Source organism: Lutispora sp. QWL-02 (genome assembly GCF_058315355.1).
In genome coordinates this window covers 4,440,254-4,497,924 of record NZ_CM177762.1, presented here as the reverse complement: position 1 = coordinate 4,497,924, position 57,671 = coordinate 4,440,254, and the positions used below count along the sequence as shown (strand labels likewise).

Below are 57,671 nucleotides of genomic sequence, written 5' to 3'. Positions count from 1 at the left end.
TTTCGCAGCAGGCATTCTGTGGTATTCGACGAAGCTGAAAATAGAATGCATACTATAAAGGCAGTAATCGTAGCTACATTGTAGTCAAATAATAAAGCATTCATTAAATATGCACATTTTTTTATTAATAGTTTACAAAGGTAAAAGGGCTTCCTATATAGAATATGACTCTAACGTATTCTAAGGGTAGATATTCAATATTTTTAGCGAGGAGAGAAAAACATGGGCGCAACAAAAGTTGTGATAGCATTAGGGGGAAATGCCCTCCAGGAAGCAGGGACTCCGGCAACGGCCGAAGCTCAATTTGAAGTAGTAAAAAAGACGGCAGGATATATAGCAGAAATAAGTGAAAAGGGTTATGAGGTAGCAATAGCTCACGGAAATGGCCCTCAGGTAGGAAGGATACTTCTTGCTTCTGAGACTGCATCCTCAGTCACACCGGCAATGCCTTTCGATGTATGCGGAGCCATGAGCCAGGGTTATATAGGATACCATATACAGCAAGCATTGAAGCATGAGCTTGCCAAAAAAGGCAAGGATATTCCCGTAGTAACTTTGGTTACTCAGGTTGTAGTCGATAAAAACGACCCGGGATTCAAAAATCCGACAAAACCAATCGGTCCTTTCTACAGCGAAGAAGAAGCAAAAAAAATTGCGGCCGAGAAGGGCTATATAATGAAGGAAGATGCCGGAAGGGGCTGGAGAAGAGTAGTTGCTTCGCCTGTTCCTGTAAAAATCGTTGAACTGGATTCGGTAAAGAGGCTCTGGGATTCTACCATAGTGGTTACTGTCGGCGGCGGCGGGATTCCGGTTATAGAAAAGGAAGACGGATCTTTGGAAGGAGTTGCAGCGGTTATTGACAAGGATTTGGCTGCAGAGAGATTGGCTGAAGATGTTGATGCGGACGTTCTCATGATCCTTACGGAGGTTGAAAAGGTTTCCATAAACTACAAAAAACCTAATCAGCAGGATTTGGCTTCCATGTCCGTAGAGGAAGCTTATAAACTCATTGAAGAAGGGCATTTTGCACCGGGCAGCATGCTCCCGAAGGTGATGGCGGCTGTTAACTTTGCAAAATCAAAACCAGGCAAAAAAGCGATAATAACCTCCCTCTATAATGCAGTTGATGCTTTGGAAGGAAAAGCCGGTACAGTAGTGACGATGTAATGAAACACAATAAGTAAATATATATCATAGGCCTCATACCGCAGCAAGGAATACCCTTGCAGCAGCGGTGCGGGGCCTTATTTCTTATTGTCAGCTTCTTTTGCTCATGCTAATTTCTAATAGAAGAACATATAAATAGGATATACTTGAAGAAAAAGTTATTATATAATATAACCAATAAGAAATCTTTATTTCACATATCTTTTTGGACATTTTATACAAAGGGAAATTCAGCATTTTGTAGAAGTTTAATAATATTCAAAAAATTATGACATTCAGATATTTTATTGCATTGGGTTTTCGTTTAAATCATTGGAGGTGGATGATCTTGAAGAAGTTCGAGTATGTTAAACCATCAACGCTGGAAGAGATGGCCGATATACTCCAGCAATATGGGGACGGGGCCAAAATACTAAATGGCGGCACTGACCTTCTGGTCAGGATGAGGGATAATCTCGTAAAACCTAAGTTTGTGGTAGATATAAAAGGCATATCAGAGATGAAAAAGCTTGAGCTTACAGAAGAAGGCTTGTTTATTGGTGCTGCAGTTACTATGAATGAAGTTATCTGCAGCAATATTGTCTTGGAGAAGTATAGAATACTGGCAGAAGCGGCTCATGAGGTAGGTTCCTATCAGCTCCGAAATAGAGCCACCATAGCGGGCAATGTATGCAATGCTTCACCTTCCGGAGACACTATAGCTCCCTTATATGTGCTTTCCGCAAAGGTAAAAATCTATAGCAAAGACGGTATAAGGGTAGTTCCTATAGAAGATTTCATCCAGGGTGTAAGAAAGATTGACTTAAAGCCGGCAGAAATCGTTATGGGCATATCGCTTCCCAGTATAGAAGGCAAAAATGGAGGCTCATACTACAAGCATGCAAGAAGAAAAGATGTTGACCTTGCTACGGTTGGAGTCGCAGCTTTCCGCAATGAGGGCCGGTGGAAGATTGCATATGCGGCAGTGGCGCCTACCATATTGCGGGGGCATAAAGCCGAAGCAATATTGAATGACTTGAAAGAAATCAGTGAGGACACCTTGGGGCCGGCTATGGATGCGGCGGCATCCGAAGTAACGCCCATAAGCGATGTGAGAGCCGGCAGGGAATACAGGCTCGATATGATCAGGATAAGTCTCAAGAGGTCCGTATTAGCTGCACTTATGCAGTATCAATAGGAATTGGGAGGTATGGTTAAGATGAAACACCACATATCCTTTAACATAAATGGAGAGAAGGTTCGTCTTGAAGTGGAGCCCAACAAAACGCTTCTCAAGATGCTGAGAGAAGACTTGAACCTCACCGGTGCCAAGGAAGGCTGCGGCGCAGGCGAATGCGGCTCATGTACGGTCATAGTCGACGGCAAGGCCGTGAATTCCTGCATGATGCTCGCTGTTGAAGCAGACGGCAAGGACATAGTAACTGTAGAAGGGCTCGCAAAGAATGGAGTATTAGACCCATTGCAGGAAACCTTTATAAAAAATGCCGCTTTGCAATGCGGCTACTGCACTCCTGGGATGCTCATGTCCGCTAAGGCTCTTCTCATGAGAAATCCTAACCCCAGTGAAGATGATATAAAAGAAGCCATAGGCGGAAATCTCTGCCGCTGCACCGGCTACAAAGCGATAATTGACGCGATAAAAGAAGCAGCCGGCCAAATCAATTGATGGGAGGGTGAAAGATGTACAAATATGTAGGTCATGATGTCAAAAGAGTAGACGGCCTTGAAAAGGTCACCGGCTATGCAAAATATGTAGATGATATAAAAATGGCAGGAATGCTCTATGCAAAGATAAAGAAAAGCCCGTACGCCCATGCAAAGATTTTAAAGGTAGATGTATCCAAAGCTATGGCATTGGAAGGAGTCAAGGCTGTAATAACGGGAGCGGACGTGCCTAACAGAGTAGGCCTTTACCTGGAGGACAAAACCTTCCTGGCTGCAGATAAGGTGAGATTTGTCGGAGAAGCGGTAGCGGCTGTGGCTGCCATCAACGAAGAAATTGCAGAAGAAGCAATCGAATTGATAGAGGTAGAATATGAAGAACTGCCCGGGGTATTCAATGCCATGGATGCCATCAAGCATGATGCACCTCTCATACACGAAGACTTGGGGAGCTATAAATATGGTCCTATCTTTTTTCCGAAGCCCGGCACCAACATCAGCAATCACTATAAGATAAGGAAAGGCGATGTGGATAAAGGTTTTGCAGAAGCGGATTATATAATGGAGAATGAATTCTATGTTCCGCATATACAGCACGCCCCTATAGAAAATCACTCTGTAATCGCTTTGACCGAACCCTCCGGCAAGCTTACCGTATGGTCTGCATGCCAGTCGCCCTATGCGGTAAGAAAAGCTTTATCGGTAGCATTTGATCTTCCTCTTCACAAGGTCAGGGTCATTGCACCGGCAGTGGGAGGAGGATTCGGGGGGAAAGCGGGTACGACTCTGGAAGGCATCACGATACCTTTATCTAAAAAATGCATGGGAAGACCTGTGAAATTGACCTATACAAGGGAAGAAGACATGGTGGGCAGCTTTGTAAGGCAGGGCTGCCTGGCCAGAATAAAGACCGGCGTTAAAAAAGACGGGCGTATAGTAGCGGAAGAAAACACCTTCTATTGGGAGGGCGGCGCCTATACGGAATACGGCGTAAACATCGCAAGGGCAGGGGGCTATGCGTCGACAGGCCCTTATGATATACCCAATGTGAAAGCGGACTCCTATTGTGTATACACCAACCAGCCTGTAGGCGGACCATACAGAGGCTTCGGAATGTCCGAGATCCACTTTGCAATAGAACAGAACCTGGATATGGTAGCCATACAAATGGGTATAGACCCTGTAGAATTCAGAAAGATAAATGCCATAAAAGAAGGCGGCTATACAGTCACAAGCCAGCAGCTTTATAATGTAGGCATAACCAAATGTATCGAGGCTGTAGAAAAGGACATCGAATGGGGAAAGGCCAATAAGGCTTCTGCTCCTAACAAGCTGAGGGGCAAGGGGATTGCCTGCATGTACAAGGCCCCTTCTCAACCCAACAACGTTGCATCTTCAGCCATCATCAAGATAAATGAGGACGGCACTGCAAACCTTATGGTGACAGCCATGGATATAGGCCAGGGCTCCGACACTGTTCTGACCCAGATTGCAGCAGAAGTCCTGACTATACCAGTGGAAAAAATCAGCATTATATCCGGAGATACCGATGTAACGCCTTATGAATGGCAGACGGTTGCCAGCCGTATAACCTACTGCGCGGGGAATGCGGTTAAAAAGGCGGCAGAGGATGCGAAAGACCAGCTGTTGAAGCTGGGCTCAATCGGCCTGGGACTTCCTGCAGAATATTTGGAGCTCAAGGACGGATATGTAGTATCTGCTGTTTATCCCGACAGAAAGAAGTCTATTGCCTCTCTGGCCCTTGGCCTGGAAATGGCCGACGGCTCCGGAGTTCACGGGCCTATCATAGGCAGGGGCTCCTTTATACCTCCCAACGTGAGGAACACAGACAAGGAAACCGGTCAGGGCGAGAAGCCGGTCGCCTTCTGGACCTTTGGTGCTCAGGCGGTTGAAATAGAAATAGATATGGAAACCGGCCGGATAGAAGTTATCAAAGTGGCGGCTGCCTATGACGTGGGCAAGGTCATCAATCCTCAGCTTTGCAGAGGCCAGATCGAAGGCGGCATAGTGCAGGGTATAGGATCGGCGCTGCTGGAGCATCAGATAATGGAAAACGGCAAAGTGAAGAATCCTAACTTTGTAGATTATAAGATACCTGCTGTGAGAGATGTGCCTGAGATGGTGGTAAGGATAATAGAAGTTCCTGAAGTCACAGGCCCCTATGGAGCCAGGGGAGTAGGCGAGCCCGCCATGGTGCCTACGGCTCCTGCCATAGCCAATGCCGTATATAATGCGCTTGGCATCAGAATAAACTCTCTCCCGCTGAGCGCTGAAAAAGTTTTGGATGCCATTAAAAACAACAAAAGCGTAAGCTGCAAGATGGTTCAGAACAACAAAGGAGAGGATGGAGAAGGCCAGATAAAATGCGGGATCAACTAAAGCCGGTTTAAAAAATATATTGAAAAAAATATTTGTGCATGCTACAATGGGAAAAGTGCGATATTTTTAAGTCATGTACAGAGATGCTGACAAGATATTAAACTAAGGTTATAGGTGTATATAAAAGCCCTATATTGAATTATTATCTTGTCTGCATCTTGCAGACAAGATTTTTTATTTAGATCGCTTCATATAGAAGCTTTCTATATATAAATGGGACGGCTCTGCTGTCCCTGCGCATTATTTGGGGATAATGAAGTAGGGTTATCGCAATACTAATCTATAATAATAAATAAGGGGGTAATCAAATGGCAACAAGCCCAAACACTAACAAAGACACGGCAATCAGAAGAGGCGATCTGCCGTTATACAAGCTCATAATTTTAGGTCTCCAGCACACCTTCACGATGTTTGGCGCTACAGTATTGGTGCCTATACTGACTGGACTCAACATCTCTGTTGCACTGTTTACGGCAGGTATAGGAACCTGGTTCTTCCACTTTGTAACCAAGATGAAGGTCCCGGTGTTCTTAGGCTCCTCCTTTGCTTACATCGCCCCAATAATTCTGGTATCCCAGCAATATGGCGGAATAGCATATGCAACAGGCGGCTTGGTAATCGCAGGACTTATGTATTTACTATTGGCGGTAGCGGTTTACTTTGTAGGGCCTAAGCTTATATACAGCTTCTTCCCGCCCATCGTTACAGGCCCGATAATCATGGTTATAGGATTAAACCTGGCTCCGACAGCTGTTAATATGGCTAAGGATAATTGGCTTTTAGCAGGCATATGCCTTGCTACGGTTATAGCAGTCAGCCTGTTTGCCAAAGGCTTCCTGAAGGTTCTTCCGGTACTATGCGGCTTAATAGTTGGCTATATATCAGCGATAGCAATGGGCTTGGTAGATTTTACACCTGTAGCTCAAGCTGCATGGTTCGGCCTTCCGCCTTTTATACTGCCTAAATTCAGCGGTGCAGCCATATCCATAGTAGCTCCTGTTGCCATAGCCAGTATGGTTGAGCACATAGGTGACGTATTGGCAGTAAGCGCAACAGTAGGAGAAGATTTCGTTTCTGATCCTGGACTGCATAGGACACTACTTGGAGATGGTGTTGCTACATCCCTGGCAGCAATGCTTGGTGGTCCTGCAAACACAACCTACTCCGAAAATACCGGCGTTTTAGCATTGACAAAAGTATTCGATCCCTGGGTAATGAGAATAGCAGCTTGCTTTGCAATAGTGCTCTCTATGATTCCAAAGTTAGGTGCAATCATATCCACTATACCCGGCCCTGTTATTGGCGGTATATCCATAGTTCTGTTTGGTATGATTGCTTCAATAGGTGTTAGAACAGTTGTTGAAAACAAAGTTGATTTCTCTCTTAACAGAAACCTTATGATAGGAGCTGTCATACTTGTACTTGGAATCGGCGGTGCAGTATTTGATTTCAAAATATTTCAATTAGCCGGTATGGCTCTAGGCGCAATCGTAGGTATAATACTCAATAAGATTTTACCGGAAGACAAATAAATAAGAACAAAATCCAAAATCCTACTTCATTAATCATAAATAAATTAAGACTCAAAATACGTGCTCACGGGCACGTATTTTGATTTGCTGATTAAAATAGCAGCCCTACATGGCTGCTATTTTTTATGAAGCTTTATACTTGTTATCAGTGCCGCAACAGATTAATTTTAAATCAAGAAGAGGAATTCAGGATATTATATAGAATATACATACTAATCACAAAAAAACGTAAGAAATTTGTTGCTAATTAACATAGAAGTGGAGGAACTGAAATGAAAAAGGTAAGAGTAGAAGACAGTATAGGCATGGTATTAGGTCATGATATGACAAAGATCATACCCGGTGATTTCAAAGGTGCCGCTTTTAAGAAAGGGCATATAATTACCGAGGCTGATATTGAAATACTGAAAAGCATGGGTAAGGATCATATATTTCTTCTTGAGCTCAACGAAAGTCAAATCCACGAAAACGAAGCAGCAGTGAGGCTCGCTAATGCAGCAGCCGGTGCAGGTATTGAGCTTACCGAGCCTGCGGAGGGTAAAGTGAGCTTCAAAGCCAAATATGACGGCTTGCTCAAGGTGCGCAAGGAGCTGCTCTATGAAATAAACAGCATTGAACATATCAGCATGGCATCACTTCAGGACAATACTCCTGTAAAGGCAGGACAGCTAGTAGCGGGCACCAGGATCATCCCTCTCGTAACCGAAAGATATAAGATAGAAGAGGTAGAAAAAAGCTGTAAGGGAGAAGAACCGGTCTTGCAGGTAAAACCCTTCAGAAGAATGAAAATGGGTGTTGTAATAACAGGTAATGAGGTGTTCTATGGACGCATAGAAGATAAATTTGCTCCTGTATTTAAAAAGAAAATGGAGGAATATGGGGCAGAACTCATTGGCATAAAGTTTGCTCCCGACGATGCGGAAAAGATAAAGACAGCGATTTTGGAACATTTTGAGAACGGTGCCGACGGAGTGGTAACAGGAGGCGGCATGTCCGTAGATCCCGATGATGTAACTCCGGAGGGGATAAAGCTCACCGGGGCGGAGGTAATAAGCTATGGGGCGCCGGTGCTGCCGGGAGCTATGTTTATGATTGCCTATTATGGGGATAAGCCCATCATGGGGCTCCCTGCCTGCGGCATGTACCATAAAACCACCATATTTGATTTGATCTTTCCCAGAGTGCTGGCGGGAGAAAGGATCAAAAGGCGTGATATAGCTGCACTCGGCTACGGAGGCCTCTGTACCCAATGCAAGGTATGCACTTATCCTGCATGCCACTTCGGAAAAGCATGATGTAGAACTCAGGATTAAGAGCTCAGAACTCAGGAGCCAGGGTATTCCTCTTAGGTCAGCCACTAGCTTCTAGCCACTAGCCTCTGGCATTAAGGTGTGCCTCTGGGGTCAAAGGTTACGGCTAAAACTGAAAGACACCGGAGGAAACCTGCTTCATGTCATTCTGAATGGAACGCAGTGAAATGAAGAATCTCATAGAAAGGTGATTACATGTACTGATGTATATATATTGAAGTGTTGTCCTATTGCATGTCATCCTGAGTGAGGCACGAAGGAAGGATCTCAGACCCGAAAGGAATACCCTAGGGTTCAAAATAGAAGGAGGAGAAAATATGCGAGAGCTCATAATAATTAGAGGAGCAGGGGATTTGGCCTCCGGCGTAGGCCATAGATTAAAAAGAAGCGGTTTTAGAGTAATAATGCTTGAAATAGAAAACCCTACTGTGATACGAAGGGCCGTATCCTTTGCTGCAGCTGTATTTGCAGGTGAAGCAGAGATTGAAGGCATAAAGGCCGTAAAGGCTGATACCCATCAAGAAGCTGCAGCCCTATCCCAAACAAATATGATACCTGTTTTGATAGATCCTATGGGCGAAAGCATCAGGACACTAGAACCTGATGGAGTGGTAGATTGTATCCTCGCCAAAAAGAATCTGGGTACAAACATATGTATGGCTCCTGCCGTTGTAGCAGCAGGGCCAGGCTTTACTGCGGGCATAGATGTCCATGCGGTGGTGGAGACCAATAGGGGCCACTATCTGGGAAGGGTCATATGGGACGGATCTGCAGAGCCTAATACCGGAACGCCGGGAAACATCGGAGGCTACTCAAAGGAAAGACTTATAAAAGCCCCTGCTCAAGGCAAAGTGAGGATAATAAGAGATATAGGCAGCATGGTTAAAGCAGGAGATCCCCTCTGTGAAATAGAGGGCAAATATGCTCTGGCAGCTATAGACGGACTGGTAAGAGGCATGATAATCGACGGCAGCCGGGTCTATGAAGGAATGAAGATAGGAGATGTAGACCCCAGGGGAAGCAAGGTAGACTATCGCACTATATCGGATAAGGCAAGAGCTATAGGAGGAGGGGTTTTGGAAGCCTTATTGAGCATTTTTGATAGGAGGGATATGGATGCTTAATGAAAGAGGAATAACCATAGAAGAACTGATGAAACATGATATAATGAAGGATGCGTTTGTAGCTGCAGGGGAAGGCGGCATATCAAAGGTCATAACCGGAGCTAATATAATGGAGGTGCCGGATATTCTGGAATGGGTTAAGCCCGGCGAGCTCCTGATAACCACTGCTTATTCCATAAAAGACGATAAAAATGCCCAAAAAAATCTTATCCCCCGACTCAACAGCAAAGGCTTGTCGGGCCTGGCTATAAAAACCAAGAGATATCTGGAAAAAATCCCTGAAATAATGGCGGAAGAAGCGAATAAGCTTGGCTTCCCAATCATTGAACTTCCCTATGACCTCTCTTTCTCAGATCTTATGAATTCCATACTTCTTGAAATTTATAACAAGCAAGCCGATGTTTTGATGAGAATGGATGAAATACATCAAAAGATAACTGATGTAGTATTGTCGGGCGGAGGCCTTAGAGAGATAGGGACAACCTTGCATTGCATAACCAAAAATCCCATTGTTATAAAAGATAATATATTTTCAAAATCTGTTCCTGTAGCCCCTGATGAAGAAAAGCTTATTCTGGAAAAAGAAATCAAGGGCGTGATGAAGGCAGAAAATGCCTATACAGATTTATGCCTTGATATTTCAGCGGAAGAGCCCTGCAAGAAGCTCAAGGACAGGGTGGACGGCAGAGAAATCTGCAGATGCATATTCCCGATAATAGCAGGCAAGAGGCTTTACGGGGAAATCCATATATGGGAACTGGATAAAAAGATTACTGCGGTTGATGTGAGAGCCATTCAATATGCATGTACGGTGGTAGCATTGGAGCTTATGAAGCAGATGACCATATTTGAAGTAGAGAGCAGGCATAAAAACGAATTTTTAGAAGGGCTTTTATCCCCTGATGAAAATATAAGATCTGCATCCGTAAGTAAAGCAGATATATTTGGCCTGGACTCGGACTATCAATATGCAGTATTTTTAATATACATCGATGATCTGGAAAGTTATTTTTATGACAGCCCCGGAGAAAACGGAACGAAATTCAAGAATAAACTCATAAAAACCATTGAAGTAGCCGTGAAGCTGAGCGGTATCAAAATTCTTTCAGGCTGTAAAGGCAATACTCTGACTATAGTTCTGGCTTTCAGGGATATTGACGAATCAAAGTGCATAAAAGATATGAGCATAGACATGGTCAGGAGAATAATTGATGCATTAAAGCAGAACTATAATTATATATCTCCTTACACAGGAATAGGCCGATGCTATGGGAAGCTCAATGATTTGTGGAAAAGCCTGGAGGAATCAAAAAAAGCCCTATCCTTTGCCAGAATCTTTAACAATGATAATATCATACATTACGATAATCTGGGAATTTTCAGGCTTCTTTGCATGGAGCACCAGGAATCTGAAATACGCAGGTTCTATAAAGAAAACGTGGAACCTCTCTGCGAATATGATGAGCAAAAAGACGGAGAACTGATAAGAACGCTGAAAATGTATTTTGAATGCAGCGGCAATCTTAAAAAGGTATCGGAAAAGATGTATATACACTACAATACAATACTCTATAGGATTCAGAAAATACAACAAATAACAAAATTAGATCTGGCTAATTCTAATGATAGGCTTAATTTGGAGGTAAGTTTGAAAATAATGAGCATCATTAATGATGCAGCATTTTCTTCACAAGAAAACGATGTATAAAGTGCATAAAAATAATAATATATTTAAGGGAAACTTCATAAAAAATATACAAAGGAATATGGAGTAAAATAAAGAATTACTTATACATGAACAAAATCCCATAGGAATAGGTGATTAAAACGGATCAGATTTGTGTTATCGACGCACTAAAGATCGGAGACGAAGTAGAAGATATACTAGAAAAATCCGATTCCAGGCTTAGGGTTCATTCTATTTTCGAGCATGCTATAAATTTAATAAATGACAGCGATTGGATAATAACTTTGCTCCCTGAAGGTTATCCGGCAGGGCCGCAAGCGGTTATTTTGACACAAGAGAATTTTGCAAGATTCAAAAGCTTAGGATTGGGAGCGGCAGATACATTCGACTTTAATAAGTTGATAGGCACAAAGAAATCCCAAATCATTTATAGAAGAAGCGGAGACAAACCGGTTCCTGAAGACATAATAAAAGCCGAAAGCAACAACACATATTTTGAAAGCTTATTAAGTCAAAAAGGAAATAAAAACGGATTGTTGGGTAAAGATAATATGTATTCCAGATATGCAGCGCCTATTTTAACGGAGTTTCAAACCCTTTTCCTGGAGCAAAGGTTTGACGAAGCAGGAGAGAAGCTCCTGGGACTGATAGGGCTCGGCCCTGGACTTACACCTTCCGGGGATGATTTTGTTCTCGGCGTTTTCGCTGCCATATATTCCTTTGGGATGAATAAAGATATTATCTCTAGCCTGAAGAATATAATGGCTCAGAAAGCAAAAAATAAGACCAACATAATCAGCTATAATATGCTGCGCCAGGGTGCAATGGGAGGCTTCATAGAATGGGCGGAGGATATGGCCGACGCAGTTATATACGGAGACCCGCAACAGATAGAAGCAGCTTTTTCCCGGATGCTGAAAATAGGCAGCAGTTCAGGATCGGACATTTCGGCAGGCATACTGTTTGGTATAACGAATATATTGGCCTTACTGAAACAGGAAACAGAAACCACTGAAAGTCACTGAAAGTTTCATAATATTAAACTTATGTGAAATTTTTGATTGAAACCCTAGAGGAATACCGCATAGAAAATAAGGAGGTAAAATAATGGCTTCTAAATGGCTCATAAAGGAAAATTCCTATTATGACTCTGTAACATTGATGATCATAACCAAAGAAATCGAAGCGAGAGACGATGTAGAAAATGCTGTTGTGGTCATGGGCACGGATCTTAACAAAGATTTGCTCAACAATGTAGGACTCTTAAATGATGAAATCAACAAAACTACAGCAAATGACCTTATCATCGCAGTCAGAATGAAGGATGAAAGCAAGTTTGATGAAATACTTGCCAAGGTAGATGAGCTGCTGAACAAAAGAAAATCCGATGCAGGCGAAGATTATACTCCTCCTACATTGGACAGCGCTATCAAATACATGCCGGATTCAAACATGGTAGTCATATCTCTTCCGGGAGCATATGCTGCTGCTGAGGCTAAAAAGGCGCTGGAAAATGATAAACACGTCATGCTTTTCAGCGATAACGTTACCATAGAACAGGAAAAGGAACTCAAAGAGCTGGCTGTATCCAAGGGGCTTCTGATGATGGGGCCTGACTGCGGTACTGCCATGATAAATCAGGTACCTCTTTGTTTCTGCAACAAGGTTAATAAGGGCAATATAGGAATTGTCGGAGCATCGGGTACAGGAACTCAAGAAATAATGGTTCAGGTAAACAGAATGGGCGGAGGCTGTTCTCAGGTAATAGGCACCGGAGGAAGAGATCTGAAAAAAGAAATAGGCGGCCTCATGATGACACTCGGTATACAAGCATTGGCAAACGATGACAATACAGATGTAATAGTGCTTGTTTCCAAGCCGCCGGCACTTGAAATTGCAGAAAAGGTTCTTCAGACACTTAAAGAATGCGGCAAAAAGGCAGTGGTAGATTTTATAGGCGGAGATGACGAGCTCATAAAAAAATATGGCTTCATAGCAGCGAGCAGCTTGGAAGATGCGGCCTATAAGGCAGTAGCATTGGCAAAAGGTGAAGAGCCCAAGGATGCGCCAATATTTACTGAATCTGAAGATAAGATAGATAAATTAGCAGCTAAAGAAAGAGAAAAGCTTGCATCAAACCAAAAATACCTAAGAGGCTTATACTCGGGCGGAACTCTCTGTGATGAAACACTGAAGCTTTTCACTAAGGAATTCGGCGGGATATACTCCAATATACCCCTCACTCCTGAATACAAATTGGAAGACAACAAGAAAAGCTATAAGCATACCGCATTAGACCTTGGAGACGACGAATTCACAGTAGGAAGGCCTCATCCTATGATAGACTCCTATATGAGACAGCAAATGATAGTAAAAGAGGCAGAAGACAGCGAAATGGCAGTTCTCATCATGGATGTGGTACTTGGCTACGGCTCCAACGAAGACCCTGCAGGAAGCCTTGCAGATCACATAAAGCTGGCAAAGAAAAAATTTGCCGATAGAGGGCAATACCTCTGCGTAGTGGCATATGTATGCGGTACAAAAGCTGACCCTCAAAGCTATGACGAACAGGTTAAAAAGCTGGAAGACGCAGGAGCAGTGCTGATGCCCAGCAATGCTCAGTCCATAAGATTTGCAATGAAGGTAGTAAGGGGGTTATAAAATGTTGAAGGTAAATGAGCTTTTCAAAGAAGAACTAAAGGTAATAAACATGGGACTCCGATCCTTCGCAAATGACGTAAAATCCCAAGACGTGCCTGTAATACATGTAGACTGGAGACCCGTTGCAGGAGGCAACAAAAAGCTCTCATCCCTGCTCTCCAGACTCAAAAGCAAGTAGGAGACGAGGAGACGGAAAACACGGATTAACACTGAAAGGGAAGCTGATAAGAAGTCAGAGGCACAGTTCAAATCTCAAGCCTCGTGCCCCGAGCCAATACCCAAAAGAAATACCATAAAGTTATAAAATATAAGGGAGGAATACAATTGGCAAATATCGAACAATTAATAGAGCAAGCCAATAAAAAAGCTCTTGAAATCATCCAAAACGGCCAACCTACACTAGTAGACGTATCAACAGCAGGGGAAGCAATCCCCGGAATGACTAAAAAATCCATATTCCATGCAGGCCCGCCATGCAAATGGGAAAACATGAGCGGTCCGTTAAAAGGTGCGATAATGGGTGCCTTAATATATGAAGGCCTGGCTAAAGATGGAGAAGAAGCAGAAAAGCTTGCAGCATCAGGAGAAATCGAATTCGGTTCCTGCCACGAGCACAGCTCAGTCGGACCTATGGCAGGTGTTACTTCTTACTCAATGCCTGTTTGGGTGCTCCAAAACAAAGCCTATGGCAATTACTCCTATTGCAACATGAATGAAGGCTTGGGCAAAGCTTTGAGATTCGGTGCGTTTGGACCTGAAGTAATTGAAAGATTGAAATGGATGGAAAAAGTTCTGGGTCCTATTCTTAAGGAAGCTATAAAGCTTCATGGGCCATATGATTTAAAGACAATGATAGCTCAGATGATCCAAATGGGTGATGAAGGCCACAATAGAAACAAAGCCGGCACTTCCCTGTTCATCAGAGAGTTTGCACCATATATAGTTGAAACCAGCTTCTCACAAAAAGATAAGGCCGATGTATTGAAATTCATGAACGGCAATGACCACTTTGTGCTTAACCTCACGATGCCTGCCGCAAAATGCACGCTTGAAGCTGCAAAGGGGATCAAATACAGCACAATAGTTTATACAATGTCAAGAAACGGCACAGAATTCGGTATAAGAGTATCAGGATTAGGCGACAGATGGTTCACAGCACAGGCAAACTATATCAAGGGCTTGTATTTCCCCGGCTTCTCCGAAAAAGATGCCAACAGGGACATCGGCGACAGCTGTATAACAGAAACATGCAGCTACGGCGGATTTGCAATGGCAGCTGCTCCTGCAATAGTATTATTTGTAGGCGGCACACCAAAGGATGCTATAAACTACTCAACAAGTATGTATGAAATAACAACAGAAGAAAACAAAATGTATAATATACCCGCGTTAAACTTCAGAGGAACACCCACAGGCATCGACATAAGAAAAGTTGTAGAAACAGGTATACTTCCTATAATCAATACAGGTATGGCACACAAGGATCCGGGCGTTGGTCAGGTTGGTGCCGGACTTGTTAATCCTCCTATGAAATGCTTTGAAGATGCATTGGAAGCATTTGTAGAGGAACTGGAAAAGGAAGGACTTGCATAACTCAGGAGGTGTAATTTATGAGAAAGCCCCTTGAACACATTAAAGTGCTGGACTTTACAAGAGTCCTTGCAGGGCCCTACTGCACCATGATCCTGGCAAATATGGGTGCAGAAATCATAAAGATTGAAAGACCCGGCAGCGGTGACGACTCAAGAGACTTCGGCCCGTTTATGAATGGACAAAGCGCTTACTTCGTAAGCATAAACAGAGGCAAAAAGAGCATAGCACTTGACCTTAAATCCCCCAAAGCCATAGAACTGGTAAAAGAACTGGTAAAAGAAGTAGACATAGTTGCAGAAAACTTCAGGCCGGGCACCATGGAAAAGCTGGGATTGGGCTATGAAGAACTCAAAAAGATAAACCCGAAGCTCATATTTGCTACCATGTCCGGCTTCGGGCAAACAGGACCATACTCTAAAAGACCTGCCTATGACATGATAGTACAAGGAATGGGCGGGATAATGAGCATAACCGGAGAAGAAGGCGGAGACCCGGTCAGGGTAGGAACCTCCATTGGAGACATAACAGCCGGTATGTTTGGAACCATAGGCATACTCGCCGCCTTAGTGGACAGGGACATAAGCGGAGAAGGCCGCATGGTTGACGTAGCCATGCTGGATGGGCAGCTATCTATACTGGAAAACGCCATATCCAGATACACTGCTACCGGAGAAATACCAAAACCACTAGGAGCGAGACACCCATCCATAGCACCCTTTGAAGCCTATAAAACCAAGGACAGCTATGTGATAGTAGCCTGCGGAAATGACGCACTCTGGGAAAAATTCTGCAAGCTGACAAGCAGGGAAGACCTGTTAGCCATGGACGAATTCAAAACTAACCCTGACAGGGTTAAAAACGTCCGCAAACTGAAAGAATACATGACTGAAATATTCGGACAAAAGACGACGGCGGAATGGGATGAATACCTCAATAAGAACGGAATACCCTGCAGTGCCATAAACACGGTAGATAAGCTGTTCACCGACCCGCAAGTCACAGCGAGAAAAATGCTTGTTGAAGTGGAACAACCCGGAGCAGGCAAGATAAAGATAGCAGGGAACCCTATAAAGCTATCTGGCCTTGAAGAAGAAATTCCAAAGGATCCGGCTCCTCAAATAGGAGAGCACAGCGAGCTGATACTCAAGAAATACCTCGGCTATACCGATGAACAAATAGCTGAACTCAAAAAACAAAACATCATATAACACTAGCTAATAAGTGCGAAGAATATGGTCTTATGGGCCATATTCCAAGCGCACTTATAAATATAAAATAGTATAATAGGAGGTAAGCTTAATGATTAAAAATTGGGAAAACGTTAAAATCTATGACCTTTCACAACCAATAAGCCATCTTACACCACCATGGCCAACTTATGAGCCTTTGCAGATTAAATTCTTCAAGAGACTTTCTCCTAACGGAGCCAATGGTCAATTGATAACAACCTCAAACCACGTTGGAACTCACCTGGATGGTCCTCTTCACTTCGACACATCAGGAAGAGATATAGCATCCTTGGAATTAGAAAAATTAGTAGCACCTGGAGTAGTTGTTGACTTATCAGATATAGCAGAAGACTTCTCAATCTACACACCAAAGGACATCATGGACAGAGTGGAAGTTAAAAAAGGCGATATACTCATAATCAACACAGGCTATCATAAATATGGCTGGGATCAGCCAACAGCTGATGAAAGAAGATACATGCTGAGACACCCGGGTCCAAGCCTGGATTTCGTTCAGTGGGTAAGAGACATGGAAATCAAATGGATCGGTGTTGACTGCGGATCTGCAGACCATCCGATGAACACAAAGATAAGAGATTGGGAACCAAGAGAAGCAGCAGCATGCGACAAATATTTAAAAGGAAAATATGGCAAGAGCTTGGAAGAATTATATCCATGGCCGGAACACTATCAGGCTATGCATATAGAATTGTTCTGCAAGCCATATGAAGCAATCCATGCAGAGAACTTAGGCGGAGATATAGACAAGGTTCTCAACAAGAGACTTGTAATCGGCTGCTTCCCATGGAAATTCGTAGGCGGCGAATCCAGCATCTGCAGAATAGTAGCATTCGATCAAGAATAAGATATAAAAAAATGAGCTATCGGAGAATTGTCTCCGATAGCTCATTTTTTATGGAACTCAGGATTGAGAGCTACAAACCCAAAAATGCCGTGACTTTTTACTCCTGTCATCCTGAGGGCGTGCCCGAAGGATCTTGGACCCAAAAGGAATACCCAATGCGGGCTACTTTTTGTCATAAAACCTTATCCTCCTCATATACATAGATATAGAACATAGCTATGCCCAGCCATTGGAAAATCAAATTATTTATAGGAGGAGGAAAGCGGATGCCTGTTGAGCTAATAAAAAATCCTTTGAAGTTATGCAGGATAATTGGAGAAGAAGTGTCCAGCACTGTCGTGGAAGAAGACATAAACGTACCCGATGTAAGCCCTGATGTGTATAAAATACTATACCCCTCTGCGCGAGTCATAATAAAAGACTCAGAGACGGCAGGGGATAAAGTGATGATAGACGGCCAAGTGCTCATAAACATTTTATACGCCGCTGATTCAGAAGGCAGACCTCTAAACTGCATCAATATCTCTGCAGATTTCAACCATCCCATTGAAATGCCCGGCGTAAAACCTCGCATGAAAGAATGGATAGACGCTGTAGTACAACATGTGGAATGTAAGATAATAAACTCAAGAAAAGTCAGGATTAGAGTAATAATGGACATAAATTGCATGGTTGAAGATATATTTGACATGGAATTGCCCACAGATGCCAGAGGTTCATCGGACATACAGGTATTGAAGGAAAGTCTCAATGCTAAGGAACTCACCGGACTCACCAAGGACAAATATACCATAAAAGAGGAAATGGAGATGGGTTCGGATAAACCTGCAGTCGATGAAGTCCTGAAAACAGATTTCAAGGCCTCGGTCAAGAATTGCGAGACTATGGAAGGAAAACTTCAGATAAACGGTATTTTATGCTTTACCATGCTGTATAAATCGATGGATGCAGGCTCCGTAGAAAGCTATGAAGGAGAAATTCCTTTCTCAGAGTACATAGAAATTCCCGAAGCAGAAAGCAATATGGACAGCACGGCAGACCTGCAGCTCAAGGACTGCTATGTGGATGTATCTGAAAATGAAGAAGGCGAAAATAAGAAAATCTCCATAAATGCTAACATGGATTTGACAGGTAAAACCTATAAAGACGCAGAACCGGAGATCATAAGCGACCTTTACAGCCCTGCTTCAGAGCTCAATATAGAGAAGCTTAGCTATGAGTTCAACGAATTTATGGGCAGAGGTAACAGCAGCACTGTATTGAAGGAAAGCATAAATATCAAGCCCAAAAGCCCCGAAGTAGAAAAAGTGTGCTGCATGGATGCCAAGGTGATAGTAAATGAAGTAAAAGTAATGGATGATAAGGTTGCTGTAGAAGGCATAGTAGATGTAGACTGCATATATACCTCTTCCTTCAGCGGAGAACCTATGAATGTTTTGAAGGAACAATATCCATTCAAAGCAGTTCTGGATATGGATAATGTGAAGACAGAAATGTACGCCAAGGCAGCATGCAAGGTTGAGAACATCAGCTTCTCTGTCCTCAGCAGCACTGTCATTGATTTCAGAATAATCATAAATACAGTGGTCGATGTATATAAAAAGAAGACCAAGAAGATCATTGACAAAGTAGAAGAAAAAGAAGGAATAGCGCTGGACTACAACACCCTGCCTGCGGTAACTGTATATGTGGTAGGGAAAAATGATACGCTCTGGAAGGTTGCCAAAAAATATAACACCACAGTAGATGCCATAGCAAAGCTGAACAAGATTGAGAATCCGGATAATATCCACGAAGGCGACAAGATCCTCATAATGAAGAATATGAGACTTTCAGGCAAATAAAGCTATGAGATATAAAAATAGTGAGCTTTTTATAGGCTCACTATTTTTATGTCTCTCATCAGCCACTAGCCGCGGGCGTTACGCTTCGTTAACTTACTCTAAGGTTCTTTACAAAATTCCTGCTTAGATATGAGATTAGTTAAAACAAGAGTCTTAATTGACTTCCCTTCCGTGTTAATCTGTGAAAAAATCCGTGTCTTTCAGTGTTCGCCGTAACCTTTGACCCCAGAGTTCTATCACATAGGAATACCCAAAACTTAACTTGTGTATTATAATATAAGTAGCAATAAATTGGAGCGTGATAAGCATGAAATATACTCAAAAAGCACCGGCAAAGATAAATCTTGCAATAGATGTACTGCGCAAAAGACCTGACGGCTTTCACGATGTCATCATGATAATGCAGTCTATAGCACTATATGACACTATAAAACTGAAGCCTGTTCACGGAGGCAAGATTACCGTTACCTCCAATTCTCGCTGTATCCCTGAGGGCAGCACTAATATAGCATATAAAACCGCTGAATTCCTAAGGAACAAGTATAATGTAAAAGATGGAGCAGAAATATATATAGAGAAAAATATACCCGTATCTGCCGGCCTGGCAGGCGGGAGCACGGATGCAGCCGCAGTGCTCAATCTTCTGGACAAAGCCTGGAGTCTCAAGCTGACTAAGACAGAGATATTGGAAGCTGCAAAAAGATTGGGCTCCGATGTTCCGTTCTGTGTATCGGGAGGCACAGCTCTGGCTGAGGGCCTGGGGGAAAAGCTGACTCCTCTTAAGGCTATGCCCGAATCATATATACTTCTTGCCAAGCCGGATATAGATATTTCAACCCAAGAAGTATATGAAGGCATAGATATGGAGGAAATACTTGAAAGACCGGATATAGATGCCATGATCAGGGCCATAAATGAAGGCAGCCTGCACAAGATTGGAGAGAACTTATCTAATGTTCTGGAGTATGTAACTGTTAAAAAATGCCCCCTTATATCCGATATCAAAGCGAAACTGATGGAATACGGAGCCTTGGGCAGTGTCATGAGCGGCAGCGGCCCCACCGTATTTGGGCTCTTCGATGATCAATCCCTTGCATATAATGCTTATGACCATATAAAGCACATGGTCAACGAGATATTTGTGGTGAAACCTTTGCCCGATTGGGAAAATCTATAGCACGGGAGGAACTAGAGATGAATGCCATTGTACTTGCAGGTGAAAAAAAGGGAGAAAAAGCAAATGCAATAGAAAATAAGGCATTGCTCAAAATCAATGATAAATACATGATAGATTACGTATTGGACAGTCTGAGGAAGGTACCTCAAATAGACAAGATTGCTGTAGTAGGGGATGAAGAGCAATTATCCGGAGCTATAGCAAATAAAGTCGATTATATCATCCAGGGGACAGACTCTATTATAGAGAATATCATGATTGCCTTGGATTGCTTTACCGGTGACAAAGAAATATTGCTTCTCACCTGTGATATTCCCATGATCACCCATGAAGCCCTAGAGCATTTCATCAAAAATGCAAGAGAAAAAAATGCAGACCTATGCTACTCTATAGTTGAAAAAAGCTTAAATGATGAAAGATATCCGGAAGTCAAGAGGACCTACGCAAAGCTAAAGGAAGGTGAATTTACCGGGGGAAACGTATTTTATTTTAATCCGGAAATAAAGGAGCGATGCATGGATTTTGCCGACCAGATGCTGAAGTTCAGAAAAAGCCCTGCTAAGATGGCCGGGATATTAGGATTTGTTTTTCTGATAAAGCTTGCATTAGGAATCCTTACCATAGACGCTATAAAGAAAAAATGCGACAAACTGCTCAATATAAACGCTGCAGTGGTCATATCCCCTTATCCTGAAATAGGAAATGATGTGGACAAAATATCGGATATAGAATTTGTGAAAAAATACTTATAATTCAATAAGTAGAATGGTATATATATCTGGGCAAGTCGGGGGACGGAAACCATGACCTCAGCGGGCTACCCTAGCTCTCGCGACACGCAACTCGAAGCTCGAAATTTTTATATATTCCGCTGCAGTAAAATAGCATCCATGTATAGACTATACGTGACTATACATGGATGCTATTGTTTATAGAGCTTATCAATTTATACTTCCAATGGAAGCTTTTTTATTTTTTTGTCCGGATTAAGAAGGTATTTTTGATTTCATGTAGAATATATTTACTAATATTAAATATATATTTACCAATAGTAAATATGATAATTATATCAAGGAGGAATTGCTATGAAAAAAGAATACAAACAACTGGCTCCGGACTATAGACTCTTATTGGGCCCCGGACCCGTAGAGGTCTCTCCAAGAGTGCTGAATGCCATGTCGAAGCCCTTATATGGTCATTTGGATCATAAATTTTTGGACATTGCCAATGAGACAATGGAATTGCTGAGATATGCTTTTCAGACTGAAAATAGGATGACCTTGCCCATGTCAGGCACAGGAAGTGCAGGTATGGAGACCGTAATGGTAAATCTGCTTGAGCCCGGAGATTCTGCTATTGTATGTGTCAGCGGAGTGTTCGGCCAAAGGCTGAGGGATATGGCAGGCAGATGCGGTGCGAAAGTCATAAGCGTAGAAGCACCATGGGGTGAAATAATCGATCCTGAAAAAGTAAGGGAAGCTTTCAAAAACAACAGCAATATTAAATTGGTTGCAATAGTCCATGCTGAAACTTCAACGGGAGTCAAGCAGCCTTTGGAGGAAATATCAAGGATCGCAAAAGAAAATGACGCCCTTTTAGTGGTAGATGCAGTCACTTCATTGGGAGGCACTGATTTAAAAATAGACGAATGGGGTATTGACGCTTGCTACAGCGGCACTCAAAAAGCATTGAGCTGTCCTCCGGGACTATCTCCTGTAACTTTTGGCAAAAAAGCTATTGATGCATTAAATAACAGAAAAACAAAAGTGAACAGCTGGTATCTGGACTTAAGCATGATTCAAAACTACTGGGGACAGGAGAGAACTTATCACCATACTGCACCTATAAATATGATATATGGATTGAGAGAAGCTCTGCTGATGGTTTATGAAGAAGGTTTGGAAGAAAGGTTTAAAAGGCATCAGCTGAATTCAGACGCTTTTGTGGCCGGTGCGGAAGCAATGGGATTAAAAATGATAGTGAAGAACAAAGAGCACAGGCTTCCTACGCTCAATGCGGTCAGCATACCTGAAGGCGTTGAAGATGCAGCAGTAAGAAAATATTTATTAGAGAAATACGGCATTGAAATCGGCGGAGGACTTGGAGACTTTAAAGGCAAAGCTTGGAGAATCGGGCTTATGGGAGAATCTTCAAGCAGGAATAATGTGATACTCCTGCTGGGGGCGATGGGCGATGCATTCATGGCTCAAGGGCATAAGGCCGATGTTGGAGCTGCAATTACAGCAGCGCTAAACGTATACCAAAAATGCTAAGCATTTTTCTGGTTAAGGGGTGCGCAGCCTAGGGTCACTTCTATGGGGTCTTGTTACGGGGTTCGAGTATTAGGGCAGAGCTTCGAAGTGTTGCTTTAGATGTCCGCACCTCGTGCCTCGTACCCCGACCCCAGCGGCCAGCAATTAAAATTATGTATATAAAAACCACAGCCTGCAAAAGCTAACTGGAGACTTAGTCTAGCTGAGGATGTTTGCGGAAAGGCTGTGGTTTTGTGTTCCATGGATTTTTAATAGGTATAAAGGATATAACGGATTTCACTGTTCTTGGAGTCATGATCCTTATAGCAATATTTGGATTTTTCGTAGATAGGCCCGCTTTTAAAAGGCAAGGGCTTATAAAGGATGCCAAAATCACATCCGTCATCAGCATGGTTTTGGTTGTATCAGCTGTAGCAATGGCTTTAATAGCTAAATTAGCAAAGTAGATTTAAATTGAGGTGATACTTATGCTCCTGTTTGGTAAAAAGAAAAAAATACAGGAAAATGAAAGAGAAAAAATTCAAAGCACAGACTCTCTTGAAGTTAATATAGCCAAGGTTAAAGAGCTCCTGAAGGATTGCGATGATGTAGTATATAAAGAATTTGTGGTGGGAGTGGAACAGAAGCTTAGGTTCACCGTTGTCTATATAGACGGCATGATAGACAGTCGCAAATTAGATAATTCGGTGCTCAATCCTTTGATGATACAAGCGAGATATATACCTCCCGAAGCCCCTAAGCTGTCGGATAAGCTCTATGAGCTGGTGCGCTACGGTACTATCCCCGCTTCGGAGTTAAAGGAATCAGAGGATTTAAATGAAGCAATCCTGGATATCCTTATAGGTGATGCGGTACTATTCATCGACGGTACCAGAACCTTGATAACCATAAGCGTCAAGGGATGGCCATCAAGAAGTGTAAATGAGCCTACCACAGAATCAGTCATACGCGGGCCCAGAGACGGCTTTGTAGAGACCTTCAGAATGAATACTGCTTTGGTCAGAAGAAGGATCAGAGACCATAAGCTGAAGCTGAAGCAGCTCAGAATAGGAAAAAGAAGTCACACGGATATAGGAGTATTTTATATAGAAGACATAGCAAAGCCGGAATTAGTGGATGAAGTATTCAGAAGGCTTAAAAGCATAGAGATAGATGCAGTTTTAGATAGCGGTTATATAGAGCAGCTCATAGAGGATGATCCCTATTCACCCTTCCCGCAGATACTGGCATCTGAGAGACCGGATCACGTTGCAGCAGATCTTTATGAGGGTAAAGTAGTAGTTTTGGTGGACAATTCTCCAACGGGTCTAATCATACCATCTACATTTAACAGTATGTTTCAATCTCCGGAAGATTATTATGATAGATGGATTATCGCCACAGTATTGAGAATTATAAGATACGCAGCAAGCCTTATTGCCATGATCCTCCCCTCCCTGTATATATCTCTTACCTCATATAATACGGGTATACTTCCTACTAAGCTGGTGTTATCCATAGCCGCCTCCAGAGAAGGAGTGCCCTTTCCTGCCATAGTAGAAGCTTTTATAATGGAGGGAACATTGGAGTTGCTAAGAGAAGCAGGTATAAGACTTCCCGCACCCATAGGCAATGCCATAGGCATTGTAGGCGGTCTGGTAATAGGTGAGGCAGCAGTCAGGGCAGGCATAGTAAGCCCTATAATGGTAATAATCGTTGCCATAACCGCAATCGCATCCTTTGCCAACCCGAGCTACAATCTGAGCGTAGGCTTCAGGCTGCTGAGGTTCAGTCTGATGCTAATATCTGGAATATTGGGTTTATATGGCCTGGCGCTGGGGCTGATAATAATATTTACTCATATGGCGCGGCTGAAAAGCTTCAATGTACCGTATTTGACGCCATTTGTGGCCATAGAACCCAGTGATTTCAAGGATACCATATACAGGGCTCCCACATATAAGATGATCAAAAGGCCTCCTCTTACCTCAAAAAATGTAGTCCGAATGAGAAACAACAGGCCTGTTATAAATGACAAAGCCAAAGGAGGCACGAAGGATGATAAGAGACAATGATATCATAAGCCCTTATCAAATAGCTATGATAACCATTATGACAATAGTCGGGGTAGGCATATTTTCACTGCCCTCACAGCTGGCCAAAACTGCCGGCACCGATGCCTGGTTTATTATTATAATAGGCGGCATCATAAACATGATAGCGTTATATATTATATTGGTCCTTGCCAATAGATTTCCGGGCAGAACCTTTCCTGAATTCACGGGGGAAATAATAGGCAAGATTCCTGCTATTTTGCTAAATCTTATATATGCCATATACTTTACAATTTTTATAGCTTATGAAGCCCGCTTATTAAATGAGGTCGTAAAAATATTTCTTCTATTCAGAACACCCTCTGAGGTCATAATAATAAGCCTTATTTTGGTATGCACCTATGCGGTAAGGGGAGGAGTGGAATGCATAGGAAGGGTCATGGAGCTATTCTTCCCTATTCTCTTCATACCCTTGTTTTTCATATTGCTTCCCGGCATGGCGGAATTTAAAATGACCAATATGCTGCCTGTTTTTCAGGATATCCCATCCAAGATATTGCTCTCTATCCCTATCATGTCCTTGAGCTTTGCCGGCTATGAAGTACTGCTTTTTTATATCGGCTTTATGGATAAACCCAATAAAGCTTATCTAAGCGCTACAATTGCCATGGCTTTCATAACACTATCCTATGTAGTGATCACTGTATTGTGTTTTTCCGTATATGGTGAAAATCTGATAAAAGGCTTGCAGTGGTCTCTTCTCGGATATGTTAGATCCATAAACCTGCCCGGGCTCTTTATAGAAAGGCTGGATGGTGTAATGCTGGGCATATGGGTCTTCACCGTGTTTACCACAATGGTATCCTTCTATTTTGCCCTTACTTATTCATTGTCAAAGATTTTTGGCGCAAGCGAGCAAAAGCAGTTTGTCCTGCCTATGGTACCTTTAATATATTATATTTCTTTGATACCGGAGAATGTTGCTCAGATAAATAAATACAGCGTGTATATATTTCAATATCTTGGCAGGGTATTGATATTTATAGTGCCTCCTATTCTGCTTATTATAGCAAAGCTCAGAAAGAAGGGGGGCATGAAGGCATGAAAAGGCTGAAGCTGCTTACCTTAATACTTATATGCACAGCAGCTTTATCCGGCTGTTGGGACAAAATTGAAATAGATGAAAGAGCCTTTGTATTGTCCTTGGGCGTAGATAAGGCACCTGAAAATGCGGAAAGCTCGGAAAAATACTTGATAACCTTCGTCAATCCTGATACCGCCGAAGCAAAGGAAGGAAAAGTGCTTGATTTTGTAACCTATGATACTCTTGCTTCCTCCTACAATATAGGAGTTACTAAGCTTCTTCAGAGGTTTTCAAAAATTCACAGCTATGATCATACTAAGGTGCTCATATTTGGGGAAGATCTATTGACAGATGCAAATCTTGTAAAGGATGTTCTCGATGCCTTCGGCAGAGGCCATCAGTTCAATTCCAGCATGCTGGTGTATATGACTCCCGGCAAGGCTGCTGATATATTTAAGATCAAGCCCAAGATGAAAAGCCTTCTGGCCTTTTATATAACCGGCATAGCCGATAATGAAAGATTAGCAGCACGAATAGGAAGATTGACTTTTCTCGAGTTTACCAAGCAACTGGCTGACAATCATGGAGATGCGGTCATACCCAGCTTAGTACCTTCCGCCGATGGATTGACCACTCAATATTTGGGCATCATAAAGGACTTCAAGCATACAGGTCATCTGGATGAAAAAGAGACAATAGCATATAAATGGCTCAATGGCAGGGCGAAAGGCGGAGTCATAGAAATGAATCATGGCGCTTACTCATCTCCTTTTACCTATTTCACCTTCAAAAGAAGAATCAATCTGGATAAGGTGGAGGGCGGGAAGATTTATCTTATTTACAATCTGGAGACAGAGGGTTCTATAGAAGAATACAGGCTTGGCAGCAAGCTTATGGATGAGAAAACGCTGAAACAGCTTGAAAAAGAATTGGAAAACATCATAGAGAGAGATTGCAAAGACTTGATAAAAAAAATGCAGGAAGAATACACTGTTGACCTTCTGGGAGTTAGAGAGTATCTATACAAATATCATACTAAGCTCTATAAAAGCATAGAAAAGGATTTTGAAGAATTCTTTCAGAGGAATGTGGTAATAAATGTCCAGGCCGATGCAAAGATCAGAAGGATAGGAAAAACAGAATAATAAGGGATAATTTGTATAGCAAGACAATCTGATGGTTATAATGTAATTGTAGGGAACGCATTTCATGCGTTCTGCAGATGGTGTACTTGTGACTAGCAACTAATTCTTACAAGGAGGATTGACATGAAATATAAAATCATATCTTTTATACTGGTTGTCTTCTTCATATACGGCATGCTCATGAATTTGCATATTAATCAGGACTCCATTCTGGGAGACATCAAGGATAAAATAATAAGGCTTCATGTAGTTGCCAACAGTGATTCTCCTGAAGATCAAGCTTTAAAGCTTCAGATAAGAGACGTAATAATAAAAGAACTGGAACCAAAGCTCAAGAATCTGAAAAATCAAGATGAAGTAAAAAAGCTCATATGCGATAATATGGAAAAGCTAAAAAAAGCTTCGGAAGAGGAAATGCGGAGACTGGGAGAAAACTTTCCTATAGATATTGAACTGGGTACCTTTGAATTCCCTACCAAGGTTTATGGACCGCTTACCTTCCCTGCCGGCTCCTATCAAGCATTAAATGTAAAGATAGGTATGGCCCAAGGAAAAAACTGGTGGTGTGTCATGTTCCCGCCGCTGTGTTTCGTGGATATAGCCCAGGGAGTGGTTTCTGATAAATCCATAGAGGATTTTAAGGAATTGCTGGATGAGGAAGAACTGGAGCTTTTGAGATCCGGAGAAAGAGACGGCAAGAAAACTGTAAAAGTAAAGTTCAAGCTGGTTGAGATGGCCAAGGATTTGAATAAGAATATAGCAAAGATAATCAAAGCAGCAGACGGAAAATAGAACTCAGAGCTCAGAGCTCAGAACTCAGGAAATTAGGGTATTTCTCCCCCCAAGACCCCGGAGGAATACGCTGAGGCCATGGGCTAGAAGCTAGAAGCCACTAGCCCATGGCTCATATATTATTTATTATGGAGCATTTCGTGGCTATCCTCGCTCATGTTTCTATAAAGCGATATGATTGAAGGATTCTCCTCAGAAGTCTTGATCTGAGATACTCTATCTGCCTTATAGAGGCCTTTTGCTCTTTCTTCTTTTGACGAAGCAGAGCTTGCCAAAGGCTGGCCGGCACCGCCAATGCAGCCTCCAGGGCATGCCATTACCTCTACGAAATCATATTCAACTTCCCCGCTTTGTATGGATTTAATGAGCCTGTTGGCATTCTCAAGGCCGTTAACTATGGCCAGCTTGATGATTTTGCCATCCAGCTCTATCTGGGTTTCCTTTATGCCTTCCATGCCTCTTACATCGTCGAAGGACAGACTCTTTAGGTGCAAAGCGGTTTTGTGCTGATATAACCTTCTCAGCACTGCTTCCGATACTCCGCCGGTCACGCCGAATATCACACCGGCGCCGCTGGCCATACCGAAGGGCATATCAAAGGAATCAGGCTCCAATTCGCTAAACTGCAGACCGGCTTCCTTTATCATCATGATCAATTCCTGAGTAGTGATCACTGCATCTATATCCTTTTCACCGGAATTTGAGAACTCCGGTCTTTTGGCTTCATATTTCTTGGCAGTGCAAGGCATTATCGAAACTATAAAGGTGGACCTTCCATCCTCTGAGCCTCTATAATGCTGCTTAACGACAGAGCCAAACATTTGCTGGGGTGAGCGGCAGCTGGAGATGTTGTCCAGAAGCTCCGGATATCTGTTCTCTGCATGCTTCACCCAGGCAGGACAGCAGGAAGTAAATAATGGCATTTTCCCTCCGGAAGATAATCTTTCTGCAAATTCCTTGCTCTCTTCCATGACTGTAAGGTCGGCGGCAAAAGCCGTATCATATACCTCATCAAAGCCAAGCCTGTGAAGCGCTGCTACGATTTTGCCCGTCACTGCCTCCCCCGGATCAAGGCCAAAAGCCTCGCCCAGAGCCACCCTTACCGCAGGAGCTATCTGAGCTACAACCCTTTTCTTTTTATCATATAAGGCTTTCCATACCTCATCCGTATCATTTTTTATAAGCAAAGCGCCTGTGGGGCAAACCGTAATGCACTGGCCGCAATTTACGCAATCAACCTCTCCGAGCTTCTTATCGAAGGCAGGAACGATCTTAATATTTGAACCTCTATTGGCAAACCCGAGAACGCCTACGCCCTGTACTTCCTCACACATTCTCACGCAGTCTCCGCACATGATGCATTTATTGGGGTCCCTTACCACAGAGGTGCTGCTGTCATCGATAGGAAGCCTTCCATTCTTGGTATCAAATCTGACCTTCCTCACTCCAAAGCGTCTTGCCAACTCCTGCAGCTTGCACTGATTGTTTTTCTCACATACGGTGCAATCACGATGATGACTGGACAGCAGCAGCTCTAAAATCATACGCCTGTGCTTCTGAAGCTTGGGTGTGTTGGTGAAGATTTCCATGCCATCCTTAGGAGGGGTTGAACAGGATGTAGATATATTTCCCCGCTTATCTTCCACTATGCACATTCTGCAAGCTCCGTAAACGCTGAGATCAGAATGGTAGCAAAAAGTAGGGAGTTCTATGCCGGCTTTTCTTATGACTTCCAGAACATGCTGCTCTCCGTCAAACTGAACCTTTTGACCATCAATTATCATAGTACCCTTCATGACTAAACCTCCTTAATAGCAGAAAATGGACAAATCTTTATGCATGCACCGCATTTTATGCACTTGCTCGCATTTATTCTAAAGGGCTCCTTCAGCTTGCCCTCTATAGCGCTTACGGGACAAGACTTTGCGCATTTGCTGCAGCCCTTGCACAAATCTTTATTTATAGCTATGCTCTTCAAAGCTTTGCAGGTTCCGGTAGGACATCTCTTGTCCACCACATGGGCAATATATTCATCTCTGAAATGCTTCAAAGTGCTTACCACAGGATTGGAAGCTGTTTTGCCCAAGCCGCACAAGGAAGTCTCGCTTATGGTATCTGCCAATTCCTCCAGCAGGGCAAGATCCTCCATGGAGCCCTTGCCTTCCACTATGCGCTCCAGTATATCCAGCATGGTCTTTGTTCCTACTCTGCAAGGCACGCATTTGCCGCAGGATTCATTCTGGGTAAAATTCATAAAAAATCTTGCAACCTCTACCATGCAGGTATCCTCATCCATGACCACCAGGCCGCCGGAGCCTATCATAGCCCCTTCCTTTTTCAATGAATCAAAATCCAGAGGCATATCAAGATGTTCCTCAGTGAGGCAAGCTCCCGAAGGACCGCCTATTTGAACCGCCTTGAATTTTTTATTGCCTTTTATGCCTCCGCCGGTCTCAAAGATTACATCTCTTAAGGTAGCGCCCATGGGCACCTCGATCAATCCGGTATTGTTTACATTTCCTGTAACGGCAAAGGCTTTTGTACCGGGGCTCTTCTCCGTGCCTATGGTTTTAAACCAGCTGCTTCCGTTATTCAATATGCTGGGCACGTTGGCGAAGGTCTCAACATTGTTCAGCACTGTAGGCTTGCCCCAAAGCCCGGCTTCTACCGTCCTGGGAGGCTTAACCCTCGGCATCCCTCTCTCACCCTCTATAGAAGTTGTAAGAGCGCTTCCTTCACCGCAAACAAATGCTCCGGCTCCCTGATTTATGTGAATATCAAAGCTGAAACCCGAATTCAATATGTTTTTTCCCAAAAGACCGTATTTGCGGGCGCTTTCCAGAGCAAGATTCAATCGCTTAACGGCCAGGGGATATTCCGCTCTCACATATACATAGCCCTCTGTGCTGCGGGTAGCCACGGCTGCAATAAGCATGCCTTCTATTATTCTATGGGAATCCCCTTCCATAAGGCTTCTATCCATGAAAGCTCCCGGGTCTCCCTCATCTCCGTTGCACACCACATATTTGACAGGGCTATTCTGAGATAATACTTGAAACCATTTTTTACCTGTCGGAAACCCGCCGCCGCCTCGTCCCCTCAAGCCTGAATCGGAAATTTCCTGACATATATCTTCCGGCTCCATATCGAAAACGGCCTTATAGAAAGCTCTATATCCGCCTTTGGCTATATATTCCTTTATAGACTCTGCATCAATATGCCCGCAGTGTTCCAGAACTAATCTTGTCTGATTCTTGTAAAAAGGTATGGATTCCTGCTGCGGATATATTTCTCCGTTCTGGGAATACATCAATCTCACGATAGGAACACCGTTTATGATCGTTTCATTTACGATCTCTTCGCAATCCTCCAGCCTGACCTGCAAATAAAGAAGATTATCAGGCTCGATCCTTACCAAGGGCCCCATCTCGCAAAAACCATGGCAGCCGCTTTTACTCACGCCTATACCGCAGTTATCTTCTGTAAACTCAATTTCAGCCAAAAGCCCTTTAGCCTCTATAAGGCTTTTTATCTTTTCATAGATTTCTATGGAACCGCTGGATACGCATCCTGTTCCGGCGCATATCAGAACCTTTTTGTTCTGCCTTTGGAGAGCTTCCTCACATAGCTTGGAAAATTCCTTAAAATCTGCTTTATTGCGCAACTTCATGTAAAGCTTCCTCCTTCAGAGTATTTAATATTTCCGTAACCGCATCAGGAGTCATTTTAGCGTACACCTTGTCGTTTATTGTGATTACAGGGGCAAGTCCGCAGGCTCCCAAACAGGATACTGTTTCTACGGTAAACATAAGGTCGTCTGTAGTATGTTTTTTATCGCTCAGGTGGAGATTGTCTCTTAGTGCATTAAGTATGGGAATTGATTTTCTTACATGACAGGCAGTACCATCGCAAACTCTGATTATATATCTGCCTTTAGGCTCCAGGGAAAAGTTTTCGTAGAAGGTTGCCACGCTGTATACCTTTGCAGGAGTGATCTCCATTTGAGCTGCTATGTATTTTAATATGTCTTCGGGCAAATATCTGTATTCCTTCTGTACTTCTTGCAAGATAGCTATCAATGCGGATTTTCTTTTGTTGTGCTTCCTTAGGATTTCATTGACATTTTCCAGTTGACGGGTTGTCATAAATATTCCTCCAATCAGCGAATAATAGCAGAGCTATATTATAATACAAATTGTTAAATATTTAACATTATATCCTAATCCTAGGCTTAAGTCAATCTGTTTTAAGGTATTCCTACTATTCAGTAAATACAGATAATTCAAAATATCCGAGTGTTCAATCCAGGCTTTGATAAAAGACTGTGAACATTAAAAAAGCATATTATTTTCCATATTGATGTTAAAAATGTAACGAGAATAATATGGACTTTACCTTCATGTACTGTAATTGCTATGGAAATCGGTTTTGTTGTTCTAACAATAATCTATTGGTAAAATCTATGAAAAAATAAACGACATAAAATAACCTCTTGCTGTAAAAAATAGATTAAAACAGCAGGAGGTGTTTTTATGTTCTTGAAGTTTTTGAAGAAATATAAATTTATAGTTATTGGAGCATTTTCCGCAGCCGTTATTTCAGGGCTTCTCTATTCCGGATATTTGATAAACCCATTCAGGTACGGAATGGAAACGATACTGCTCAAATGGGGCTCCAGCGGGGATTACGTATATGTGGTTCAGGATAAGCTCAAACGATGGGGCTATTATAAAGGCAACATCGATGGAATATACGGTACTGAAACCCGCCAGGCAGTATTGGATTTTCAGAGAAAGAACGGTCTGAGAGCAGACGGGATAGTAGGTGATGAGACAGCAAGAGCCCTGGGCATGAACGTGCCTCCGGAGTCCAGCGCTTCCTCGGGAGGCGGAGGTGTAAGAAGCAATGAGGTATATACCTTGGCCCAATGTATACATGGCGAAGCCAGAGGTGAGCCATACATAGGCCAGGTTGCTGTCGGCGGTGTAATAATGAACAGGGTGAGAAGCCCTCTTTTTCCCAACACCATAGCAGGTGTAATATTTCAGCCGGGTGCCTTTACTGCCGTGGATGACGGCCAGATGTTCCAGCCGCCCGGGGATACTGCCATGAAGGCTGCTCAAGATGCAATAAACGGCTGGGACCCTTCGGGAGGGGCACTCTATTATTATAATCCCGCAAAGGCTACCAGCAGTTGGATTTGGTCCAGACCTGTCATAAAAGTAATAGGCAAGCACTATTTTGCCCGATAGGAGGTGAAAGGTATGGAAGAAAAGCGCAGGGAAGATAAGCATGAAGATGAAAGAGACAAAAAGTACAAACGCAATTTAAATATATGGAGGGGTCTGACCTTGGCCTTGGCCATAGCTCTTATCGGAGCGGGAGGCTATGGATATAGAATATATGCCCAGAGGAATGAATATAAGACCTTTCTCCAGAATCAATATCAGAGATCTTTCAGAGATATGGTGCAGGAAGTGGAAAATCTAAAAGTATTGCTGGATAAGTCTGAGGTTACTGCCAACAATGTACAGAGCAACCAGCTGATGAATCAGATATGGAAATGCGGCTATTCGGCATCTCAAAGCCTCAGTCAGATCCCCATATCCCAAGGCGTTCTGGAAAAAACTCATAAATTTTTAAATCAAGTATCAGATTTCAGCTTGTCTATATCAAGGGAAAATGCTGCCAATAAGCTGATGAACCAGGAACAGCAAAACTTGCTGTCAAAGCTCAATACTCATGCAGCAAGCCTAACAAAAGAGCTTAGAACTATGCAGGCGGATATAAACAAAGGGAAGATACAATTTGGAGAAATAGCTGAAAAAGGCCCCTTTTATCTGAAAAGGACTCCCGGAAATGCCACAGACACACAATTCGGCACCTTAGAAAAACGATTTACCGAATATCCGTCCATGATTTATGACGGACCTTTTTCCGATAATGTGATAGATGGGAAGCCGAAGGGCCTGGGATCAGAAAAGGATATTGATATGAATGCCGCCCAGGATAAGGCGAAGAAGTTTGTCGACGGGCAGAAGGCAGGCAAGATTGTTGAGGCAAGCTCCGGCAAGGGCAAGATCAGCACCTTCGGCCTTGAAATAATACCGAAGGATGGAGACAGAAGCAAATCTATATCTATTGATATAACTAAAAAAGGCGGCCATGTTCTTTGGATGCTGGATCCCAGGGCGGTAAACGAGAAGAAGCTCACAGATGAGCAGGCTATAGAAAAGGCAAAAACCTTCTTGAAGGCTCAGAATTTTGGAAATCTGGAGAATACCTATTATTATAAAAATGACAACACCATCACAGTGACCTTTGTGGCCGTAGAAGGAAACGGGGTATTGGTATATCCTGATCAGATGAAGGTGAAGCTTGCCTTGGATAATGGTGATATTGTGGGCTTTGACGCTTATCCCTATCTTATGGCCCACCACCAAAGGACCATTCCCAAACCGGCCATAACAGAGGCTCAAGCCCGGGCAAAGGTGAGCAGCAAGGTTCAGGTAAACCGAGTAAGGCTGGTGATAATACCAATGCCGGGAGATCAAGAGCAGCTCTGCTATGAATTCAAAGGAATATATAACGGGGCCGATTATTTCATATATATAAATGCGCAGAACGGCAATGAGGAAAACATACTGCGCATCATCAAAGAAGCCAACGGAATATTGACGCAATAGATAGAACTCAGGGCTCAGAACTCAGAGCTCAGGAGAACACGGATTAACACTGACGCAGTTAAGGCAAGAGAAACCCTTCCGCCCTCTATGACTCCGGCAGCATGAAAAATTTGCATGTGTAAATAAATTAATACAGGAGAAAATATAAATACAGCCTAAAAAAACAGGAGGTGCGGCCATGAGCAGAAAAGGCCTTATGTCTGAGCAACTTAAATATGAAATTGCCAGAGAACTGGGAGTAGACCATATCGTGAGCTCGCAGGGCTGGGGAGGAGTCTCTTCAAGAGACTGCGGCAATATCGTAGCTAAGGCTATAGAAATTGCCAACGGAAAAGTTGGCGGCAGGTAACAGTCAAAGCAAAATAGGCGGTGGGAAATTCTCACCGTCTATTATTTTTCTTATGGCAAAATTTTTTCTACAGCATGACAAAATCATATGCTATAATGTTTACAAATCAAGCTGGCGGGGACGGTTATCGATAGCTCAAGGAAAGGATGATACGATGGCGCAAAAACTTATCAAGCTTAAAGGAAATACATATTATATAGATAGTGCAGTAAACATAGGTATAATAAGCGACGGCAGCGGCAGTGCCGTTATAGTGGACACGGGCCTGGATGATGATATGGGGCGAAGAATATTAAAGCTGGCGGGAGAGGAAGGCCTCGTACCTTCGGCTATAATCAATACCCATTCCCACGCAGACCACTGCGGGGGCAATAGCTTCATATCAAAAAGAACCTCAGCGCCTATTTATGCATCTGCTTTTGAAAAGGCGTTGATTGAAAATCCTATATTGGAGCCTTTTTATCTTTTCTCGGCTGCTCCGCCAAAAGAGATGAAAAATAAGTTTCTTATGGCAAAGGATAGCACCGTGAATCATATTATAGTAGAAGGAGAAATACAGATTCAGGGCATAAACCTTAAAATAGTGCCTCTGAAGGGCCACTCTCCCGGTATGGTAGGCGTTGCCACAGATGATGATGTCCTATTTGTTGGAGATGCCCTGTTTTCCTTAAACATATTGGACAAATATGGATTGGCATATTTTACAGATATAAAAAATACAATAAACACCCTTGAATATTTAAAAAGCTTAAAGTATGATTATTTTGTTCCCAGCCATGGAGACATACTGGAGGACCCCATACCCACCATTGAAGCCAATATGGCGAGGATTGACAAAATTATATCCCTAATAACTAATTACTGCTTCGACTACAGATCAAGGGAAGAAATCACGGCATATATGACAGTTTACTATGATATAAAGCTGAATATGGGGCAGTATTATCTTACCTCATCAACGGTATCTGCATTCTTATCATATATGACAGATGAAGGTATTTTGAAAGCGGAAATACTGGGAAACAATCTGAGGTGGATAAGGGTTTAGTAGAAACGAAAGGATTTGATATATATGGCAAAAGCATTGGCGCTTATGTCCGGCGGCCTCGACAGCATATTGGCGGCAAAGATAATTGCAGATCAAGGCATTGAAGTAACAGGCCTTTGCTTCAAGTCGGCTTTTTTCGGCAGTAAAAACGCTGAAAGAATGGCTGCCCAAATAGGCATGCCACTTATGATAGTTGATTTTACCGACGAGCATCTGGAGATGACCAAGCAGCCGAAGCATGGCTACGGCAAGAACATGAACCCTTGCATAGACTGTCACGCGATGATGCTTAACTATGCAGGCAAAATTATGGAGGAGCAGGGCTATGATTTCCTTATAACAGGTGAAGTTCTAAACCAAAGGCCCATGTCACAAAATTATAAGGCTCTTCAAACCGTAAAGGAAGAGTCGGGCTATGAGAACAAGATATTGAGGCCTCTGAGTGCCCTGAACCTTCAGCCTACAGAGATGGAACTAAGCGGTATGGTGGATAGGAACAGGCTCTTAGGCTTCAACGGCAAGACGAGAAAGCCTCAGATGGCTTTGGCAGAAAAGCTGGGCATAGTGGAATACCCAAGCCCTGCAGGAGGCTGCAGCCTTACTGAGCCTAATTTTGCAGGCAGGCTGAAGGATTTATACGAACATGACAAGGAAAATACTGACAGAAGCGATATAGAGCTGCTGAGGGTTGGCAGGCATTTTCGTCTCACGGATAAGGCAAAGGCCATCAGCACCAGAAATGAAGAGGAATATGAAGCACTGCGGGAGCGTATCAAAGATGACATGCTGGTCTTCGACACCGCAGAGTATAGTGGATCCACAGTTGCACTTAAAGCATCCGTGGGACATGAGCCTACAGCGGATGAAATTCAATTTGCTGCTTCAATAGCAGCCCGTTACAGCAAAGCAAGAGAAGAGGAAGAGGTACTGGTAAAGTACAAAAAACCTAAAGACGATAAATATGAGTACATCACGGTAAAACCGGCGGAGGACCGGGAACTGACAAAGCTTATGCTGTAATGTGGAGGTAAATCATGGATAGACGACCTATTGGCGTATTTGACTCTGGGATAGGGGGACTGACGGTTGTAAAAGAAATAATGGAAGTCCTGCCTGATGAAGATATCATATATTTTGGAGATACTGCACGAGTGCCCTATGGCAGCAAATCCAAAGAAACGGTTATAAAGTTTTCCTTTCAGTGCATCAGGTTTTTGTTGGAAAAGGGAGTAAAGGCAATAGTGATAGCCTGCAACACTGCAAGCTCTGCCGCACTGGATGTGGCTCAGCAGAGCTTTGATATACCCATAGTGGGGGTGGTGGAGCCCGGAGCAGTAACTGCCTGCAGAGTGACAAGGACCAACAAGATAGGAATAATAGGAACGGAAGGCACTGTTTCCAGCGGAGCCTATGAAAAGGCGATATATAGGATAGACAACAGCGTAAACATGGTGCTCAAAGCCTGCCCGCTGTTCGTGCCTATAGCGGAAGAAGGCTGGCAGGATACGGACATCGCAAGGCTGACTGCCTTAAGATACCTGTCGGATCTGAGAGACAGCGGAATAGATGCACTTGTGATGGCCTGCACCCACTATCCCCTTATGGAAAAGACTATAGAGGAAGTCATGGGAACGGATATCAGACTGGTAAACCCGGCATACGAAACCGCTAAGGTGCTGGAGACTATGATAAACTCCAACGGCCTGAAAAATGAAAGGCCGCGCCAGGCTGAATACAAATACTATGTGAGCGACAACCCGGTAAAGTTCAAGAAGGTAGGAGAAAATTTCCTGCATAAGCCCGTAGGCTGGGTAGAGAAAATAGATATAGAAAAGTATTAATAGGGCTAAGGATTCAGAGCTCAGAACTCAGGAGAGACGGGGAACACGGATTGACACGGAACTTTGCACTGAAGGACACGGCGGATTACTTTTCCCAAGACCCATAAGGAATACCCTGGCCCTCGTAACTCTTTTATTTGACTCAAAAGAGCAATATGCTATAATGAAATCAGCAGGTAATATATACCTGCTAATTATAAACCCTATGTGCCGAATAATTGGCAAATGGAAATTTGAATAAATGTGGAGGTGGCTAATGATGATAGACTCTCTCTTTAAGGAGAATATTGAGGAGATATTGGACCACATTGATGATGGCATACATATTGTAGATAGCTCGGGCAAAATAATCTATTACAATAAATTTGCCGCAGATCTGGACGCCATAAACCCTGAGGAGGCTATCGGCCGCCACATACTTGAAATATATCCGTCTCTAACCGCAGAAACCAGCACCATCATGAAGGTAATAAGAAACGGCAGCCCTATACTGAATCATCAGCAATCCTTCAGAAATTACAGGGGCCAGGTGATCACCACCGTCAACACTACCATACCTATAAAATCCGGCAGAAAAATAATTGGCGCTGTGGAGATATCCAAGGACATAACCGAAGTGAAAAAACTGTCGGAGAGGGTTGTAGACCTTCAAGCAGAGCTTTTGAAGGAATCCAATAACACAAGAAAAAAGGACGGCAGCGGAGCAGTATATAATTTCGCAGACATAATCGGAATAACAGATGCCATGCTGAAGCTGAAAAAGGATGCCCTGTCCGTATCCAATTCCCCTTCGCCGGTGATGGTCTATGGAGAAACGGGCACGGGCAAGGAGCTTCTGGTTCACGCCATACATAACGCAAGCCCGAGACGGAATAAGCCCTTCATAGCCCAAAATTGCGCTGCCATACCCGACACCCTGCTGGAAAGCATACTATTCGGCACGGTAAAGGGAAGCTTTACGGGAGCCGAAAACAGGCCCGGCTTGTTTGAATTGGCCAGCGGAGGCACCCTTTTCCTTGATGAAATAAACTCCATGTCCACCAACCTCCAGGCAAAGCTTCTGAGAGTGCTGCAGGATAATAATGTGCGGAGAGTGGGAGATACAAAGGTGACCCATGTGGATGTGAGGATCATGACCGCCATCGGTACAGACCCGAGAGAAGCCCTTGCAAACAGGTATATAAGAGATGATCTTTTTTATAGGCTGAGTGTTATTTCTCTCAGGATGCCTCCTCTTAGGGAGCGATATGAAGACATCACAGTCCTTTCCAAATTTTTTATAGAAAAATACAACAAGATATTGGGCAAGAAGATCAAGGGTTTAACTGCAAGCGCTATGGAGTTTTTCATGTCCTATCCCTGGCACGGCAATGTCAGAGAGCTTGAGCATGCCATAGAAGGAGCTATGAATATGGCAGAGGGGGATGAGATCACTCCCAAATCCCTGCCTCATTATCTCCAGGATATTTATATGAAAAATAGATCAAGGATAAAGAGAGCCGAGATAAAGCCTTTGACAGAAACGATAAACAAGGTGGAGAGCATCATCATACATAAAGCCATGCAAAGAACCGGAGGAAATATTACTAGGGCTGCAGAAATGCTTGAGGTGCCCCGCCAAACTCTTCAATATAAAATAAGCAAATACGGCATCAAAATATAAAGCCTAAATTTCGGCATTATAAATGGAGCAAATCAGCTTATCATAGCTATTTGCCCCTTTTTTAATCTGGCATAGTTTTTGCAACATAATAAAGTAGCATCATCAAGGAAAACGGAAACCACTGAAAGCCATGGAATTTTTCACGAAAAAACACGGAAGGGATGGTATTAGGCGTCAGTTGGTCAGATGACTGCTGTATTGACTGATATAAAATTGCATCGTGAAGGCTTAGGCAATCGTTATCAGTTAGCACAACAGAGATTTGCAAATCAAAAATTATCAATAATAGGAGGAATAATATGTTAAAAGGATGCAAATATGGTACACACAGGGTTATTGAACCGAAGGGAGTATTGCCCCAACCTGCAAAGAAAATCGATAACAACATGGATGTTCTCTATGATAATGAAATTCTGATAAATGTACAGACACTGAATATAGATTCGGCTAGCTTCACACAGATAGAGGAACAGGCTGGCGGCAATGAAGAAAAAATCGCTGAGATCATGAAGGGTATAGTAGCAGAGAGAGGCAAGCATCAGAACCCTGTAACAGGCTCCGGCGGAATGCTTATAGGTACGATAGAAAAGATAGGTGAAGCCTTGGAAGGAAAGACCGATCTAAAGATTGGGGACAAGATAGCCACTTTGGTTTCTTTATCGCTTACACCGCTCAGAATAGACAAGATAAAAGAGATAAGAAAAGATATCGATCAGGTAGATATAGAAGGAAAAGCCATATTATTCGAAAGCGGAATCTATTCCAAGATTCCTACAGATATGCCTGAAAAACTGGTGCTTTCTGCACTTGATGTAGCAGGAGCTCCGGCGCAGGTAGCAAGACTTGTTAAACCGGGAGATACAGTACTTATTATCGGCGCCGGCGGCAAATCCGGCATGCTCTGCTGCTATGAAGCCAAAAAGAGAGCAGGAGTTACAGGCAAGGTAATAGGCTTGTGCCACAGCCAAAAAAGCACAGAAAGGCTTCAGAAGCTGGGCTTTTGCGATGTAGTATTTTCAGCTAATGCTCAAGCACCTACAGAAGTGATGAATAAGGTTGCAGAATATACAAACGGACAAATGGCTGACATAACCATCAATAACGTAAATGTCCCCGACACAGAAATGACCAGCATACTCAGCACAAAGAATACAGGCCTGGTATACTTCTTCAGCATGGCTACCAGCTTTACTAAGGCAGCTTTGGGTGCAGAAGGCGTAGGCAGTGATGTAACGATGATAATAGGAAACGGCTATACAAAAGGACATGCAGACATAACACTGCAGCTGCTCAGAGAATCCGAAGCCCTAAGAAACATTTTCACCGAACTATACGCCTAATTAATAGAACTCAGGATCAAGAGCTCAGAACTCAGGAGCCAGGGCACGGGCTCAGGGCAAATCCGTATTCTCCGTCCCTATGACCCAAAAGGACTACCCCAAAAATAAAAGGAGGTTTGTTTCATGAGACATTATAATGAAATAGAATTATGGAAAGATGTCACTCCGGAACAATGGAACGACTGGAAATGGCAAGTTTCAAACAGGATCACAAAAGTTGAAGACTTAAAAAAGGTAATAAACATCACCCCTGAAGAAGAGGAAGGCATACATGAATGCCTGAAAACCTTGAGAATGGCCATTACACCCTACTATGCTTCTCTGATGGATCCCAACGATCCCAATTGTCCCATCAGGAAGCAGGCTGTTCCGACAAATTTTGAGCTTCATAAAGCCGAAGCAGACCAGCTGGACCCCCTCCATGAAGATGAAGACTCACCGACTCCCGGACTTACCCACAGATATCCGGACAGAGTGCTCCTCCTCATAACCGACCAGTGCTCCATGTATTGCAGGCACTGTACAAGGAGAAGATTTGCAGGGCAGCATGATAATGCACAGCCTATGGAAAGAATAGATAAAGCCATAGAATACATCAGAAATACTCCTGTGGTAAGAGACGTACTGCTCTCCGGGGGGGACTGCCTATTGATAAAGGATGATGTCCTGGAATACATCATAAGAAAGCTTAGAGAGATCCCTCATGTAGAGATAGTAAGGCTCGGCTCAAGGGCTCCTGTGGTCATGCCTCAGAGAATAACGCCCGAATTGGTAAATATGCTGAAAAAATATCATCCGATTTGGCTCAACACCCATTTCAATCATCCCAAGGAGGTTACTCCCGAAACTGCCAAGGCCTGTGCTATGCTGGCTGATGCAGGCATACCGCTGGGCAACCAGTCCGTTCTCCTAAGGGGAGTAAACGATTGCGTTCATATTATGAGAGATCTGGTTCATGAATTGGTGAAGATTAGAGTCAGACCATATTATATATATCAGTGCGACTTATCCTTTGGCATAGAGCACTTCAGAACTACTGTTTCAAAGGGTATAGAGATAATAGAAGGCTTGAGAGGCCATACCTCCGGCTTCTGCGTACCGACATTTGTTGTTGACGCACCCGGCGGCGGGGGAAAGACTCCGGTAATGCCTCAGTATGTCGTATCTCAGAGCAAGCAGAAGGTGATCCTGAGAAACTTTGAAGGTGTAATAACCACCTATACAGAGCCGGAATATATTGAAGAACCATGCAATTGTGAAGTTTGCAAGAAGCAAAGAGAAGATAAGCTCAGCGGCGTAGCCGGACTTCTCCAGGGCAATGCATTAAACTTAGAGCCCACGGAAATGCTTAGAAAAGAAAGAGCAAAACTTAGACAGAAATAAGAGGAAACGGGGAACACGGATTAACACGGAATCCTTAAGCCTATTTGGCTTAGTCATGCTGGCAGGTATAAGATTCCTCGCTGTGCTCGGAATGACTCAGTTAAGGAAAAAAGAAACCCTTCCGTGTTAATCCGTGCTAATAATCCGTGTGAATCAGTGTTCCCCGTAACCTAATACCCATAAGGAATACCCAAGCATAAGGAGACATCATCATGCAATTAATAGATCTTATCTATCCCTCCAACAGAATAGTTTCCATAGTAGGCACCAGCAAAAATGCAGGCAAAACCGTCACCCTAAATGAGATCATCGCCCAGGCCGGTGGAGACAAGGGCATTCAGCTTGCCCTTATCTCCACCGGCAGGGACGGTGAAAGGCGCGATGTGCTCACGGAGACGGAGAAGCCCCCTGTTTTTGTAAAGAAGGGAACCATAGTCACCACTGTGGAAAATGCCATAAAGCCTGAGTATGCAGGCATAGAGATATTCTCTGTAACAGACTACAACACACCAATGGGAAGGGTTGTAATAGGAAAGGCCGTGGAGGATGGCTATGTAGAAATATCCGGACCTTACTCCTCCCGCACCATAAAGGGCATGTGTGAGGATATGCTGGCTTTCGGAGCCCGGCTTGTCCTGATAGACGGATCCCTGGACAGGAGAGCATCTGCGGCACCCTTTGTTTCCGACGGCACCATATTGGCTACGGGGGCAGCCTTAGCCAGATCTCAGGATTTGGTCATAGATAAGACAATGCATATAATAAATACCTACTCAATACCCAGAGTGGAAAGAGGAGAGATCAGGGATCTGGCCCAGGAAATAATGGAAGAGGGCAAGACCGGCTTGATAAACGAGGACTTGTCAATAACTTATGTGGACACCCTCACATCTTTGAGGAGCGGGAGCCTCATTGCCGGATGCCTGACAGACAGCACCAGATATGTGGTGCTCTCCGGCTCGGCTACCACTGATACCCTAAAGGATATTATGCAAAACGCCAAGGGTGATATACAAATTTTGGTGAAGGACGGAACCCGGGTTTTCATCCCCCCAAGAGACCTTCATATGCTGCAAAAGATGGGTATGCAGCTGAAGGTCGTGGATGCCATAAATATCATCGCGGTAACTGTAAACCCGTATTCCCCCGAAGGCTACTATTTTGAATCATTGACCTTCCTGGAAAACATGAGAAGGGCAGTGCCGGACATCCCGGTATTTGATGTGATGCAGGGAGGAAGCAACTATGATTATTAATAAGAGAAGCTATAAAGCATTGGATATAGAAAAGGTGCTTGGCGATCTGCACCCAATAACCCCTTTTGGCATAAAATTTAAAAGCCTTATGAAGCCTTATGAGAGGGAGGATGCAAAAGCTCTTTCTGAAGAATTGGATCGGATAGAAAAAATAAAAGAGCTTGTAGATACTCAAAGGGCTGTCTTTGTAGAGATCAGGACCTACATGCGAGGCATTAAGGATATAAGAAAATCTGTTGAGAGATGTATAGAAGGCGGAGTTTTGAACTCTGTAGAATTTTTCGAGATAAAAAACCTCATATCCATCATGCGATCCATATCTCAAAGCCAGTCATTCCTTCATTGGGAAATACCCGAAAAGTTTAGAGTAGATGTGCTGGAAGAGGTTGAAAGGCTTTTGGATCCCGAGAGCTGCGGATTGAAAACCTTTTATATATATGATTGTTATTCTCCCGGATTGAGAGATTTGCGGGCTTCCAGGGCCAAGGCCGAGCACGTTTTGGAAGAAATGAGGCAGGAAAAAACCCGCGAAATAGAAAAGGAAACCGGTTTAAAGCTGAGATCTACCGGTGACATAACCATAAGCCGCAATCAGATAGATATGATTAAGAGGCTGCTGGATTATCCTAAGCTTCAAGTCTTTTCAGAAACATATATAAACGTGACCTTCAGGGTGAGGCCTGACGAAGATATGATGGCCTTGCTCAAGGACATCGAAAGCCTGAAAGATAAAGAAGCCATCGAGGAAATGAAGGTTCTGGAGGATTTATCTCAAAAGGTCGCATCACGTGGGGGGATCATTCTAAGGAACATTGATGCCATAGGGCATTTTGATCTGCTTATCGCAAAAGCCTATCTTGCCATAGCCATGAACGGAGTGAAGCCGGTCATATCGGAAAAGACCTGCTGCATAATAAAAATGGGCAGGCATCCGGTGGTAGAAACAGGCTTGAAGAAAAAAGGCAAGGTATTCACACCCATAAGCGTTAACCTGACACAGGGCGCTGCAGTCATCACCGGAGCAAACATGGGAGGCAAAACCGTATCCTTGAAGATGGTGGGGCTTCTTATGGCAATGCTGCAGTACGGATTGTTCGTACCCGCCCGATATATGGAAGCAAGCCTCTGCGACTTTATCTTCTTATCTGCAGGGGATGAACAATCCCTGGACTCCGGACTTTCAACCTTCGGGGCTGAAATGCAGGGAATCAAGGAAATGCTTGATATGTCTGAACGGCGGGGCTTGATACTCATTGATGAGCTGGCCAGGGGCACAAATCCAAGGGAGGGCTATGCCATATCTTACGGAATCATAAGCTATTTAATGAAAAAACCTTGCATAACCCTTATCACCACTCACTTTGACGGTTTGGTCAGAGAAGGAGTCAAGCACCTGCAGGTCAAGGGTCTTAGAAATGTAGATTATGACAAGCTGGGAGATCCGGAGGTCATCTCTCAATACATGGATTATTCTTTGATTGAAATAATAGGTAATACGGGAGTGCCCAAGGATGCCATAAATATCTCACGGCTCATCGGCGTACCCGAAGCAATCCTCAAGGAAGCGGAAAGTATATTGGAGTCGCCAGTCACCAGTCACTAGTCGCTGGAATTAGGGCGGCGAGCTCCGGGTCAAAGGTTGCGGAGAACACGGATTTGCACTGAGGGAAATAGGCAAATAGGCACATGGGAGAACGGAGAACACTGAAAGACACTGAGGAAAACCTGCTTCATGTCATTGGTCCCCGTATTCCTAGCCCCAGCGGCATACCCAAATTCTAGCGACTGGCGACTAGAGACTAGTGACTGACCCGTGAGGAATCCCCCAATACTCATATAAGGAGGTAAAACATGAGCAAGTTGAACTTGAATCAAAGCTTGATAGACAAGGCGAGAAGCTCCGCAAGAAATATCGCAGAGGAAGTTCAGAGATTTGTAGATGAACACACCACTGTTACAGTGGAGAGAACTATTCTAAGGCTTTACGGCGTAGACGGCACAGATGAAATAGGAACTCCTCTGCCTAATATAATAATAGACAACTTGAAAAAGGCCGGAGGTCTGTCTGCCGGAATCGCATATTTCATGGCCAATGCGGTACTCAATACGGATCTTACCCCTCAGCAAATAGGCGAAAAAATCGCAGCAGGAGAGCTGGATATAACCAAGCTGCCTTTAAAGCCTGAGGCAGAGATAAAAGCCAAGGCTGAAGAAATGGCAAGGAGCTCTGTAGAAAGAGTGAAGAAAAACAGGGCAAGAAGGGACCAATACCTGTCTACCCTTGGAGAAGGCCCAAGGCCATACCTCTATGTAATAGTTGCCACAGGCAACATATACGAAGACGTAATCCAGGCTCAGGCTGCAGCCCGGCAGGGTGCAGACATAATCGCCGTTATAAGGACCACAGGCCAGAGCCTCCTGGACTATGTACCTTACGGTGCCACTACTGAGGGATTTGGAGGTACCTATGCAACTCAGGAAAATTTCAGGATAATGAGAAAGGCTCTGGACGAAGTAGGTGAGGAAGTAGGCAGGTATATAAGGCTTTGCAATTACTGCTCCGGGCTCTGCATGCCCGAGATCGCAGCAATGGGAGCTTTGGAGAGGCTGGATGTAATGTTAAACGATGCCCTATACGGCATACTTTTCAGGGATATAAACATGCAGAGAACCTTTGTTGACCAATTTTTCTCCAGAACAATAAACGGTTTTGCAGGAGTAATAATCAATACAGGTGAAGATAACTACCTCACAACTGCAGATGCGGTGGAGGAGGCCCATACCGTATTGGCTTCCCAATTTATGAACGAGCAGCTGGCGTTGAAGGCAGGCTTGCCCGAGGAACAAATGGGCCTGGGCCATGCCTTCGAAATGGACCCCAATGTAGAAAACGGCTTCCTCATGGAATTGGCCCAGGCTCAGATGGCCCGGGAGATTTTCCCAAGGGCTCCGCTGAAGTACATGCCTCCTACCAAGTTCATGACGGGCAATATATTTAGGGGCCATCTCCAGGATGCTCTTTTCAACATGATATCCATATGGACTCACCAGGGCTTGCAGCTCCTGGGCATGATGACGGAGGCCATACACACTCCCTTTATGTCTGACAGGGCTCTGTCCATAGAAAATGCCAGATATATCTTCAACAATATGAGAAATATAGGCGATGAGGTTGAATTCAAAGAAGGCGGAATGATTCAGACCAGAGCTGCAGAGACATTGCAAAAAGCGGCCGATATGCTGGCTCAGATAGAAGAAGAAGGTTTGTTTGCAACCATTGAGCAAGGCAAGTTCGGGGGAGTGAAGAGAAGCAGGACAGGCGGAAAGGGTTTGGATGGCGTAGTCATGAAAGACGAAAAATATATAAACCCCTTTATACCCTTGATGCTCATAAATAGCTGAGAGGAGGCAGAAGAATGAGTTCAGGATTATATTCAAGCAATAAGAGAGATCATGATACTACCTTTGACCCTGCCAGGGTAAGACCCTATGGGGATACGATGAACGATGGAAAGGTGCAGCTCAGCTTTACACTGCCCATCAAGGCGGATGAAGCAGGCAGGGAAGCCGCGAAGCTCTATGCCATGAAGATGGGCATAGAGGAGCCCAATGTGGTTCTCACCCAAGACCTGGGCGTAGGCTATGCGTTCTTTGTAGTATACGGAAGCTGCAGCCACACTATAGACATTACCAATATCAAGGTCACAAAGGTTGAATCTACAACCATGTCCATGGAAGAAACAGACCAATACATCAAGGACAACATCGGGAGAAAGGTGGTGGTGATCGGTGCCTCAACAGGTACTGATGCCCACACCGTAGGAATAGATGCCATAATGAACATGAAGGGCTATGCAGGACATTACGGCCTGGAAAGGTATGAGATGATAGAGGCCCACAACCTGGGCAGCCAGGTGACCAATGAGGAGTTCATCCAGAAAGCTGTAGAGCTCAATGCAGATGCTCTCCTGGTATCTCAGACCGTAACTCAGAAAAATGTCCACATACAAAATCTCACTAACCTCATTGAATTGCTTGAAGCCGAGGGGTTGAGGGACAGATTCATAGTCTGCTGCGGCGGGCCCAGGATATCCCATGAGCTGGCAAAGGAGCTGGGCTATGATGCGGGTTTCGGTGCAGGCACCTATGCAGATGATGTGGCATCCTTTATAGTGGAAGAAATAGTGAACCGCAGATAAACGAGGCTTCATTCAGTGATAAACGGAATCAGTCATTCTGAAGGAGCAAAGCGCCTGAAGAATCTCAAATAAGATCCTTCAGGCAAAACCTTCAGGATGACAACTAAGCTGCGCTTAGCCGCCGGCCGCAGGAGAAAATATCTGAACCTCATCCCCTTCCTTCAAAGCCGTGCCATAAAGCTTCAGCTTGACGATATCGGTGCCGTTTACATATATGATGCAGTTTTTTAAATCTCCCGGCGTTATCTCATCGAACATCACAGATATTTTCTTCAGAAGCTCAGATACGCTGTGAGCTTCAACCTCAAGGGAGCTTTTCTTGATTTTCATTCTGATCATACCGAAAAATCTTACATTAATCACCCGGGCTCACCTCCTGCATTTTGATCCTTTTCAAGGTTTTTGCATGGGGAACTCCTTTGCTGCTCCAGCCTCTGGCCTTATAGTAATCCTCTACAAGGCTCTCCAAAGGCACTCTGCTCTTTAAGTTTTCACTATCCTTAAGCTCATGGGTAAGCCTTTTGGGCAAATTGTCATCCTTCTTGGTCAATCCCCGTCTCAGATTGAACATTCTCTCCAGATTGTAGCCCCTTTCTCCTATTGTCTTCAGCTTGCCGAAATTCATCTTCATTCCCGTTACGGCTTCCAGAGCTTTGGTATGAGGGATCATAGACAGATGTACAGGCAATGCATTTTCTCCCGACTTATTTATCATATTAAGGATCCCGCCCAAATGAGGTATGGATTTGTTCACTGCCCGTGTGAGAATACTGTAAGGTTTCCTAACCAAAGTCCCGGGTATCATGGCATATAGGGAAAAAAGACAATTTCCCCCTGCGGATACGGCTTCCATCAGATTTTGTGATAAAACCGTCAAGACCGCCTTTGACTTTGTAGTATAAGGATCTATATTCAAGCCCAACCCTTCGAAAAGGGCCAGATACCCTGCATTCAAATGGCAGCCTCCCCTGTTGGCCACAGCATAGCCCAAGCCCTGGCCTACAGCACTTCTTGGCTCGTAGGCGGCCAATTCGAGGCCTTTGGAGTTGATGGCGAAGTCCTCTCCGCCGAATTTTTCCGCCAGGGCTTTGGTGCCCTCGGCAAGCAGATCGCCTATGCCCCTTCTATAGGCTATATCTTCGAATAATTTGGACAGGTTTTCTGTTTTTCCAAATTCCAGTCCATTGTCCCATAGCCCTTTCTCATTCAATTCCATAGCAAAAGCAACGGTGCTTCCCGTGCTGATAGTATCCATGCCCAGCTTGTCAAGGAGCAGATTCCATTTCAAAATCAACTCAAGGTTGTTGTTTTCAATGTTTGGTCCCAATAGGCCGATGGTTTCAAGCTCGGGCCCCTTTACCCTTTTACCGTCAACCTCTACAAGCCTTCCGCATTGGATGGGACATGTCATGCATCCCTTGTTCTTTACGAGATGCTTTTCCGCCAGGTATTCGCCGGAAACCAGCTCAAAGTCCTCGTATCTTCCATATTTGTAGTTTCTGGTCGCCAATATGTTATGGGCATTCATGCTGGAAACAAGGCCCGCGGTGCCCAGCTTGGGAAGCTGCTCTCCCGTCAGTGGATTAGATTTCAGAAGCTTTATCCATTCGCTGAAAACTTTCTTTGCTTTCTCCGGCTGCTTTACTTCCGGTCTTTTGCTGCCCTTGGCCACTATGGCTTTGAGATTCATAAAGCCCATGACCGCACCGACTCCGGCCCTTCCTGCAGTGCGTTCGTCGCTGAATATCCCCGCATATTTTACCAGGTTTTCTCCGGCAGGGCCTATGACTATTTTACCTCCGTCCTTTCCCAGGGCTTCCTGTGTCTCATCGGTGGTCTTGCCCCATAGGGCATCAGCCTCATGAAAGGAAACCTGACCTTCACTGAGCTCGATCCAAATAGGATGAGCAGCTTTTCCCGTTATGATCAGCCCATCATAGCCGGCCTTTTTTAGCGCCAACCCGAAGCTGCCGCCGCAGTTTGAAGAAGCGATGAGGCCTGTAAGAGGAGAAAGAGTGGAGATGTTGAATCTGCTGGACATTGGGGCTCCCGATCCTGTGAGGGGGCCTGTCGTGATCGCCAAATAATTATCCGGAGATAAAGGCTCAACCTCAACACCCAAATTATCATAAAGGATTTTAGCCGCCATGATCTTCCCGCCCAAATACATTTCTCTATCCCTGTCGGTCCATGGATAGTCTTCAATCTTCCTTTCGGTCAGGTTTATCTTCAGCACTCTTCCCATGTACCCCCCATAGCTGCAGTTCATCTTTACCACCCCTCTTTATTTAGATAATCTTTTCTTATTGAAAAGCTCTGATATAAAGCTAAAATTGAATATCATACATATATAACATACAAATATATATTTTGAAAATTCTATTTATTGCCAAATATATAATTCTCCAAACAAGGGTAAAAACCTTTATTTTTTGTTCCATTGATTTATGATATAATTAACTCATTATAAGTAAATGATACGAAGTTCAAAAGATTAATGGAGACGATACATATGAATGACAAGAAAGGAATCTACTCTATTTTAGCTCATGGAAGAAGCTTCAAGCTCAAGCTCATGGCAGAAGGCGTCCTTGTAGGCGTCTTTTCCGGCTTTTTAGTTGTTTTTTACAGGATCGCATTAGAAAAAGCTGAGGAGCTTAGGCATGGCATTTCAGATCTGATTTCTGCAAACCCGAAGTTTATTCCGATATGGTTTGCTGTTTTAATAGTATCCGGCGTGATAGTAGGATATATGGTGAAAAAAGAGCCTCTTATAAGCGGCAGCGGCATTCCCCAGGTAGAAGGCGTGCTGCAAAGAAGGCTTGAAATGAATTGGCTGTCGGTAATGATAAGAAAGATTGCAGGCAGCGTTATAGCTATAGGCTCCGGACTGTCCCTGGGAAGAGAAGGCCCGTCCATACAGCTGGGAGCTGCAGCGGGCCAAGGCGTGAGCAGATTGTTTAAAAGGCTTAAGGTTGAAGAGAAATACTTGATCACAAGCGGAGCCAGCGCAGGTCTGGCAGCAGCCTTCAATGCTCCTTTGGCGGGAGTGATGTTTTCTCTGGAGGAGCTTCACAGGCATTTCTCGCCGCTGATACTGCTGTCCGCCATGTCGGCTTCCCTGACCGCCGATTTTATTTCAAAACATTTTTATGGGCTTAAGCCGGTTTTCAACTTCCGGAGGATTTCACCCCTGCCCCTTGAAAGCTATGGCTATATAATCATTTTAGGAATCATAGCCGGTTTATGCGGCGCTCTATATAATAAGGTCCTGTTAAAAACCCAGAGCCTGTATGCCAAGCAGAAATGGCTTCCCATGCAGTACAGGCCTGTGATACCGTTTATTGCGGCAGGCTTTCTCATCCTCCTTCTCCCGCAGGTTCTTGGAGGAGGACATCCCATTATTGATTCTCTGATCCAAGGAAGCTATACAATGAAAATGATGCTGGTGGTTTTGACCGTAAAGTTTGCTTTTTCGATGCTGAGCTTTGGGTCGGGAGCACCGGGAGGCATTTTTTTCCCGCTCCTGGTTTTGGGTGCTCTGACAGGAGCCATCTATGGAAACGCTTTGACAAGCCTTTTAGGCTTTGAACACGAATATATCAGCAATTTCATAATCCTGGCGATGGCAGGGTATTTCACGGCCATAGTGAGAGCGCCCATAACAGGAAGCATTTTGATCACGGAGATGACAGGCTCCTTATCGCACCTGCTTTCTTTGAGCCTTGTAAGCATTGTGGCCTATGCGACTGCAGATTTGCTCAAATCGGAGCCGATTTATGAATCCTTGCTGGAGAGGCTGCTGAAAAACCATGGAAAGCATGAGCCGGAAACTGAAAGCAAGGATAAGGTTATGCTGGAAATACCGGTTTTTCTAGACTCCTCCATGGATTGCAAAAAGGTGAAGGAACTGGAACTGCCTAAGAGCTGTCTTATCGTCAGCATAAGGAGAGGGAATAAGGAGATAATTCCTAAAGGCGGCACTGTGCTTTGCTCCGGCGATGATTTGATAGTGCTGGCAAATGAAGATGAAGCGGCTCCGATAAAGCAAAAGCTGCTGGAGATGAGCAGCAAACCCCGGGTATGAGAAAGAAGCTGCTGCAAAATTCCTATTTTGTCATTCTGAACACAGCGAAGAATCTTTAAGACATTGCAATAAAAAGATTCAGTCCCTTTGCTCCTTGGGAATGACAGGCTGAATCCGTTTGCAGCAGCCCCTTTTTATATCATTTTACCAGATGACATGCTAAATAATGGCCATTGCCGGCATCCTTGAATTCCGGCACAATATTTTTGCATATATCCATGCAAAAGCTGCAGCGGGTATGGAATACACAGCCTGAAGGAGGGTTCACGGGGCTGGGCACATCTCCCTGGAGTATGACCCTGTCCTTTAAGCGCCTTGGATTGGCTATGGGAACGGCAGACAGAAGCGCTTTGGTGTAAGGGTGCAGGGCATGGCTGAACAGCTCCTCCGAATCAGCCAGTTCAACGATTTTACCCAGGTACATGACACCTATCCTGTCCGATATATGCTTTACAACGCTCAAATCATGAGATATGAACATATATGTGAGGTTCAGTTTTTCCTGGAGCTCCTCAAAAAGGTTTATTACCTGAGCCTGTATGGATACATCCAGAGCTGAAACGGCCTCATCGGCAACGATAAACTTGGGCTTCAGAGCTATCGCTCTGGCTATTCCTATCCTTTGCCTTTGACCTCCGCTGAATTCATGAGGATATCTTCTCACATGGTAGGGGCTCAACCCCACCATATTAAGAAGCTCCTTTACCTTATCCATCTTGTCCTTTGAAGACATTTTCTCGTAGACCTCAAAGGGCTCACCTATGATATCCCCTACCGTCATCCTCGGATTGAGGGAAGAATAAGGATCTTGATATATAAGCTGCATTTCTATACGCTTTTTTCTCAAGTCCTCCTTATCCAGCAAGGTAATTTCCTGGTCCTCAAAATATATTTTCCCGGCAGTGGGCTCATGAAGCCTCAGTATAGCTCTTCCGGCAGTGGATTTGCCGCAGCCTGATTCTCCGGCTATGCCCAGGGTTTCGCCTCTTTTTATGGAAAAGCTTATATCATTGACTGCCTTAAGATGATTTACTGTTTTACCGAAGAAACCTCCCTTAATAGGAAAGTACTTTTTAAGGCCTTTAACTTCTAATAAATTATCCATAATTCAAATCTCCTTACTCTGTTTCCTGACTATATAAAAAGCATCTCACAGTTCTCTCCTCGCCTAGGACAGATAGCTTTGGCTGATTATTCCTGCATATATCCATAGCCTTGCTGCATCTTGGTTCAAATCTGCAGCCTTTAGGCATATTGAGAGGATTAGGCACTACGCCGGGTATTGACTCCAGTTTATTCTGTCTGACCTCTACGGAAGGGATGGAATTCAGCAATCCAACAGTATAGGGATGTTTAGGATTTTCAAATATGGAATAGACATCTCCTTCTTCTACAATTTTGCCCGCATACATCACTACAACTCTCTGGCAGGTTTCTGCTACTACCCCCAGATTATGGGTTATAAGCATTATGGAAGCATTGGTCTCCTTTTTCAGCTTGTTCATAAGCTCAAGTATTTGGGCCTGTATAGTCACGTCCAGGGCAGTGGTAGGCTCATCTGCAATCAATAGCTTGGGATTGCAGGCCATGGCCATGGCTATCATAGCTCTTTGCCTCATACCGCCGCTTAAGGAGTGAGGGAAATCATCCACTACCTTTTCCGGCCGCGGTATACCTACCAGCTTCAGCATCTCTACGGCCTTTGTTCTTGCTTGTGCTTTATTCATCCCTTGATGCAGAAGAAGCACTTCACCTATTTGATCTCCTATTCTGAAGACAGGATTTAGAGAGGTCATAGGCTCTTGAAAAATCATGGATATATCATTGCCTCTAATTTTTCTCATTTCACTTTCCGGCAAAGCTAAAATATCTTTTCCGGCAAAGTTAACTTGGCTTCCCTCCAAGATTTTACCTGGAGGATCGGGTACAAGCCTTAGTATGGAGGTAGAGGTGACACTCTTTCCGCACCCTGATTCACCTACTACTCCAAGGGTTTCACCGGGTTTTATATAAAAATCTACGCCGTCTACGGCAGGTATGACTCCGTCTTCGGTATAGAAATAGGTTCTAAGATTTTTAACCTCCAAAAGTTTTTCCATTTTTCCACCCCCACTACTACTGCTTCAGCTTCGGGTCCAAAGCATCTCTGAGCCCGTCGCCTAAGAAGTTAAAGGATAATACGGTGATGAATATGAGCATCCCGGGATAAAAAGCCTTCCAAGGAGTATTGACCATAGTGTTGAGCTCCTGAGCATTCATAAGCATGTTGCCCCAGCTGGCTGTCGGGGGTTGAACTCCCAAGCCGAAAAAGCTCAGTGCGGATTCTGACAGGATTGCTCCTGCAATACCCATGGTAGCGGAAACGATTATAGGGTTGACTGCATTTGGCAAAACATGCCTGAATATGATTCTTTTATCCCTTGCCCCTATGCATTTTGCCGCCTCTACAAAATCTCTCTGCATCAGGCTGAGAAACTCAGCTCTCACCAGGCGGGCTATACCTGTCCAGCCGGTAAGACCTAACACCACCATCACGTTGAAAATGTTGGGAGTGAATAGAGCCATTACCGTTACCAGCAATATGAATGTAGGTATAGCCATTATAGCGTCTACTATCCTCATCATTATATTATCGATCATGCCGCCGTAATAACCTGCTATGCATCCCCATATGGTTCCGATGATGACTGAAATGCCTACGGATACAAAACCTACAGAAAGGGATATCCTTCCGGCATAAAGGCATCTGGAGAATACATCCCTGCCAAGCTCATCCCTGCCGAAAAAGTTGGGTCTGAACTTTACCAGTTCGCCTTCCATGGTATAATCCTCATAAGACCTGAAGGAAGGCGATCTATCTACCTGCAGAATATCATCAGCAGTGCCTTCGGGAGCATAGGGGGCGATGAGGGAAGCAAATATAGCGGAAGAATATAGTATGATCAGTACAATAAGGCTCAATACAGCCATTTTATTTTTCTTAAGCCTTCTCCAGATAATCTTCAGCTTCTTGCTGAGGGTATCGCTGTATTCTGCATTCTCTGCAGCCAATACGTCATTTATCTTCTTCTTGTTGTTTATTTTCAGTTCAGCCATGTATAAGCCCTCCTTCCTTTAGTCATATTTTATTCTCGGGTCTGCTATGGCATAGAGCACATCTGCGATAAGGCTGCCCAGTACAACAAGAACAGCAGTAAAGACCAATTCTCCCATGATTATGGGATAGTCTCTGGTGAAATTGGCCTCCACAACTATCCTCCCTATTCCCGGCCAGGCGAAGATGGATTCCGTTATGGCGGCCCCGCCGATAAGCCCAGGAATCATAAAGCCGAAAAGAGTTATAAGAGGCAAGAGGGCATTCCTCAGTGCATGCTTGAATATAACGACCTTCTCTGCCAGTCCCTTGCTGCGGGCTGTTTTTATATAGTCCTGCCTTATGACCTCCAGCATGGCGCTTCTCATATACCTCATATCCGCAGCCATATTGCCGAAGCCCAGGACTATTGTGGGGAGTATGAGATGCCTTAATCTATCCGCAAGAACGAATTCCTCGTAATTTGTTCTCATGCCTCCTATGGGCAGCCAGCCCAGTTTAGCTCCGAAAACCAATAAAAGCATAAGAGCGAACCAGAAGGAAGGGATGGATACTCCCACAAAGGATATGGTGGAGAAGGCATAATCCCAGCCTGTATTGCGCTTGAGGGCCGAAATGATGCCTGCGGGTATGGCAATGATCACAGAAAGAAGAGTTGCCGCCAAGGATAATACTATGGTATTGGGCAGAGCCTCTATCAATATTTCCATTACAGGCCTGTTTTTAAAGAAGGAAATACCCAGATCTCCCTTGAGCATATTCTTCAGCCACAATATATATCTTATATGGAGGGGCTTATCCAAGCCCAGGTTATGCCTGATGGTTTCTATATCAACCTTTGTCATTTTTTCCGGGTTTATGAACATGGCAGCCGGATCTCCCGGAGCAAGGTTGATTATGAGAAAGCTGATTATAGTTATGAGAAGCAATAGCGGTATCGATTGAATGATTCTTTTCAGAATATACTTGGCCATTTTGATTCCTCCTAAATAGAGGTATGCGATTTCTCACATACCTCACACTGCTTATAGGTGATTTTATATCAATAATTGGGGTTTACATGCCATTCAGCAGGCTGATAGTAATTGCCGTATATAAGCTTTACATCCTGAAGCCTTTTATCCATAGCATAGGTATTGCTGGGATATAGCAAAGTCAACATAGGAAGCTCATCCTGAACTATTTCCTGAATCCTGAACATGGCATCCTTTGCTTCCTGTTTGCTATTTGCTTCATTTACCACATCAATCAATTTTTCCACTTCAGCGTTATAATAGCTTCCGCTGTTGAAGGTGCCGTTTTTGCCAAAATCGGATGCAGGCAGGGGTATGAAGCTTTGGCTCATAGATATATAGGCTGCATCGTAATTTTTGGCATCGATGTATTTTGTATTCATCGTATTCCATTCCAGGGATCTTACCTCTACTGCTATACCTAATTGCTTTAAGCTGCTTTGTATGAATACGCAGGTCTTTTCTCTGCCTACATTGCCCTTCAAAGCCAGCAAAGTGAATTTGAATTTTACTCCGTCCTTTTCCCTTATGCCGTCCTTGCCTACCTTCCAGCCTGCTTCGTCCAAAAGCTGCTTAGCCTTGGAAAGGCTATAATCATATGTTTTGACCTTTGAGTTGTGGAACCAGTGCAGAGACGGATAGAAGGAGGAGGCAGGAATGTAATAGCCTTTATATACTCCCTTTGATAAAGCATCTTTATTGATAGCATGAGCTATGGCCTGACGCACCTTCTTATCCGAGAAGAAGGGCCTTCTCAGGTTGAAGGAAATGTACATTATAGATGCATCCGGGAAGTCTTTTACTGTCACATTTGACAGCTTCTTTGTGGCCGGTATATCTGCAGCAGAACAAAAAGTGAAGTTGGCCTCACCTTTTTGCACCTTCAACAATGCTGTAGCCTGTGAAGGAACTATTTGATAAATATATCTGTCTGAAGGGGTCTTGGGCTTGAACTGTGAGGGGTAATCCTTATAGGGCTCAAACACGATCCTCTCACCATGGGTATACTCTACAAACTTGAAGGGACCGTTGCCTACAGGCTTCTGAAAATAATCATGCTTTTGAATATCCCTTACAGGGACCTTGCCAAGTATATGCTTAGGGAGCCAATAATTATCGTTTAAGCTGTATTCAAACCATATATTTTTGGTTGAAAGATGAAAAACAACCGTATACTTATCCTTTACCTCTATACTCTTGAGCTTCGAATCGATGACATCAGCTCTTCTCATGGCATTTGCATCAGGGTTTAAAATGGTGTCATAGGTGAATTTTACATCCTCGGCAGTGACTTCAACGCCGTCATGCCACTTCCAACCCTTTCGAAGCTTAACGGTGTAAGCAAGTCGATCCTTAGATATGGAATAAGATTCCGCAACCATCGGATAGAGATTCATTTTCTCATCCATATCAAGTAATGGAGAATAAAGAAAACTGCCGAGATCCATTGTGGATGTGTCAGTGCCCCAACCTGGGACCAGGCTCATAGGATCGGCAAATTGAGTGTCAACAATCACATTTCCCTTTACCGTGTCCGCCCATATGGGGGCAAGGCTTGAGAATACCAGTGTAAATGCCATGAGCATCGATATCAATAATCTATACTTTTTCATGCTTAACCCTCCTATCAAAATTTATTTATTTCACAATGCTGGTAACCCTATAGGCGTCATAAGGATCAACGGTAAGCTTTATTGCATCCTTAACCTTTAGATCCTTTATGGTCAGAGCTCCTCCGTTTATTGATACCGACGGAGATAATGCCAAAGTATCCTTAAAGGGTGTTTTACCGGATGTGTTTACAGATATGCTTATTTTATTGTCCTGTATGCTGTCGATTACACATTCCAGATCCTGATAGAAGGAATTTATATAGATGATCTTTCCCTCCAGATTCAATACATAGTAAGCATAATTGCTTCTGTTCATTGCCTTCGGCAGGGATGTTTCAATACCGTTAAGCTCTACATGCACATTCTCATCCAGATTAAAATTATACAGCTCAGTTACAGAGATTTTATATATTTTTTTCCTATAATTGATCTTGAGGATTTTTTCAATCTCTTCGGCTTTTTCATTTATTTCCTTTTCAAAATTTAACAAAAGCTCGTTCTCGTTTTCCGTATCATAGCTT

At 43.8% G+C, this 57,671-nt stretch carries 50 protein-coding genes (2 of these 50 running past the window's edge); 38 read left to right on the top strand and 12 right to left on the bottom strand.

Annotated elements, in window-relative coordinates:
• The 15 genes from argF to AC4HCY_RS21015 form a co-directional block, all read left to right on the top strand.
• Positions 1-84, top strand: partial view of an ornithine carbamoyltransferase gene (gene argF / locus AC4HCY_RS21085; RefSeq protein WP_323433056.1) — the final stretch only. 906 nt of this gene lie to the left of the window's left edge; 84 of the gene's 990 nt are visible here — the last part of the coding sequence; its start codon lies off the left edge, out of view; it ends in the stop codon at positions 82-84.
• A gap of 138 nt (positions 85-222) precedes the next feature.
• Positions 223-1,167 (top strand): carbamate kinase, encoded by a 945-nt coding sequence (arcC, locus tag AC4HCY_RS21080; protein WP_323433055.1) that lies wholly within the window; start codon positions 223-225, stop codon positions 1,165-1,167.
• Between the two features lie 328 nt (positions 1,168-1,495).
• Positions 1,496-2,344: an FAD binding domain-containing protein gene (locus AC4HCY_RS21075; protein WP_323433054.1), complete on the top strand. Its 849-nt coding sequence runs from the start codon at positions 1,496-1,498 to the stop codon at positions 2,342-2,344.
• Positions 2,345-2,365: 21 nt separating this feature from the next.
• The gene (locus AC4HCY_RS21070; protein WP_323433053.1) at positions 2,366-2,833 is read left to right on the top strand and encodes a (2Fe-2S)-binding protein; all 468 of its coding nucleotides are present in this window, start codon (positions 2,366-2,368) and stop codon (positions 2,831-2,833) included.
• A 14-nt stretch (positions 2,834-2,847) separates the two neighbouring features.
• Positions 2,848-5,229, top strand: a complete 2,382-nt coding sequence (locus AC4HCY_RS21065) for a xanthine dehydrogenase family protein molybdopterin-binding subunit (protein ID WP_491095105.1) — start codon at positions 2,848-2,850, stop codon at positions 5,227-5,229.
• 308 nt (positions 5,230-5,537) lie between these two features.
• Positions 5,538-6,761 (top strand): uracil-xanthine permease family protein, encoded by a 1,224-nt coding sequence (locus tag AC4HCY_RS21060; protein ID WP_323433051.1) that lies wholly within the window; start codon positions 5,538-5,540, stop codon positions 6,759-6,761.
• A 272-nt stretch (positions 6,762-7,033) separates the two neighbouring features.
• Positions 7,034-8,056 carry a molybdopterin-binding protein gene (locus AC4HCY_RS21055; RefSeq protein WP_323433050.1) on the top strand — a complete coding sequence of 341 codons (1,023 nt, stop codon included), beginning with the start codon at positions 7,034-7,036 and terminating at the stop codon, positions 8,054-8,056.
• Positions 8,057-8,388: 332 nt separating this feature from the next.
• Positions 8,389-9,195, top strand: coding sequence for a selenium-dependent molybdenum cofactor biosynthesis protein YqeB (gene yqeB, locus AC4HCY_RS21050; RefSeq protein WP_491095104.1), 807 nt, complete (start codon positions 8,389-8,391; stop codon positions 9,193-9,195).
• Positions 9,188-10,903, top strand: coding sequence for a PucR family transcriptional regulator (locus AC4HCY_RS21045; protein WP_323433048.1), 1,716 nt, complete (start codon positions 9,188-9,190; stop codon positions 10,901-10,903). The genes yqeB and AC4HCY_RS21045 overlap by 8 nt, the downstream gene beginning before the upstream one ends.
• Before the next feature lie 110 nt (positions 10,904-11,013).
• On the top strand, positions 11,014-11,907 hold the full coding sequence (locus AC4HCY_RS21040; protein WP_491095103.1) for an oxamate carbamoyltransferase subunit AllH family protein: 894 nt from the start codon (positions 11,014-11,016) through the stop codon (positions 11,905-11,907).
• A gap of 82 nt (positions 11,908-11,989) precedes the next feature.
• On the top strand, positions 11,990-13,543 hold the full coding sequence (fdrA, locus tag AC4HCY_RS21035; RefSeq protein WP_491095102.1) for an acyl-CoA synthetase FdrA: 1,554 nt from the start codon (positions 11,990-11,992) through the stop codon (positions 13,541-13,543).
• Position 13,544: 1 nt separating this feature from the next.
• Positions 13,545-13,721, top strand: coding sequence for a fdrA domain protein (locus AC4HCY_RS21030; protein ID WP_255226588.1), 177 nt, complete (start codon positions 13,545-13,547; stop codon positions 13,719-13,721).
• 146 nt (positions 13,722-13,867) lie between these two features.
• Positions 13,868-15,136, top strand: coding sequence for a YlbE family protein (locus tag AC4HCY_RS21025; RefSeq protein WP_491095101.1), 1,269 nt, complete (start codon positions 13,868-13,870; stop codon positions 15,134-15,136).
• 17 nt (positions 15,137-15,153) lie between these two features.
• Positions 15,154-16,344: a CaiB/BaiF CoA transferase family protein gene (locus AC4HCY_RS21020; protein ID WP_323433044.1), complete on the top strand. Its 1,191-nt coding sequence runs from the start codon at positions 15,154-15,156 to the stop codon at positions 16,342-16,344.
• 91 nt (positions 16,345-16,435) lie between these two features.
• Entirely contained in the window at positions 16,436-17,230 is a 795-nt protein-coding gene (locus AC4HCY_RS21015; protein ID WP_323433043.1) for a cyclase family protein, read from the top strand.
• 41 nt (positions 17,231-17,271) lie between these two features.
• Here AC4HCY_RS21015 and AC4HCY_RS21010 read toward each other — a convergent pair whose 3' ends face one another.
• On the bottom strand, positions 17,272-17,406 hold the full coding sequence (locus AC4HCY_RS21010; RefSeq protein ID WP_491095100.1) for a hypothetical protein: 135 nt from the start codon (positions 17,404-17,406) through the stop codon (positions 17,272-17,274).
• 90 nt (positions 17,407-17,496) lie between these two features.
• Between AC4HCY_RS21010 and AC4HCY_RS21005 the strand changes: the two genes are divergently transcribed.
• The 9 genes from AC4HCY_RS21005 (at position 17,497) to spoIIR (ending at position 27,578) form a co-directional block, all read left to right on the top strand.
• Entirely contained in the window at positions 17,497-19,074 is a 1,578-nt protein-coding gene (locus AC4HCY_RS21005; RefSeq protein WP_323433041.1) for a DUF3794 and LysM peptidoglycan-binding domain-containing protein, read from the top strand.
• A 307-nt stretch (positions 19,075-19,381) separates the two neighbouring features.
• Positions 19,382-20,251, top strand: coding sequence for a 4-(cytidine 5'-diphospho)-2-C-methyl-D-erythritol kinase (ispE, locus tag AC4HCY_RS21000; protein ID WP_491095099.1), 870 nt, complete (start codon positions 19,382-19,384; stop codon positions 20,249-20,251).
• A gap of 17 nt (positions 20,252-20,268) precedes the next feature.
• A complete protein-coding gene (locus tag AC4HCY_RS20995) occupies positions 20,269-21,003 on the top strand; it encodes a nucleotidyltransferase family protein (RefSeq protein ID WP_491095098.1) in 735 nt (244 codons plus the stop codon).
• Positions 21,004-21,336: 333 nt separating this feature from the next.
• Positions 21,337-22,524 (top strand): pyridoxal-phosphate-dependent aminotransferase family protein, encoded by a 1,188-nt coding sequence (locus AC4HCY_RS20990; RefSeq protein WP_491095097.1) that lies wholly within the window; start codon positions 21,337-21,339, stop codon positions 22,522-22,524.
• A gap of 233 nt (positions 22,525-22,757) precedes the next feature.
• Positions 22,758-22,970: a CLC_0170 family protein gene (locus AC4HCY_RS20985; RefSeq protein WP_491095096.1), complete on the top strand. Its 213-nt coding sequence runs from the start codon at positions 22,758-22,760 to the stop codon at positions 22,968-22,970.
• Positions 22,971-22,991: 21 nt separating this feature from the next.
• The gene (locus tag AC4HCY_RS20980) at positions 22,992-24,578 is read left to right on the top strand and encodes a spore germination protein (RefSeq protein WP_491095095.1); all 1,587 of its coding nucleotides are present in this window, start codon (positions 22,992-22,994) and stop codon (positions 24,576-24,578) included.
• A complete protein-coding gene (locus AC4HCY_RS20975) occupies positions 24,562-25,662 on the top strand; it encodes a GerAB/ArcD/ProY family transporter (protein ID WP_491095094.1) in 1,101 nt (366 codons plus the stop codon). The genes AC4HCY_RS20980 and AC4HCY_RS20975 overlap by 17 nt, the downstream gene beginning before the upstream one ends.
• The gene (locus AC4HCY_RS20970; protein ID WP_491095093.1) at positions 25,659-26,786 is read left to right on the top strand and encodes a Ger(x)C family spore germination protein; all 1,128 of its coding nucleotides are present in this window, start codon (positions 25,659-25,661) and stop codon (positions 26,784-26,786) included. The genes AC4HCY_RS20975 and AC4HCY_RS20970 overlap by 4 nt, the downstream gene beginning before the upstream one ends.
• A 123-nt stretch (positions 26,787-26,909) precedes the next feature.
• Positions 26,910-27,578 carry a stage II sporulation protein R gene (gene spoIIR, locus AC4HCY_RS20965; protein ID WP_491095092.1) on the top strand — a complete coding sequence of 223 codons (669 nt, stop codon included), beginning with the start codon at positions 26,910-26,912 and terminating at the stop codon, positions 27,576-27,578.
• 119 nt (positions 27,579-27,697) lie between these two features.
• On the opposite strand, the gene AC4HCY_RS20960 is transcribed toward spoIIR, so the two are convergent.
• The 3 genes from AC4HCY_RS20960 to AC4HCY_RS20950 are packed head-to-tail and all read right to left on the bottom strand — an operon-like array spanning position 27,698 to position 31,723.
• The gene (locus AC4HCY_RS20960; protein WP_491095091.1) at positions 27,698-29,374 is read right to left on the bottom strand and encodes a [FeFe] hydrogenase, group A; all 1,677 of its coding nucleotides are present in this window, start codon (positions 29,372-29,374) and stop codon (positions 27,698-27,700) included.
• Positions 29,375-29,376: 2 nt separating this feature from the next.
• Positions 29,377-31,248: an NADH-ubiquinone oxidoreductase-F iron-sulfur binding region domain-containing protein gene (locus AC4HCY_RS20955; RefSeq protein ID WP_491095090.1), complete on the bottom strand. Its 1,872-nt coding sequence runs from the start codon at positions 31,246-31,248 to the stop codon at positions 29,377-29,379.
• Positions 31,232-31,723: a complex I 24 kDa subunit family protein gene (locus tag AC4HCY_RS20950; RefSeq protein WP_255226603.1), complete on the bottom strand. Its 492-nt coding sequence runs from the start codon at positions 31,721-31,723 to the stop codon at positions 31,232-31,234. Before AC4HCY_RS20950 ends, AC4HCY_RS20955 begins: the two co-directional genes overlap by 17 nt.
• 387 nt (positions 31,724-32,110) lie before the next feature.
• Between AC4HCY_RS20950 and sleB the strand changes: the two genes are divergently transcribed.
• The 13 genes from sleB to kamE all read left to right on the top strand — a co-directional run bounded on the left by sleB (position 32,111) and on the right by kamE (position 47,343).
• Complete coding sequence (gene sleB / locus AC4HCY_RS20945) at positions 32,111-32,830, top strand: spore cortex-lytic enzyme (RefSeq protein WP_491095089.1); 720 nt, start codon at positions 32,111-32,113, stop codon at positions 32,828-32,830.
• Between the two features lie 12 nt (positions 32,831-32,842).
• Positions 32,843-34,264: a germination protein YpeB gene (gene ypeB / locus AC4HCY_RS20940; protein WP_323431982.1), complete on the top strand. Its 1,422-nt coding sequence runs from the start codon at positions 32,843-32,845 to the stop codon at positions 34,262-34,264.
• Positions 34,265-34,442: 178 nt separating this feature from the next.
• Entirely contained in the window at positions 34,443-34,613 is a 171-nt protein-coding gene (locus tag AC4HCY_RS20935; RefSeq protein WP_255226605.1) for a small, acid-soluble spore protein, alpha/beta type, read from the top strand.
• A gap of 154 nt (positions 34,614-34,767) precedes the next feature.
• Positions 34,768-35,661: an MBL fold metallo-hydrolase gene (locus AC4HCY_RS20930; RefSeq protein ID WP_323433027.1), complete on the top strand. Its 894-nt coding sequence runs from the start codon at positions 34,768-34,770 to the stop codon at positions 35,659-35,661.
• 24 nt (positions 35,662-35,685) lie between these two features.
• The gene (locus AC4HCY_RS20925) at positions 35,686-36,681 is read left to right on the top strand and encodes a tRNA 4-thiouridine(8) synthase ThiI (protein ID WP_491095088.1); all 996 of its coding nucleotides are present in this window, start codon (positions 35,686-35,688) and stop codon (positions 36,679-36,681) included.
• Positions 36,682-36,695: 14 nt separating this feature from the next.
• Positions 36,696-37,502, top strand: a complete 807-nt coding sequence (gene murI / locus AC4HCY_RS20920; RefSeq protein WP_255226608.1) for a glutamate racemase — start codon at positions 36,696-36,698, stop codon at positions 37,500-37,502.
• Positions 37,503-37,758: 256 nt separating this feature from the next.
• Positions 37,759-39,165, top strand: coding sequence for a sigma-54 interaction domain-containing protein (locus AC4HCY_RS20915; RefSeq protein ID WP_323433648.1), 1,407 nt, complete (start codon positions 37,759-37,761; stop codon positions 39,163-39,165).
• Positions 39,166-39,464: 299 nt separating this feature from the next.
• Positions 39,465-40,505: an L-erythro-3,5-diaminohexanoate dehydrogenase gene (gene kdd / locus AC4HCY_RS20910; RefSeq protein ID WP_323433649.1), complete on the top strand. Its 1,041-nt coding sequence runs from the start codon at positions 39,465-39,467 to the stop codon at positions 40,503-40,505.
• 123 nt (positions 40,506-40,628) lie between these two features.
• The gene (gene kamA, locus AC4HCY_RS20905; RefSeq protein WP_491095087.1) at positions 40,629-41,888 is read left to right on the top strand and encodes a lysine 2,3-aminomutase; all 1,260 of its coding nucleotides are present in this window, start codon (positions 40,629-40,631) and stop codon (positions 41,886-41,888) included.
• 212 nt (positions 41,889-42,100) lie between these two features.
• Positions 42,101-43,144 (top strand): lysine 5,6-aminomutase reactivase subunit KamB, encoded by a 1,044-nt coding sequence (kamB, locus tag AC4HCY_RS20900; RefSeq protein ID WP_323433651.1) that lies wholly within the window; start codon positions 42,101-42,103, stop codon positions 43,142-43,144.
• On the top strand, positions 43,134-44,747 hold the full coding sequence (gene kamC / locus AC4HCY_RS20895) for a lysine 5,6-aminomutase reactivase ATPase KamC (protein WP_323433652.1): 1,614 nt from the start codon (positions 43,134-43,136) through the stop codon (positions 44,745-44,747). The genes kamB and kamC overlap by 11 nt, the downstream gene beginning before the upstream one ends.
• 248 nt (positions 44,748-44,995) lie before the next feature.
• The gene (gene kamD / locus AC4HCY_RS20890; protein WP_323433653.1) at positions 44,996-46,546 is read left to right on the top strand and encodes a lysine 5,6-aminomutase subunit alpha; all 1,551 of its coding nucleotides are present in this window, start codon (positions 44,996-44,998) and stop codon (positions 46,544-46,546) included.
• 14 nt (positions 46,547-46,560) lie between these two features.
• The gene (kamE, locus tag AC4HCY_RS20885; RefSeq protein WP_323433654.1) at positions 46,561-47,343 is read left to right on the top strand and encodes a lysine 5,6-aminomutase subunit beta; all 783 of its coding nucleotides are present in this window, start codon (positions 46,561-46,563) and stop codon (positions 47,341-47,343) included.
• A gap of 114 nt (positions 47,344-47,457) precedes the next feature.
• On the opposite strand, the gene AC4HCY_RS20880 is transcribed toward kamE, so the two are convergent.
• Together AC4HCY_RS20880 and AC4HCY_RS20875 are read right to left on the bottom strand one after the other, a co-directional pair.
• Positions 47,458-47,706, bottom strand: coding sequence for a MoaD/ThiS family protein (locus tag AC4HCY_RS20880; RefSeq protein WP_491095086.1), 249 nt, complete (start codon positions 47,704-47,706; stop codon positions 47,458-47,460).
• Entirely contained in the window at positions 47,699-49,612 is a 1,914-nt protein-coding gene (locus AC4HCY_RS20875; RefSeq protein WP_491095085.1) for an aldehyde ferredoxin oxidoreductase family protein, read from the bottom strand. Before AC4HCY_RS20875 ends, AC4HCY_RS20880 begins: the two co-directional genes overlap by 8 nt.
• 243 nt (positions 49,613-49,855) lie before the next feature.
• Between AC4HCY_RS20875 and AC4HCY_RS20870 the strand changes: the two genes are divergently transcribed.
• Positions 49,856-51,430 carry a ClC family H(+)/Cl(-) exchange transporter gene (locus tag AC4HCY_RS20870; RefSeq protein ID WP_491095084.1) on the top strand — a complete coding sequence of 525 codons (1,575 nt, stop codon included), beginning with the start codon at positions 49,856-49,858 and terminating at the stop codon, positions 51,428-51,430.
• Between the two features lie 139 nt (positions 51,431-51,569).
• On the opposite strand, the gene AC4HCY_RS20865 is transcribed toward AC4HCY_RS20870, so the two are convergent.
• The 6 genes from AC4HCY_RS20865 to AC4HCY_RS20840 form a co-directional block, all read right to left on the bottom strand.
• On the bottom strand, positions 51,570-52,535 hold the full coding sequence (locus tag AC4HCY_RS20865; protein ID WP_491095083.1) for an ABC transporter ATP-binding protein: 966 nt from the start codon (positions 52,533-52,535) through the stop codon (positions 51,570-51,572).
• A 13-nt stretch (positions 52,536-52,548) separates the two neighbouring features.
• The gene (locus AC4HCY_RS20860; protein ID WP_491095082.1) at positions 52,549-53,529 is read right to left on the bottom strand and encodes an ABC transporter ATP-binding protein; all 981 of its coding nucleotides are present in this window, start codon (positions 53,527-53,529) and stop codon (positions 52,549-52,551) included.
• A gap of 16 nt (positions 53,530-53,545) precedes the next feature.
• Positions 53,546-54,526: an ABC transporter permease gene (locus AC4HCY_RS20855; RefSeq protein ID WP_491095081.1), complete on the bottom strand. Its 981-nt coding sequence runs from the start codon at positions 54,524-54,526 to the stop codon at positions 53,546-53,548.
• Positions 54,527-54,544: 18 nt separating this feature from the next.
• Positions 54,545-55,498: an ABC transporter permease gene (locus AC4HCY_RS20850; protein WP_323433661.1), complete on the bottom strand. Its 954-nt coding sequence runs from the start codon at positions 55,496-55,498 to the stop codon at positions 54,545-54,547.
• Positions 55,499-55,566: 68 nt separating this feature from the next.
• Positions 55,567-57,150, bottom strand: a complete 1,584-nt coding sequence (locus AC4HCY_RS20845; protein ID WP_323433662.1) for an ABC transporter substrate-binding protein — start codon at positions 57,148-57,150, stop codon at positions 55,567-55,569.
• Between the two features lie 25 nt (positions 57,151-57,175).
• On the bottom strand, positions 57,176-57,671 hold the 3' portion of the coding sequence (locus AC4HCY_RS20840; protein WP_491095080.1) for a hypothetical protein. 578 nt of this gene lie beyond the right edge of the window; 496 of the gene's 1,074 nt are visible here — the last part of the coding sequence; its start codon lies beyond the right edge, outside the window; the stop codon is at positions 57,176-57,178.

What these genes read in the sequence shown, in the direction of transcription:
- AC4HCY_RS20960 (WP_491095091.1), bottom strand. Translation starts at nt 29,374, where the DNA reads ATGAAGGGTACTATGATAATTGATGGTCAAAAGGTTCAGTTTGACGGA.
- AC4HCY_RS20975 (WP_491095094.1), top strand. Translation starts at nt 24,562, where the DNA reads ATGATAAGAGACAATGATATCATAAGCCCTTATCAAATAGCTATGATA.
- ispE (WP_491095099.1), top strand. Translation starts at nt 19,382, where the DNA reads ATGAAATATACTCAAAAAGCACCGGCAAAGATAAATCTTGCAATAGAT.
- kamB (WP_323433651.1), top strand. Translation starts at nt 42,101, where the DNA reads ATGCAATTAATAGATCTTATCTATCCCTCCAACAGAATAGTTTCCATA.
- fdrA (WP_491095102.1), top strand. Translation starts at nt 11,990, where the DNA reads ATGGCTTCTAAATGGCTCATAAAGGAAAATTCCTATTATGACTCTGTA.
- AC4HCY_RS20870 (WP_491095084.1), top strand. Translation starts at nt 49,856, where the DNA reads ATGAATGACAAGAAAGGAATCTACTCTATTTTAGCTCATGGAAGAAGC.
- AC4HCY_RS21010 (WP_491095100.1), bottom strand. Translation starts at nt 17,406, where the DNA reads ATGACAAAAAGTAGCCCGCATTGGGTATTCCTTTTGGGTCCAAGATCC.
- AC4HCY_RS21070 (WP_323433053.1), top strand. Translation starts at nt 2,366, where the DNA reads ATGAAACACCACATATCCTTTAACATAAATGGAGAGAAGGTTCGTCTT.
- AC4HCY_RS20935 (WP_255226605.1), top strand. Translation starts at nt 34,443, where the DNA reads ATGAGCAGAAAAGGCCTTATGTCTGAGCAACTTAAATATGAAATTGCC.
- arcC (WP_323433055.1), top strand. Translation starts at nt 223, where the DNA reads ATGGGCGCAACAAAAGTTGTGATAGCATTAGGGGGAAATGCCCTCCAG.
- AC4HCY_RS20925 (WP_491095088.1), top strand. Translation starts at nt 35,686, where the DNA reads ATGGCAAAAGCATTGGCGCTTATGTCCGGCGGCCTCGACAGCATATTG.
- AC4HCY_RS20865 (WP_491095083.1), bottom strand. Translation starts at nt 52,535, where the DNA reads ATGGATAATTTATTAGAAGTTAAAGGCCTTAAAAAGTACTTTCCTATT.
- AC4HCY_RS21045 (WP_323433048.1), top strand. Translation starts at nt 9,188, where the DNA reads ATGCTTAATGAAAGAGGAATAACCATAGAAGAACTGATGAAACATGAT.
- AC4HCY_RS20860 (WP_491095082.1), bottom strand. Translation starts at nt 53,529, where the DNA reads ATGGAAAAACTTTTGGAGGTTAAAAATCTTAGAACCTATTTCTATACC.
- AC4HCY_RS21030 (WP_255226588.1), top strand. Translation starts at nt 13,545, where the DNA reads ATGTTGAAGGTAAATGAGCTTTTCAAAGAAGAACTAAAGGTAATAAAC.
- AC4HCY_RS21055 (WP_323433050.1), top strand. Translation starts at nt 7,034, where the DNA reads ATGAAAAAGGTAAGAGTAGAAGACAGTATAGGCATGGTATTAGGTCAT.
- kamD (WP_323433653.1), top strand. Translation starts at nt 44,996, where the DNA reads ATGAGCAAGTTGAACTTGAATCAAAGCTTGATAGACAAGGCGAGAAGC.
- AC4HCY_RS20970 (WP_491095093.1), top strand. Translation starts at nt 25,659, where the DNA reads ATGAAAAGGCTGAAGCTGCTTACCTTAATACTTATATGCACAGCAGCT.
- AC4HCY_RS21060 (WP_323433051.1), top strand. Translation starts at nt 5,538, where the DNA reads ATGGCAACAAGCCCAAACACTAACAAAGACACGGCAATCAGAAGAGGC.
- AC4HCY_RS20950 (WP_255226603.1), bottom strand. Translation starts at nt 31,723, where the DNA reads ATGACAACCCGTCAACTGGAAAATGTCAATGAAATCCTAAGGAAGCAC.
- AC4HCY_RS20955 (WP_491095090.1), bottom strand. Translation starts at nt 31,248, where the DNA reads ATGAAGTTGCGCAATAAAGCAGATTTTAAGGAATTTTCCAAGCTATGT.
- AC4HCY_RS20850 (WP_323433661.1), bottom strand. Translation starts at nt 55,498, where the DNA reads ATGGCCAAGTATATTCTGAAAAGAATCATTCAATCGATACCGCTATTG.
- yqeB (WP_491095104.1), top strand. Translation starts at nt 8,389, where the DNA reads ATGCGAGAGCTCATAATAATTAGAGGAGCAGGGGATTTGGCCTCCGGC.
- murI (WP_255226608.1), top strand. Translation starts at nt 36,696, where the DNA reads ATGGATAGACGACCTATTGGCGTATTTGACTCTGGGATAGGGGGACTG.
- AC4HCY_RS20855 (WP_491095081.1), bottom strand. Translation starts at nt 54,526, where the DNA reads ATGGCTGAACTGAAAATAAACAACAAGAAGAAGATAAATGACGTATTG.
- kamA (WP_491095087.1), top strand. Translation starts at nt 40,629, where the DNA reads ATGAGACATTATAATGAAATAGAATTATGGAAAGATGTCACTCCGGAA.
- AC4HCY_RS20915 (WP_323433648.1), top strand. Translation starts at nt 37,759, where the DNA reads ATGATGATAGACTCTCTCTTTAAGGAGAATATTGAGGAGATATTGGAC.
- AC4HCY_RS20990 (WP_491095097.1), top strand. Translation starts at nt 21,337, where the DNA reads ATGAAAAAAGAATACAAACAACTGGCTCCGGACTATAGACTCTTATTG.
- AC4HCY_RS20845 (WP_323433662.1), bottom strand. Translation starts at nt 57,150, where the DNA reads ATGAAAAAGTATAGATTATTGATATCGATGCTCATGGCATTTACACTG.
- sleB (WP_491095089.1), top strand. Translation starts at nt 32,111, where the DNA reads ATGTTCTTGAAGTTTTTGAAGAAATATAAATTTATAGTTATTGGAGCA.
- AC4HCY_RS21065 (WP_491095105.1), top strand. Translation starts at nt 2,848, where the DNA reads ATGTACAAATATGTAGGTCATGATGTCAAAAGAGTAGACGGCCTTGAA.
- AC4HCY_RS20875 (WP_491095085.1), bottom strand. Translation starts at nt 49,612, where the DNA reads ATGAACTGCAGCTATGGGGGGTACATGGGAAGAGTGCTGAAGATAAAC.
- AC4HCY_RS21005 (WP_323433041.1), top strand. Translation starts at nt 17,497, where the DNA reads ATGCCTGTTGAGCTAATAAAAAATCCTTTGAAGTTATGCAGGATAATT.
- kamE (WP_323433654.1), top strand. Translation starts at nt 46,561, where the DNA reads ATGAGTTCAGGATTATATTCAAGCAATAAGAGAGATCATGATACTACC.
- AC4HCY_RS21020 (WP_323433044.1), top strand. Translation starts at nt 15,154, where the DNA reads ATGAGAAAGCCCCTTGAACACATTAAAGTGCTGGACTTTACAAGAGTC.
- AC4HCY_RS20930 (WP_323433027.1), top strand. Translation starts at nt 34,768, where the DNA reads ATGGCGCAAAAACTTATCAAGCTTAAAGGAAATACATATTATATAGAT.
- AC4HCY_RS20980 (WP_491095095.1), top strand. Translation starts at nt 22,992, where the DNA reads ATGCTCCTGTTTGGTAAAAAGAAAAAAATACAGGAAAATGAAAGAGAA.
- AC4HCY_RS20995 (WP_491095098.1), top strand. Translation starts at nt 20,269, where the DNA reads ATGAATGCCATTGTACTTGCAGGTGAAAAAAAGGGAGAAAAAGCAAAT.
- AC4HCY_RS21015 (WP_323433043.1), top strand. Translation starts at nt 16,436, where the DNA reads ATGATTAAAAATTGGGAAAACGTTAAAATCTATGACCTTTCACAACCA.
- spoIIR (WP_491095092.1), top strand. Translation starts at nt 26,910, where the DNA reads ATGAAATATAAAATCATATCTTTTATACTGGTTGTCTTCTTCATATAC.
- ypeB (WP_323431982.1), top strand. Translation starts at nt 32,843, where the DNA reads ATGGAAGAAAAGCGCAGGGAAGATAAGCATGAAGATGAAAGAGACAAA.
- kamC (WP_323433652.1), top strand. Translation starts at nt 43,134, where the DNA reads ATGATTATTAATAAGAGAAGCTATAAAGCATTGGATATAGAAAAGGTG.
- kdd (WP_323433649.1), top strand. Translation starts at nt 39,465, where the DNA reads ATGTTAAAAGGATGCAAATATGGTACACACAGGGTTATTGAACCGAAG.